The following is a 53,606-nucleotide window of genomic DNA, read 5'->3' as shown; positions in this document are numbered from 1 at the left end:
CGACCGCGCGATACCAGGCTATACGCGTGTCCGTTGCCAACCGCATCACCGACAAGCTGACCTCCCGTTGTACCTGCGCGTTCTGGCCCTCAGCTATGCGACGGGTTAAGGGCAAGGCGATCAAGCTGCCCAGATTAAGGTGCAGCCCACGCTCCCACTCCACTTCGCTGCCCCGTGTCATGCGCCCGATGGAAAATCCTGGGTTCGGCAAACGGCTCGCCTGCACCCGCTGCGCATCAGCGATACCCAGATCAAACAGGCGAGCTTGCAGCCCGGGATTGTTCATCAGCGCAATTTCCACTGCACTTTCCAGGGCTAACGGCTCAGCCAGAAGCTCAGCGATACGCTCGCGGACCACCGGCGGCTGATCCTGCTCGGTGGCCCAATGCAACGCACCCTGCCCGATCAGCTCAGCACTCTGTTGCTGTACCTGTTCAAGGCTACTCTGCGGCGCCAGCCCCGCGCAGCCCGCCAGGGTCAACAGCAGCACGCCGATGAAACCCAAACGCGCGGGAGCCGTATTGGTCTTGTTCATAACCAGCTCCTTAATGATGTTGATGCGGATTGGCGTCGCCGCCGGCATCGGCAGCGTTATCAATGTCGGAATCAGCGCCATCATCTTGCGACTGGCTGGCCTCCCATACCTCTGCCGCATAGGCTTGCCAACCGCCTATACGGCCGACGGTAGCGTTGGCCTCACGCCAGTCGCCGGGAGTCTGGTGCTCAAAGCCTCGATAGCTGTGCAATGGAGATTGGTAAGTCACTGGCGGGACGACGTCGGCGCCAGATGGATCAGGCTGGGTTGCCTGGGCATAACTGTGCCACGCCAAAACGGCTAATAAGCCGCCCATACAATACGTTGGGGAAAACATGACCACCTCTGCGATCAGATCGGTGTTACCGATCAGAAATGTTCAGCTCAACAGGAGCCGTTATCGTTTCAGAGGAGGACGGTGCGGGGAGGTCGTTTGAGTGGCTCGGGGGATTGCCCGACAAACAATAGATAGGCCGGTACGCCAGAGAGTACCGGAGCAAACACAGCCAAAGGCTCGCTGTTGCAACTGGTCAGAGCACTGATGCCATGACAACTGACCGCGCAAAGCACACACCCGCTATGCACCACCTGGCCGGTGTCATCATGGGTCTGCTCGGCCATCGCGTGATGGGCGTGCTCAGCTGGCATCTCGTTCTGCTGCGTGGCAGGAGGTGTAGCTGCACAGGACGTAGAAAACGCACCCGCAACTGCCTGGGCCGGGATGATCAAGATCATCAGCCAAAGCAGACAGGTACGTAGTACGCCAGTTTTCATTGAACATCCTGATTAGGTCGTACTCGGGAGGTTAACTCTGCCGGCCACGATAATCCAGCTTCATAAGTCACTGGTTGCCTTTTCCTGCAGCATTGTACTTAGCGGTTGCTACGCCAAACGTCAGTGCGATCCGGTTGACTATGGGCTCGTCTCTTCTTTAGCAGGTATGATCCGAGCAATTAACAAACCAGCGGATAACACTTTGGAATTCTGGCAAATACTTCTTGTTATAGGCGGCGGCTTTGCGGCCGGCCTGATGAACGCGCTGGCCGGTGGCGGCACGTTTTTCTCGTTCCCGGCATTACTCGCGGCCGGCATAGCGCCGGTCAGTGCCAACGCTACCAACGCCGTTGCACTCTGGCCGGCCAGTGTGTCGGCGGCGTGGGCCCTGCGCCGCGAACTGAAGCGTTTGCCGATGCGCGCCTATCTGTTGCCTCTGGTCATTGCCGCTTCAGTTGGCGGCCTGGCAGGCGGCTTAATACTGTTACTGACCAGTGACCAGGCCTTTTACCAACTGATTCCCTGGTTACTGCTGCTGGCCACCCTGCTGTTTACCTTCAGTAGATCACTGGCCAGACTGGTGGCGAAGGTTGGCCCGACGCAGTCCAGTTCGCCCCGGCTCGGCCCGGTCGGCTTCGTCTGCCAGGCGCTGGTATCTCTGTATGGCGGATTTTTCGGCGCAGGCATGGGGATCATGATGATCGCCAGCCTGGCGATTTCCGGGCGCACGCAGGTGGTGGAGATCAATGCGATCAAAAGCCTGTTGTCATCGGTCATATACAGTGTTGCTGCGCTGACCTTCATGCTCGCCGGGGCTGTTCACTGGATGGCGCTGTTGATCATGCTACCGGGTACCATCGCGGGCGGTTACTGCGGCGGGCTGTTCGCCCGCCGCTTGCCGGACAGCTGGCTACGGGGGTTGGTGATCCTGATTGGCTGGAGTCTGAGCCTGTTTTATTTTTATGACGTCTACAGTTGATTGACCGCTCCATTAGCCTTGGGTAATGTTCAGCCGGTTGCCGATTCGCCAGATAAATGAGGTATGTACATGGCCAAGAAAAAAGTCGCCGTGGATTTTGAACAATCGCTGGGCGACCTGCAAAAACTGGTCGAGCGGCTGGAAAGTGGCGAACTCAGCCTGGAAGATTCTTTAACTGCGTTCGAGCAGGGCGTGGCGCTGACCCGCGATTGCCAACAGGCATTGAGCCAGGCAGAACAGAAAGTGCAATTATTGGTCGAGCAACACGGCACTCTGACGACCGAAACTTTTGACGGTCCCGCTGAATGAGCGATTTCGGTGCCTATCTTAGCGCCTGCCAACACCGCATCGACACCTACCTGACGCAACAGCTACAGACCGGAGAACCGCGACTGGAGCGTTTGTTTTCAGCGATTCGTTACAGTGTGACGCACGGCGGCAAACGTATTCGCCCCATGCTCGCCTATGCCTGCTGCGAAGCGCTCGGCGGCCGGCCAGAGCGGGCCGATACCGCCGCCGCAGCGGTTGAGGCAATTCATGCGTATTCGTTGATCCATGACGATCTGCCGGCGATGGATGACGACGATCTGCGCCGCGGGCATCCCACCTGCCATATCGCCTATGACGAGGCCACGGCCATTCTTGCCGGCGATGCGCTGCAAGCCCTGGCGTTTCAGTGGCTGGCTCAGGCCACTGACCTGCAAGCGAACACCCGGCTGCGCATGATCGAGGTATTGGCTACGGCTGCAGGTCCGATCGGCATGGTCGGTGGTCAGGCGATTGATCTGGGCGCCGTGGGTGAAAAGCTTGACCTGCCGACCCTGGAGAAAATGCACCGGCACAAGACCGGCGCGTTGATTCGCGCCAGCGTACAACTCGGTGCTCTGGCCAGCGAGCAGGTCAGCGAAGAGCAGCTCAAGGCGCTGGGCGTTTATGCCGACTGTATCGGCCTGGCCTTCCAGGTTCAGGACGACATTATCGACATCGAAAGCGACACCAGCATACTCGGCAAACAACAGGGTGCTGACCTGGCTCGCGACAAGCCTACCTACCCAGCGTTATTAGGTCTGGATGGCGCGCGGGCACTGGCTGACACGCTGCGCCTGCAAGCCATTGAGGCGCTGCAGCCCTTTGCTGGCGATGCTCTGCGCCTGCGCCAGCTAGCCGATTTTATTGTACAAAGACAGTTCTAACCCGGCTGCGCTAGTTGGGCTAAGAGGCCGCATCGGTTAAACTGCCGTTTTAATCTTGCCCTGCATGCGGCACCCAGAGCCTGTTTGATGCCAAGCACCTTTCACGAAATACCCCGCGAACGGCCCCACACCCCGTTGCTGGACAGCCTGAACGACACTGCTCGCCTGCGCGAGCTGGACGAAGAGCGTCTGCCGGAACTGGCCGACGAGCTACGTGCCTACCTGCTGTGGACCGTCAGCCAGACTGGTGGCCATTTCGGTGCAGGCCTGGGCGTGATCGAGTTGACTGTTGCGCTGCACTATATCTACCAAACGCCCGAAGATCGGATCGTCTGGGATGTCGGCCATCAAGCCTACCCGCACAAGATTCTCACCGGGCGTCGCGAGCAGATGAGCACCTTGCGTCAGAAAGACGGCCTGGCAGCCTTTCCGCGCCGCCATGAAAGCCCCTACGATACCTTTGGCGTGGGCCACTCCAGCACTTCGATCAGCGCTGGACTGGGCATGGCCGTCGCTTCGCGGCTACAAGGCCTGGACCGTCGGACAGTCGCGGTCATCGGCGATGGCGCACTGACAGCGGGCATGGCCTTCGAGGCGCTCAACCATGCCTCGGACGTCGAAGCCGATATGCTAGTGGTGTTGAATGACAATGATATGTCGATCTCACGCAATGTCGGCGGCATGTCCAACTACCTGGCGAAGATTCTCTCCAGCCGTACCTACTCGCATATGCGTGAAGGCAGCAAAAAAGTGCTGTCGAAGATTCCGTCGGCCTGGGAGCTGGCTCGCCGCACGGAGGAACACGCCAAAGGCATGCTGGTGCCCGGCACGCTGTTTGAAGAGCTGGGCTGGAACTATATTGGGCCCATCGATGGCCACGACCTGCCAACCCTGGTCGCGACCATAGGTAATATGCGCGAACTCAAGGGCCCGCAGTTTTTGCATGTGGTCACACAAAAAGGCAAGGGTTTCTCCCCGGCTGAAGCCGACCCGATCGGCTATCACGCGATTACCAAACTGGAACCCAAACCCGCCAGTAACGGCGTCAGCAAGCCGAAATATTCCAATGTGTTTGGCCAATGGCTGTGTGACATGGCTGCGGAAGATCAGCGCCTCGTGGGTATTACGCCGGCGATGAAGGAAGGCTCTGACCTGATTGCGTTCAGCGAACAGTACCCGAAGCGCTATTTCGATGTAGCGATTGCCGAGCAGCATGCAGTTACCCTGGCCGCCGGCATGGCCTGCGAAGGCGCAAAACCGGTGGTGGCAATTTATTCGACCTTTCTGCAGCGTGCCTATGATCAAGTGATCCATGATGTCGCAGTGCAGAATCTGGACGTGCTATTTGCCATCGACCGCGCCGGCCTGGTTGGCGAAGACGGCCCGACGCACGCTGGCAGCTTTGATCTGTCCTTTCTGCGCTGCCTGCCGAATATGTTGATCATGGCGCCAGCCGACGAAAACGAAACCCGGCAGATGCTCAGCACCGGCTTTCTGCATAACGGCCCTGCGGCCGTGCGCTATCCGCGTGGTACCGGCCCTGGTACGCCGATTGACAGCAGTTTAGAGCCATTGCCGATCGGTAAAGGCCAACTGACCCGCAAGGGTCAGGGGGTCGCCATCCTCTGTTTCGGCACCCTGCACGCCCAGGCACTCAAAGCTGCCGAGGTGCTGGATGCCAGCGTGGCAAACATGCGATTTGTCAAACCGCTGGACACTGCGCTTATCCAGCAACTGGCCGACAGCCATGAGCTGCTGGTCACCCTGGAAGAAAACGCCATCATGGGTGGTGCCGGCAGCGCTGTGAACGAGTGGCTGCTGAGCCAGGGCAAGCCGGTCAGCATTCTGAATCTCGGCCTGCCAGATACCTATGTGGAACACGCCAAACCGGCGGAAATGCTCGCGGAATGTGGCCTGGATGCCGCAGGAATCGAAGCTGCGATCCGTCGGCGCCAGAATCTGAACAGCTGAACCAGTCAGCCGCCCGACCTGCTGGCGCAGGCAATAATCCCGCTCAATGCGCCAGCAGACTTGACCATCAAGCGCTTAGCCCCTAGAGTCCATCCCGCTTCCAGTCGCACTGGGTGCCCTGCCGGCCATCGAACCGCAGGGTGAAACGGGAAGTCGGTGCAACCCCGACGCTGCCCCCGCAACGGTAAAGGATCACAGCCCCCCTGATACGGGTCTGTCGGTAATGTGCAACACGCCACTGTACGCCTGCGTATGGGAAGGCCACATTATTTGCATCCTGAGCCCGGAGACCGGCCCTGTGCGTAAAGAACCCTCTGCGTGCCGGCATCCAAAGATTCCGCCCGCCATGGTTCGTAGCTGAGGTGTCGCGGAGGGCGTCACCCGGCCAGTGCATGGCTGCCCTCCGCTATACCGGCAGATTTCGCTGGCTCCTCGCCCTCCTCAAAAGCGTTTCTTTTGAGGATTCATGATGAACAAATATCTATTGCTGGCTCCCGCCTTACTGGCTGCGAGCATTGCACAAGCCAACAGTTTGGACCTGCCGGATACGGTAGTCACCGCATCGCGCATGGAGCAACCGCGCAGTGAAGCTCACGCTGCCAGCAGCGTTTTTACCCGGGCAGACATAGAGCGTTTGCAGCCCAGCGACGTTCCGGCCCTGCTGCAAAGGGTCCCCGGGCTACACATAGCTCGTAATGGTGGACCAGGCTCATTGACCGGTGTTTTTCTGCGCGGTACTACCAGTGCGCAAACCCTGGTACTGGTTGACGGCCAACGCATTTCCGGTAGTTCAAGCGGCATCACTAGCCTGGAGCTGCTCAACATCGAACATATTGAGCGCATTGAAGTGGTGCGCGGTGGGCGTTCAGCGCTGTATGGATCCGATGCAATAGGCGGCGTGATTCAGATATTCACTCGCCGTGGCGACGCAGACGCTGGCTGGCAACCCCGTCTGTCGGTGGGTGTAGGCAGTCACGGCCGCATTGAGCGCGGTGTAGGGCTGTCTGGCGGCAACGCCGTTACACGGCTGGATCTGGGCCTGTCGCTTGACGAAACGGACGGCTTTGCACGGACGACACTGGAGGGCAGTAACGATAGCGCTTATCGCAACAAGGCCGCCAACATCAACTTCTCGCACCGCTTCAATCAGCGCCTGCAGGCCGGCATTAGCGCTTTGCGCCAAAGTGGCGATACCGAGTATGACTATTCGCTGTCGCCGGCCGGCTTTGCTCAGGACGATTTTGAGCTGTCCAGCCTGAGCACCTTTGTTGAGGGGCAGATCAATCCGCTGTGGAACAGCCGCCTGGAGCTGGGGCACACAGAAGACCGGCGGACCACCGAAGACCCCTTTGGCGGCTCAACCTTCAACACCTACCGCGACCAGGCCAACTGGATCAATACGCTGGAGCTGAACAACGCGCAGACGCTGATCCTGGGTGCAGACTGGTATCAGGATCGCTTGAACAGCTCCAACGAGTTCGATCGCAATAGCCGTATCAACCGGGCCGCTTTTGCGCTTCATCGTTTCAGCGGCGATCAGTTTTCAACCGAAATCGGCATGCGGCATGATCGCAACCAGCAGTTCGGTAGCGAAAATACCTGGAATACCGCCGGCACCTGGCACCTCAACCCACAGAATGACCTGATCCTGTCCTACAGCCAGGCGTTCCGCGCACCAACTTTCAATGATCTTTATTACCCCGACAGCTGTTTTATGGGCGCCTGCACCGTGTATGCAAACCCCGACCTGAAACCAGAAACAGCGCAAAGTTATGAGCTGCAATGGCGCTCACAACTGACTGCCAGCACACGGCTGGAAACGGCGCTTTATAGAACGTTGATTCGCGATGCGATCGTCACCAACAACGCCTTGGACGGCAATCAGGCGGGCAGCAACGACCCGTTCCGCCCCGAAAACATCGACAAGGCGCGAATCAATGGATTTGAAGCGACGCTGCAGCAGGACATGTTCGGATGGTTGGCGAGCGCCAGTTACAGCCTGATTGATGCGCGCAATGCCAGCGGCGGCGGAAATGACGGTAACCGCCTGGCACGTCGGCCGAAGAATAGCCTGACGCTTGATCTGGATCGCAGCTTCAATGCGTTCAGTGTCGGTGCAGGCTGGACGCTCAACAGCCACAGCTACGATGACTTGAACAACGAGAACCGCATTCCCGGCTATGGTGTTCTTGGCGTGCGCGGCAGTTGGCAGGCGAATGACGAACTGCGCTTCAACGTCGCAGTTGATAACCTGCTGGACCGTGACTACTACCAGGCTCGCGGAAGTGCGTTTGATGCTGACACATTCGCACCCGTCAGTTTCCGCTACCGCGAAGGCGGGCGCACGGCGATGCTGTCTGCGGTCTGGACGCCCCGCCTCTAGCCAGACCCGGGCAGGCAGGTACACCACACCTGCTTGCTCGCGGACTAATGCGTTTCCGGCACCCCAACCAATGCACATAATGCCTGGACGCCAGAGACAATTTGCGGCGTTGGTCGAACCAGGCTATCGCCGTTCATTACCTTCAATTGCTCTTCGCGTACCGCGCGCATCTGCGGAAACTGGCGCCAGCGCCGCACCCACGGATGCTCGGCTGCAGGCTGATCATCCAATACCAGAATAAGGTCCGGGTCCGCGGCTAGCACACTCTCGAACCCGACCTGGGGTGCGTAAATCGGCAGATCCGCAAACACGTTGCGCGCGCCGCAGTGGCGCAAGGCATCACCAATCAACTGGTTATCACTGACCGTATACAATGGCTCATCCCAGAGCTGCACGAATACCCGGGGGGCATTGTTCGTCACAGGCCGGTGCAGACCCTGCAGTTTCTGCTCATACCCGTTAAGCAACGTTTCCGCCGCCTCTGAGCGCTCAAGCAGAACGCCCAGTCGACGGGTCATCTGGGTGATATCAGCCAATCGTTGGGGATCAAAACGCTCAACGCGAATACCCCAGGTTTCCAGGGTGTCGAGTAATTCAGGGGGGTTGCCTGAGGTCCAAGCCAGAACCAGATCGGGATTCTGCGCTAGGATTAGCTCGCGGGACAGGCTTTGATGGCTACCGATGCGGGGTACGCTTTCCAGCTCAAGGGGCAGTTGCCCGTCGTCAAGCACACCGACCAGCTGATCTACCGCGTCGAGCTGCACGACCATATCGGTTAGAAACGGCGCTAGGCTGACTACCCGGGGAGCTGCTGCCAGCGGTAGGCAAAACAGCAGCAGCCCGGCCAGCCAGCCGGCGCGCATCACTTCACCCAGGCACTGGGCGGACGGTACAGCAACATTACGCCCATGCTGGCCAGCACCAGCAACACCAGCGGGACGATTTCATTGGTGCAGACAAACTGCAGCATGCCCATCCACGCGGGAAACTTGGCGTTCATCAAACCCAACAGCTGTTGCTTGTGCAGGGTTTCCCAAGCCGATTCCGCCTGTGGCTGGTCGCCCAACGCTTCAGCAGCGATCAATGCGGATTTGTAATGGCGGAAGCGCCAGATGGATAGAAACAGCGTCGCCAGCCCAACCACGAACAGTGGAATAGCCCCCTCAGGCCAGGCGCCCGGCTGCTCGCCAATAAACCATACCAGTGCAATCGGCAATACCAGGGTTACACCCGCCTGCATCCGCCAGTTGCGCTGCAGGGCCTTCCAATGAGGACGCGCATCAAACATTATTCCGCCTCCGCCTGGTGCATCTCGCCGAGCATATGCCCGAGCTTACCGGCCTTGGTCGCCAGATACTTGCTGTTGTGCGGGTTGAGTCCAAACTCCAGCGGCAGCCGTTCTGTCACCTTCAGGCCATAACCTTCCAATGCTTTGACCTTGCGTGGATTATTGGTCAGCAACTTGAGGCTGGTGATGCCCAAATGCTCGAGTATCGGCTGGCAGATGGCGTAGTCACGCTGATCGGCGCCAAAACCCAGCTGCTCATTCGCCTCGACGGTATCCGCACCACCATCCTGCAAATGATAAGCACGAATCTTGTTCATCAGGCCGATGCCCCGGCCTTCCTGGCGCAGATACAGGAGCGCGCCGCGCCCCTCCTCGGCGATGGCCTGCAAAGCCGCTTCCAGCTGGAAGCCGCAATCACAACGCAGACTGAACAGCGCGTCGCCGGTCAGGCACTCGGAATGCAGCCGGCCGAGCACAGGCTTGCCATCGGCTACATCGCCCATGGTCAATACAACATGTTCCTTGCCGGTATCCTGTTCGAGGAAACCGTGCATGGTGAACGTACCCCATCGGGTAGGCAATTTGGATGACGCAACAAAGGTGACTGACACACCGGTCTCCTGTACAGCCGCTGCAATAAGGGGCAGCTATATTATCAGGAGAATGTCCGCGCCGCGACGTAAAGCACCGGATGGAATGTATCAGTATTTCCTGAAACGAGCCGCCCCAGGCGCCTCAGCGGCTTTCCAATATCAGGGTGCCGTTCTGGTCCACCATACGTATGCGGTTCAGATAGCTGTTGCCGAGCAATACTTCGGTGGGAAAGCCGCCTTCCAGAATCAGACCGTCGACATTGGTCAGTTCGACATCGCCCACTTTGACCCGGGCAAGAGTTACCCGGTAGCCCGCAACCTGACCACTAGCGGTAGTGGCCCGCACTTCGGAGCCGGTGACCCGATAGTCGATGCCCAGCCGCTGTGCCTCGAAAGAGCTCATGGCGACGCTGGTCGCTCCGGTGTCGACCATAAACTGAACGGTCTGGCCGTTGATCGAGCCGGTGACCCGGTAGTGCCCGCCCCTGCCGCGCGGGATGCTTACCTGAGTAGTGGCCCGCTCAGCAAATCCGTCGGTGTAATCGCGCTGCATACCGAACTGGCGAGTCTGGCCGTTGATGCGCAGCGTGGCGGTGGTGCTGTCTGCGGCTACCAGCTCAATACCTTGGGGGCCGGGCTGACCAATCCGCAACATGTGCCGCTGACCGTCGATATTGACCACCGCGGCGCCAGCAAACAGGCCGACCACTCTCACTGATGGATCGGCGACAGCTGCGGGGCTGAGCAACAGCAGCACACTCAGGCGCAACAGGGTGGGGTAAAGCAGGGGCATGGTGTCCGTTCCTCGCCAGTGTCAGATCAACAGTTCGGCTGCTAACAATACCAGCAGCGCCATGAGGCCGGCGAGAAGATCGTCCAGCATGATGCCGAAGCCGCCGCCAACCCGCCGATCAACCCAGCCAATTGGCCAGGGTTTCCAGATATCAAACAACCGGAACAGCGCAAAACCGGCCAACAGCCATAGCCATCCCGGTGGCGCCAGCAACATCGTCAGCCACAGGCCGACGAATTCGTCCCAGACGATGCCGCCGTGATCATGCACGCCCATATCCTTGGCGGTGCGATCACATAACCAGATGCCCAGCAAGGTTGCGAACACCAGCACCAGCACATACCCGGCCAGCGGCAACTGTTGCCAGATCAGAACAAAGGGCACAGCGGCAAGCGTGCCCCAGGTACCCGGGGCCTTGGGAATCGCCCCACTGCCGAAGCCGAAGGCGAGAAAATGGATCGGGTTGCGCCACACGGAAGCGGGAGCGTGCGGCTGCGGGTCAGTCATCGGTTGTATCCTTGAAATGTTGGTAGCCCGCGAGGCTATCCATGTTCACCAGTTGCTGCCCATCATCCAGCCACACCCCCTGCCCTGCAACCACTTCGCCCACTACCCTGACCTGAAAACCCTGGGAGGCCCACACGTCCAGACAGGAAATGCTGGCGACCGGCAGGGTAAACAGCAGCACATAATCGTCGCCACCACCCAGCATCCACTCCCGGCGTTGCGCCTCGGGCCAGGCCTGCAGCGCTGGGGAGCAAGGCAGGTCGGCATAACGTACATGCAACGCCACACCACTGGCCCGCGCGAGATGACCCGCGTCCGCTAGCAGCCCGTCCGATACGTCTATGCCCGCGCTGGCAATGCCTGCCAGCTCGAGCCCTAAATCACACTGCGCACGCGGACGCCAAAAACGCTTGGCGAGATAATCCCGCCCGGCATCGCTGAGCTGTTCGGAAAGCGTTTCACCAAGCGCAACCGCCAGACCTGCGCCACCATCGCCCAATGGCCCACCCACGCACACCAAGTCTCCCGGTTGTGCGCCTTTGCGGCGGACTACCTTGCGCGCGGCAACCTGGCCGATAACCGTCACGCCAATGTTCAACGGGCCGCGCGTGGTATCACCACCGACCAGACAGATGCGGTGATCCTCGGCCGCCTGGGCCAACCCCTGGGCAAAACCCGCCAGCCAGTCTTCGTCAACCTGCGGCAACGTCAGCGCCAGGGTAAAACCAAGCGGCCTCGCGCCCATCGCTGCCAAGTCGCTCACCGCGACGGCAAGCGCGCGATAACCCAGATCAGCGGGCAGATAATGTTCGGGGAAATGGGTGCCGAGCACCAGACTGTCAGTGGAAACCACACACTGCTTGTCTGGGTCGGGCTGCAGCAGAGCGGCGTCATCACCAATACCCAGGGTAATGGCCTCAACATCGCCCGCCGCTTCCAGGGCAGGACCCTGGAAGTAGCGGTGAATCAGTTCAAACTCACCCAGCGGCATGGCAACAGCCTCCTGCCGGCGACATTAGCGTCCCCGGCGGGACGCGTTGACTTCGGCACTGCGCAGGCGCGGTGCGAGCTTGTCGAGAATACCGTTGACGTACTTATGGCCATCGGTCGCACCGAAGGTCTTGGCCAACTCGATGCCCTCGTTGATGACCACTTTGTAAGGCACATCAATGCGGAACATCAATTCGTATACGCCAATACGCAAAGTCGCCAGCTCGATAGGATCGAGCTCCTTGACCGGGCGATCCAATACAGTGGCCAGGCTCTCGTCCAACTCGGTCAGATTCTTGCCCACGCCGGTCAACAGCTCATGAAAATAAGCGCCATCGACCTTGGCAAAATCGTTATCGGTACGATACTGGGCTTCAATATCGGACAGCGGCAGATCCGCCACATGCCAGCCGTACAGCGCTTGCAGTGCCAGACTGCGCGCCTTGCGCCGGGCAGACGCCTTGGGCTTGCCGGCAATCGGTGGCTGGGAGTCAGACTCGCTCACTTCGCCTCCAACTGCTTGAACAGGCTGACCATTTCAAACGCGGACATGGCCGCTTCTGCGCCCTTGTTGCCAGCCTTGGTGCCGGAGCGCTCAATGGCTTGCTCGATGCTGTCGACAGTCAATACACCGAAGGCCACCGGAATACCGTATTCCAGGGACAGGCTGCCGATGCCCTTGACGCACTCGCCAGCGACATATTCAAAATGCGGCGTGCCCCCGCGAATGACCGCGCCCAGCGTAACGATCGCGTCAAACTGCTTCATCTCGGCGACTTTCTTCACCACCAAGGGGATCTCGAAAGCACCCGGCGCGCGGATGATGGTGATATCGGCATCCTTCACCCCATGACGCTTCAGCGCATCAATGGCGCCGGACAGCAGGCTCTCGACCACAAAGCTGTTGAAGCGTCCAACAACCAGTGCGTAGCGGCCTTGGGTCGCCATGAAATCGCCTTCGATGGTACGTATAGCTGACATGTTGTCTCTCTCTTAAAGAACCGGCTGCGCACCAGGCGCAGTCGTGGATCGGGTGCGTTTATTCGCAGGGCAGATATTCTACTACTTCCAGATCAAAGCCGGATATGGCATTGAACTTCATTGGCTTGGACAGCAGACGCATCTTGCGCACGCCGAGGTCGCGCAAAATCTGTGAACCGGCGCCTACCGTATTGTAGGTCGTCGGCTGGCGCTCGGGCGTATCGGTGCCGGCCAACTGGTTGACGTGATGCAACAGCTCGTCGGCGCCCATCTGGTTGCCCAGCAGCAGTACCACGCCATGTCCTTCCTCAGCCAGTTTGGCCATGGCGGCACGCAAGCTCCAACGCTCCGGCTGCTTGACCATGAACAGGTCGCGCAGGGGATCCATATTGTGCACGCGCACCAAGGTTGGCTCTTCCGGCTCCAGCTTGCCCAGCGTCAACGCCAGGTGAACTGCGCCTTCCAGGCTGTCGCGGTAGGTGACCAAATTGAAGGTGCCCAGCTCGGTTTCCAGCGGCTGTTCGGACACACGCTTGACCGTGCGCTCGTTGAGCAGGCGGTAGTGAATAAGGTCTGCAATAGTGCCGATCTTCAGGTTGTGCTGTTCGGCGAACGCCTCCAGCTCCGGGCGCCGAGACATGCTGCCGTCGTCGTTCATGATCTCGCAGATCACCCCGGATTCGCCGAAGCCGCCCATGCGCGCCAGATCACAGGCCGCCTCGGTATGCCCGGCCCGCGCCAGCACGCCGCCAGGCTGTGCCATCAGCGGGAAGATATGCCCGGGGCTGACGATATCATCAGCCACCGCGCCGGGTGCTGCCGCTGCCTGCACTGTACGTGCCCGGTCGCCAGCGGAAATACCGGTGCTGACGCCAACAGCCGCCTCGATCGACACGGTAAATTTGGTACCGAAGCCGGAATTGTTGCGCTGCACCATCAACGGCAGCTTCAGGCGCTCGCAATGCTCGAGGCTCATGGGCATGCAGATCAGGCCGCGACCATAGCGCGCCATGAAATTGATATGTTCAGCCTGGCAGGCTTGCGCAGCCATGATCAGGTCGCCTTCATTCTCGCGATCTTCGTCATCCATCAGGATGACCATCTTGCCAGCCCGAATGTCTTCGAGCAGTTCTTCGATTGTATTGAGTTTCATACGGCCCTCCCGGGCACGTTGATCAAGGCTTCAGAAAGCCGTTTTCGGCCAGAAAGGACATACTTAGCGTGCTGCTGCCAGCGCCGGATTCGGCCGCTTTGTCACCCAGCAGCAGGCGTTCGAGATAGCGTGCAATCAGGTCAACTTCGAGATTGACCGGAGCGCCGACCTGATACCCGCCCATGACAGTCTCCTGCATGGTATGCGGCACTATGTTCAGATCGAACACCGCGCCGTCCACGCTGTTGACCGTCAGGCTGGTGCCATCGACAGTAATAGAGCCTTTCTCGGCGATGTAGCGCGCCAGATTGGCTGGCGCTTCAATACGGAAATGCCAGGAGCGCGCATCTTCGTTCATGGAAAGCACTTTGCCGACGCCATCAACATGACCGCTGACCAGATGGCCACCGAGTCGGGTTGACGGCGTCAGGGCTTTTTCCAGATTGACTTTGCTGCCTTCCTTGAGCCGCGACAGAGCGGTACGGCGAATGGTCTCCTGGCTGACGTCTGCCCAGAAACCGTCTCCGGGCAGCTCCACTGCAGTCAGGCATACGCCGTTCACCGCAATGCTGTCGCCAAGCTTGACGTCATCCAGACTCAGCTTGCCAGTCTTGACGTACAGACGCACATCACCACCGCGTGGCTGCATGCTCTGAATATGACCGACCGCTTCGATAATGCCTGTAAACATCTGAACGTCTCGCTTGCTTGCTGGATAAGGAGCCATAAGCCCATAGGCTAAACCGTCATCAACTGACCATCAGGCCCATCGCATAAACCGCCATAAAGCCAAAGGCAAAGGCAATAAACAACAGCCCAAAGCTGCGCATATAGGTCATGAATGTCAGACCGGGCAGTTTGCTCATGGCCACAATGCCGGCTGCGGAGCCAATTATAAGCAATGAACCCCCTACTCCGACAGCATAAGTCAGACCCATCCACTCGGCCGTGCCCATTTGCAGGTCGGATTTCAACAGCGCTGCCGTCAATGGCACGTTATCGATCAGCGCCGATAGCAGGCCCATCAGGAAGTTGGCAAGCATCACCGGCAGCACGTCATAAAGCGCGGTAAGCCCCTGCAACACGCCGATAAACTGCAGCATGCCAACCAGCAGCAACACGCCCAGGAAGAACAGCAGGGTTTCGAATTCGATGGCGCGTACATACTCGAGAATCGGATCGTTCTCGATATCTTCATTGAAAAACCGTGCAATCAAAAACATCAGCGCCAGGCCGGTAAGGAATGTCAGTACCGGAGGAATGCTATACAGCAGACTGCCGAGGATGGTGCCAAGAATCGTCAGCAGAAACAGCAGACCTATTACCTTGTCGACACCGCGCGTCGGTTGCAGCGCACTTTTCTCGATGATTACCTCGCCACTCAAGCCCACCGAGAGCAGCGCCGCCAACAGCAACACCGCGAGAAACGCCGGCAGCGCTAGCAACAGCAGATGAGTGATTTCCACCTTGTCGGCAAGGAAGATCATCAGTGTCGTCACATCGCCGGTAATCATCGCAACGCCACCGGAGTTCACCGCAAAGACCACCAGGGTGGCGAAGCGCAGCGTCTTGCGTATCTCCAGCTTCAGGCTCAGCACCAGCGCCACCGATACCAGGGTAGCAGTGATGTTGTCGGCGATGGAGGAAAAGACGAAACAGAACAGGCCGGTCATAAACAGCAATTTCCGCTCGGTAATCCGCCCCGGCAAGATACTGTAAATGATATTTTCGATCAGGCCTTTCTTGTTCAGGTAGGCGACGAAGGTCATGGTCGCCAGCAGAAACAGCCAGAGCCCTGCTATATCGGTAATGTTATGACTCAGCGCGGCCTGGACACGGGCGCGAAAAACCTCGTCCGGCGCCGCGACAAACAACACCATCCAGGCCAGGGCGCCAAAAAACAGTACTACCTTGGCCTTGTTAACATGAATCAGCTCTTCAAGTACTACACCCAGAAACGCGGCTATCGCCATTAGAATCAGCAACCACTGAACTGCCATTTGCATGATAGAACACTCTCAGGAAGGAAAAACCGGTCGCGCCGTGATTCGCCAATCACGGCCGACAACCCGCATGTCGGTTACATCGAGCTGCATGGCCTCGGCCATGGTGTCGAAGGGCAATTCCAACAAGGGTCGCGCCCGGCTGCCCAGCAGCCTTGGCGCCATATACACCACTAACTCATCTACCAGCCCGGCATTGACGAACGCGCCTGCCAAGCGTGCGCCGGACTCCACCAGCACTTCATTGCAGCCTCGTTTCGCCAATTCCAACAGCAGCGCCTTGAGATCCACATACTCCTGCGCCTTATCCGGCAGGGTAAGGAGTTCGGCGCCAGCAAAGACATAGCCCTGAACCCGACCGCGCAACAACTTGCAAGCCACCAGCAATGGGCCCGCCTCACGGAACAAGCGATTTTCCAACGGCACGCGCAAGCGCCCATCGACCAACACCCGCAGTGGCTGCCGGGCCGCTGCGGCAGCCGCCTCTACCTCAGGCAAGCCCAACTCGGCGGCACGGACTGTCAGGGCAGAATCATCCAGCAGCACCGCGTCGGCGCCGCTGATCACCGCGCCGCTGCGCGCGCGCAAGCGCTGCACATCGGCGCGTGCGTCAGGTCCGGTTATCCACTGGCTTTCACCATTGGCCATGGCCGTGCGGCCATCCAGGCTCATCGCCAGCTTGACGCGTACATACGGCATACCGGTCTGCATGCGCTTGATAAAACCGGGATTCAGTGCCCGCGCTTCGGCTTCCTGCAGCCCACACTCAACCTGGATACCTGCGTCCCGTAGACGCGCCAGCCCTTTGCCAGCGACGAGCGGATTGGGGTCCTGCATCGCCGCTACCACTCGAGCAACGCCCGCATTAATCAAGGCATCGGCACAGGGTGGTGTTTTGCCGGTATGACTGCATGGCTCCAAGGTCACATAGGCAGTGGCGCCCCGGGCGCGGTCGCCAGCCTGCGCCAGTGCATTGACCTCCGCATGGCCTTCACCCGCGCGGGCATGCCAACCTTCACCGACAATCTCGCCATCACGCACCAGCACACAGCCCACCCGCGGATTAGGTTCGGTGGTGTACAGGCCTTTGTAGGCAAGCTGCAGTGCGCGGGCCATCATGCGGCTGTCGAGAGCGTCCTGGTCAGGCATCCGGCTCGTCCTTGTCACGTCGTGAGAGGCGTTCGATTTCTTCGCGGAACTGGTTCAGATCCTGAAAGCGGCGGTAGACCGAGGCAAAACGAATATAAGCCACCTCATCAAGCTGCTTGAGTTCGTTCATGACCATCTCGCCGACCACCATCGCCTTGACTTCACGCTCACCGGTGGCGCGCAGACGGTGCTTGATATGGCCAATGGCAGCCTCGATCTGCTCCACACTGACCGGACGCTTCTCCAGTGCACGCAGCATGCCCGCGCGCAGCTTCTCCTCATCAAAAGGCTGACGACGGCCGTCACCCTTGATCAGGCGCGGCAGCACCAGCTCGGCGGTTTCGAAGGTAGTAAAGCGTTCCTGACAGGCCAGGCATTCGCGCCGCCGGCGTACCTGGTCGCCTTCGGCCACCAGACGCGAATCGATCACTTTGGTGTCATTGGCACTACAGAAGGGACAGTGCATAGCAGACTTCCTGTTGGGCATGCGCGGCACATCTTACTCCGATGTGCGCCGGGGTTAAATGACCGCCGCACCCCGGGATTGTGGCCTTTATGTATCCGCACTGCCCATGCGTCAGGAAAGTCAGTTGCCCTGTGGTGTGGAATACGCATCCTTGAGCCTGCGCTTGGCAACTTTGCCGTTGTCATCGCGCGGCAGGCTGGCAACCAGATGGACTTGCCGCGGGGTCTTGTAGCTGGCCATGCGCTGGCGAATGAAGTTCTTTATCACCTCTTCGTTCAGCGCAGGATCGGCAGTAGCGACCACCGCCACCAATGATTCGCCGTACTCGGCATCTGGCACACCGAATACTGCGCAGTCCGCCACACCCGGCAGGGTGATCAACTGATGCTCTATTTCTGCCGGGTATATGTTTACCCCACCGGAAATGACCATGTCTGACTTGCGATCACAGATAAACAGGTAGCCTTCCTCGTCCAGATAACCAATATCGCCCACGGTCGCCAGATCGCCCAGCCCGGCTTTGGCGCGCGCCTCGTCGTTGTTCAGGTAGGTGAAGTCTGGCACGGCCGGCTGACGCACATAAATCACACCCGGCTCACCCAGCGGACAGTCACTGCCCTGCTCATCGACAATACGGATACGCGTCTGGCCAATCGGCAAGCCGACGCTACCCGGTTTGCGGCGCGCCGAGACCGGGTCCTGAATAGTGATCATGCCGGTTTCACTGGAGGCGTAGGTTTCATAGATGACCGGCCCCCACCAGTCGAGCATCGCCAGCTTGACGTCCGGCGCACAGGGCGCACCGGTCGAGGCGACAAAACGTACTGAGGACAGATCGTACTTTGCTTTGATCTCCGCCGGCAGGCGCAACAGCCTTACGTACATGATCGGCACTAAAAACACCGTATCGATGCGATATTGTTCGATCAGCGCCAGTGTCTGCTCGGCATCAAAGCGCGGCATCACGACCATCAGCTCAGCCTGCAAAATCGACTGCTGGGCAAAGGAGCTGGGGGCGCTGTGATAGAGCGGTGCGGACACTAACGTACGTACGCCCGGCTCGATACCCCAGGCGGCACGCGACAGTTCACGCATGGCGGCGGCCATGGCTTCACGCTCCTCAACTGGAGGCGCCAGGCGCTTTACGCCCTTGGGCCGCCCGGTGGTGCCTGAGGTGTAGGCCATATGTGCCCGCGGCGTGCGCGGCTCACCAGCAAAGGGCGCTTGTTCGGCCAGCCAGGTTTCATAGCGCAGGTGACCGGCACGCAAGCTGCCATCGCCGCCATTGACCAATACCACCACCCCTTCAGGAATAATCCCCGCCAGATCGTCCAGCAGGTCGGCTTCAACCAGAAATACCTTGGCCGCCGAATCCTCTAGCAAGAATGCCACCTCATCAGCCTTGAAGTGCCAATTGACCGGACAATAAAAGCAACCTGCTGTCTGGCAGCTCTGGATCGCATCAATAAAGACCGGTCCATTGCGTAGCATCACAGCTATCACGTCGCCGTCTTCAACGCCCAAGCGCGCCAGGCCACCGGCCAACTGCAGGGCACGCTGCGCGACCTCATCACCACTGCGCTCCAGTTCGCCGCAGATCAGCTGCGCGGTCATGGCTGCTTACCGTACGGGCTGGCGATCTGCTGCATCCGCGCACGTGCGCTGGCGTATTCCTGCTCCAACTGGCTGACGGCCTCAGCCGTGGTGGTGACGCCAGCAATGCTGCCCACGCCCTGCCCAGCGCCCCAGATATCGCGCCAGGCCTTGCTCTTGTTACTGCCGCCCGAGCCGAATTTCATGCTGCTCTTCTCGCCTTCGGGCAGGTTGTTCGGATCCATTCCAGCATTCTGAATGCTCGGCTTGAGATAGTTGCCGTGCACCCCGGTAAAGAGGTTGCTGTAGACGATGTCGTCCGCGGAGGTATCCACCAGCATCTGCTTGTAGGCGGCGTCGGCGTTGGCTTCATGGGTGGCAATAAAACGGGTGCCCATGTAGGCCAGGTCTGCACCCATAGCCTGGGCAGCGAGAATCTGCTCGCCCTTGGAGATGGCACCGGAGAGGATGATCGGACCATCGTAGAAAGCGCGAATTTCAGACACCAACGCAAAAGGACTGAGTTGCCCGGCATGCCCGCCCGCGCCAGCACAGACCAGAATCAGACCGTCAACACCCGCCTCGATGGCTTTTTTTGCGTGCTTGACGTTAATTACATCGTGGAATACCAGGCCACCGTAACTGTGGATCGGTCCTACCACCTCATCCGGCGCGCGCAAGCTGGTGATAATGATGGGCACCTTGTACTTCACGCACATTTCCACATCGTGCTGCAGGCGGTCGTTGCTGCTGTGCACTATCTGGTTGACGGCAAAGGGCGCAACCACTGCATCCGGGTTGGCCGCCTGGTACTCGGCCAATTCGCTGGTAATGCGCTTGAGCCACACTTCCAGCTCCTCGGCCGGCCGTGCGTTCAGCGCCGGGAAGGAGCCGACCACGCCGGCCTTGCACTGGGCGATCACCAGGTCAGGGTTGGAGATGATAAACAGCGGCGAGCAGATAACCGGTAGTTTGAGCGAGTTCTGCAGAACGGCGGGAAGACTCATTGTTGTTCTCCTTGGACTAAGTCATGTAATGACAGCAGCAAAATTTAACGTGCCTGGACTATAGAAGCTGGCTGGTTGATCTACAATATCCGCCAACGAGCCCAAACTGTTTACAAATAGGCAACAATAGGTGGATATCAAAACCCTGCAGTTCATCTGCGCCGTGGTCGAAGCCGGCAGCATGAGCAGCGCCGCGCGCCGCCTTGGCACATCACGCTCACATGTCAGCCGCAGGCTCAAGGCGCTGGAGCAAAGCATTCAGGTGCAGCTGTTCCGGCGCACCACGCGCCGTGTGGAACCCACACAAATAGGCTGGGCGTTGTACGAGCATGCCGCGCGTATCAGTCAGGAACTGAATGCCCTGCAGGCCACGGTAGACGACCTGGGCAAGAACCTGCGCGGGCATATCAGGCTCAGCGTGCCGGTCGCACTGGGGCAACAAGTGGTCGGCCCCTTATTGCTGGAATTTGCCAACCTCTATCCTGAGGTTAGCCTGCAGCTCACCTTCAGCAACCGGATTTTTGATCTGGTGGCGGCCGAGATTGACGTCGCTATCCGCGTTACCTCGACTCCGCCCGACGCTCTGGTTGCCCGCGACCTGGGCCCGGTCGATTGGGCGCTGTGTGCCAGTCCTGCTTATCTTCGGGCGCACGGCACACCGCAGGAACCGGAGGACCTGCTGCAACTCGACATGGTCAGCGTCAACGTGCCGGACCAGCGCCTGCCGCTGGAGCTATTCGACGGCCGCGAGACCCGCACGTTGACCCTGCGCCCGCGACTGCAGACCGAAGACATGCTGTTCCTCAAACGGGCGGCTCTGGCCGATATTGGCTGCGCCCTGCTGCCGCTTTATAGCGTGCAGCAGGAGCTGGACAGCGGCGAATTGCTGCGCCTACTGCCCGATCAGCGCGTGCGCGTCAGCGCCTGGGGGGATCAGTTGTACCTGTTGACCGCGCCCAACCTCTACCCGACCTTGGCCACGCGCACCCTGATCGAGTTCCTGCACAGCCGTCTGCGCGCCACTCTGCCGACTTGACTGGGCTGCGAGCATGCAAGCACCGACGCTACAATAGCCCCCCCTGTCACTATGGATTACCCCATGACGCTAGCTGCCCTGAACGCCGAACTGCATCAGGTTCTGCCTGATGCACAACTGGTTACCACCCGCCTGCCGGGTTTGCCAGAACTGCAGCTGTGGCTGCTTGATCCTGCCAATTTGAATCGCGCCTTCAGTAGCGAGGAAACCCGACAACTGCTGGAGCAGCCGCCCTACTGGAGCTTCTGTTGGGGCAGCGGCCTGGCGCTGGCACGCTGGATCCTGGTTAACCCACAGCAGGTCCGTGGCATGCGGGTACTGGATTTTGGCAGCGGCTCGGGCATCGTGGCCATTGCTTGCGCCATGGCCGGTGCGCGGCAGAGTATTGCTTGCGACCTGGACCCGCAGGCACAGAGCGCCAGCGCCCTGAATGCGCAACTGAACGGTGTACCCTTGACCCTGGCGGCGGACTACTTTGCGGTGACCGGCGAGATCGATCTGATTATCGCTGCGGACGTCCTTTACGACAGTGACAACCGCGTGTTTCTTGAGCATTTCCGCCAGCGCGCACCCCGCGCCATTCTGGCCGATTCAAGGGTGCGCGATCTGCAACACCCCGGCTATACGCGACTGGATACACTGCACGGCCAGACCTGGCCGGACCTGGGCGAACCCGAGACGTTCCGGCAGGTAGCCCTGTATGGCACCGTCGCCTGACAGCACTGAGGGATGCCCTACACTTTCGTCAGTTGTTCGGCCCTGGCACCAACGCAGCCTTGATTTCAGCCGCACGCAACCCCACTATCGCCTGATTCTTCCTTCGATGGACAATCCATGAGCCAGTCATCCTATATTTTCGACGTGACCGAAGAGACCTTCGATCGTTACGTGCTGGAAAATTCCTTTCACAAGCCGGTGTTGGTCGACTTCTGGGCAGACTGGTGCGCGCCATGCAAAGCCTTGATGCCGGTGCTGGCGGGTATTACCGAGAGTTACGCTGGTGAGCTGTTAATGGCTAAGGTCGACTGTGACGCCGAGGCCGGATTGAGCGAACGCTTTGGCATTCGCAGCCTGCCGACTGTCGTGCTGTTCAAGGATGGCCAACCGGTTGAGGGGTTTGCCGGCATGCAACCAGAAAGCGCCATCCGAGCGTTGCTTGAGCCCCATGTCAGCCTGCCACCGATGCCCGACGCCGACGCCGGGGATACCGAAGCTGATATCAGCGCGCAGGTCGACGCCCTGCTGCGGAATGGCAGTTCCGCGCAGGCTATCGCCTTGCTGCAGCAAGCCATGACTATTGAGCCCAGCGACAAGCTGCGGCTGCTGCTGGGCCACGCCTACAGCTGCAATGACCAACTGGCGGAGGCAGAGCAGGTGCTGGCTGAGGTGACTGACCGCGAGGCTCACAAGCTCCCGCTGAAAAGTCTGCATGCCGAGATCGGCTTTCGACGCCAGGCACACGACTTCCCCGCTGAGGCGCTCTTGCTTGAGCGGCTGAAACATAGCCCGCAAGACAGTGAAGCCACTTTCCAGCTGGCGATTCTCAAGCTCGCCCATCAAGATCACGAGCTCGCTCTGGCCCACTTGTTAAGCCTGTTTCAGCATGACCGGAGTTATGCCGACGGCGCTGCGCAGCGCACCCTGCTGGAGGTTTTTGACATTCTGGGTAGCGAGCATCCACTGACCACCCAATACCGCCGCAAGCTTTACCAGGCCCTGTACTGACAGGGCCCTGCGCTTTGGCCCAGCGCGTCAATAGTGACAGTGGCTTTGCTTAAAGCAATGTAATAAGATAACGTTCCTTTTAACAACGCGTTATCTCCTTTGCTGCGAGGCCTACCATGCGCCCTACCCCATTTATCATTGGCAGCCTACTGGCCGTCATTTCCGTTGCCAGCGCGGCACATGACCATGACCATGACGACCACGAGCACGAGCACGAACACGGCCATGAGCACGAAAGTTTATCCGCGCACGAGCATGGCGTAGGGTCCTTGAACCTGGTGGTCGATGGTGGTGAAGTGGCCATCGAGCTGGTCTCCCCAGCGAATAACCTGCTGGGCTTCGAACACCTGCCCGCCAGCAACGCAGACAAAGCCAAGGTCAAAGCGCTGCAAGCACAACTGAATGATGCTGACAGCCTGTTTGTCTTCCCTGCCGCCGCTGACTGCAGCGTTGAAGAAGTCGAATTGAGCAGCCCGCTGTTCGAGACAGAGGACGGCCATGAGCATGAGCATGAGCATTCCGACGAATCGGCTGAATCCCACGCAGATATTCAAGCGCACTTTCATTTCAACTGTACTCAGGAAGCCGCACTCGACCAGATTCAGGTCGCACTGTTCAGCGCCTTCCCCGGCACCGAACGGTTATTGCTGCAGGCAATCGGCCCCAAGGGCCAGCAGGGTGGCGAGCTAACCGCGACACAGAACCTGATCCGTTTCTGACATTTGCACGCCCCCGCGCGCCTGCCGACCCCGGGTAGGCGCGCCAGCCTATCGCTGATAGGCTTGAATCCCTCTTTTGCGAGCTCTTTTGAAGCCATGAATTCCGTCATCATTGACCTGGATGCTGCGACCTACGCCTGGCCCGGGCAACCTCCTCTGCTGGATATCAAGCACTTGCAGCTGCTGGCCGGCGAGCGAGTGTTTCTCAAGGGACCGTCAGGCAGCGGCAAAACCACATTGCTCGGTCTGCTCGGTGGTGTCTATCTACCAGACCAGGGTCAGATCACCTTGCTGGGCAAAAATATGGCCAGCATGTCCGCCGCTGAGCGCGACCGCTTTCGCGCCGATCACACCGGCTATATTTTTCAAATGTTCAACCTGTTGCCCTACCTGTCGGTGGTAGAGAACGTCACTCTGCCTTGCCATTTTTCCCGTGTGCGCCGCGAGCGTGCGCTGAAGCGTCACGATGGGCTGGCCTCGGCGGCACTGCATCTGCTGCACAGCCTTGGACTGTCTGATAACGCTCTGCTGGATCGCTCGGTCAACGAGCTGTCCATTGGTCAACAGCAGCGGGTTGCCGCAGCGCGCGCACTGATCGGCAGCCCCGAACTGGTGATTGCCGACGAGCCGACCTCTGCACTCGACGCCGATAGCCGCGAAGCTTTTTTGCGACTGTTGTTCGCCGAATGCAGCGCCGCTGGCAGCAGCCTGCTGTTTGTCAGTCATGATGCGTCGCTGGAGCCGCTGTTTGACCGCGCGCTGTCGCTGCGCGACATCAATCTGGCCGCGCAGCCGCAGGAGGTGTGTTGATGTATCTGTTGCGCCTGGCGATCAAGAGTTTGGGCAACCGCCGCTTTTCTGCTCTGCTGACGGTGATCGCCATCGGTTTGAGCGTCACCTTGTTATTAGCCGTGGAAAAAGTGCGCACTGAAGCGCGCAGCAGTTTCGCCAGCACCATTTCCGGTACCGACCTGATTGTCGGCGCCCGCTCCGGATCAGTGCAGTTACTGTTGTACTCGGTGTTTCGCATCGGTAATGCCACTAACAACGTACGCTGGGACAGCTTCGAGCATTTCGCCTCGCATCCGCGGGTGGATTGGGCCATTCCCCTTTCCTTGGGCGACTCTCACCGCGGCTTCAAAGTGATGGGCACCAACCAGAGCTATTTTGATCACTACCGGCATGGCCGCGATCAGGCGCTGACCTTTACTGCCGGCGCGCCTTTCGATGACTTGTACGACGCGGTGATCGGAGCTGATATTGCTCGCGAGCTAGGTTACGAACTGGGCACCGAACTGGTGCTGGCCCATGGCACCGGCGCGGTGAGCTTCGTCGACCACGGGGATAAGCCTTTTCAGGTCAGCGGCTTGCTGGCACGTACTGGTACGCCAGTAGACCGCACGATTCATATCAGCCTGGAAGGTATGCAAGCGCTGCATGTGGACTGGCAACAAGGCATGCCGGCACGTGGAGCAGCGGCGGTCAGCGCCGAGGATGCACGCGAACTGGACCTGACGCCCACTGCGATTACTGCCATCTTGCTAGGCCTGAATAGCCGCATCAGCACCTTCGCCGTGCAGCGCGAGGTCAATCAATACGGCGGCGAACCCTTGCAAGCCGTGCTACCGGGGGTGGCGTTACAAGAGTTATGGAGCTTGCTCGGCATGGCCGAAAAAGCCCTGTTCATCGTCTCGGTCTTCGTGGTCCTGACCGGGCTGGTGGGCATGCTCACGGCGATTCTCAGCAGCCTGAACGAACGCCGACGGGAGATGGCCATCCTGCGTTCGGTCGGAGCGCGACCGCGCCACGTATTTGCGCTGCTCCTGCTGGAAGCCGCCAGCCTGGCCATCGCCGGTATTCTGCTGGGGCTGGGCCTGCTTTATCTGGGCCTGTGGATCGGCCAGCCATTGATCCTCTCGCAATACGGCCTGTTCATCGCGATCACGCCGCCAGGGCTGTATGAATGGACGCTATTGGGCGCTATTCTACTGGCCAGCATTCTGATGGGCAGCGTGCCCGCGTGGCGTGCCTATCGCCAATCATTGGCTGACGGCCTGTCGATTCGAACCTGATGAGGTATTTCATGCGTACTTGTGTCGCCCTGATCGGCGCTGCCCTGCTTGCGTGCTACACGATGCCGGCTCTGGCTGTCGAAGAGCTGGCCTGGGGCGATCTGGTGCCCCCGGAAGCTCGGGACGCCATGGGCTCACCGCAGCCCACGCATGACTTATCGGCCTTGGCCGATACCCTGAGTGATGAGGAGTTTGGTGATCCGGCCGTGCAGGTAGAGCCGGCCGCGCCGGTAGTAGCGGAACTGAATGGCCGCGAGGTCAAGCTCCCTGGCTACATAGTTCCGCTCGGCATCAATGATGACGGCGTGGTGAACGAGTTTCTGCTGGTGCCGTACTTTGGGGCCTGCATTCATGTGCCGCCACCGCCGTCCAACCAGATCGTTTATGTACAAAGCGAGACAGGCATCAAGCTGGAGGCGCTGTATCAACCCTTCTGGATCACCGGATCGATGCAGGTCGAAGCGGTGGAAAGCGATCTGGCCAACGCCGGTTACAAGATTGCCGACGCCAGCATTGAGCCTTACACCTACTAAGCGCGACTCGGAGTGCGCGGCAACCGAGGGGTTTTAACCTTCTTCCTGCGCCTGACGGGCGTAACTGGCCCACTGATTAAGCGTACGGCGTTGCTCGGCACTGGCGGCGGGACGGGCCAGCTCAAGGCTGCTCAACAATTCCTCCCAATCACCCTGGTTGAGCTGAATGGCTGCTACGCGTAGCCAATGGTCAGCCCGGCCGGAGCTGCGCGCCAACGCCGTCCAGGCGGATTTGGCTCGATCGTGATCGCGGGCTTGCTGCCATAATTGCGCCAGACGCTCCTGCCGTGCGCCATTGGCCGCTAATAGCTGCCGTTTGAGCAGCGCTTCCAGTAGCCTGGCGGCCTGCCAGGGGGCGCCGGCATTGACCTGCAGCGCAACCAGATTATCAAGGTCCTGGGCCTTGAAACGAACGCCAGCTTCATAGGCCAATCGCAGCGTACCCGCTGCGGCGCGCTGGCGCTTATCAAGGCTCTGCATACCGGCCAACTGCCGCCAGTATTCAGCGTTGCCCGGCTCGCGCTTAAGCAGCACTTTCAACCAACGCTCCGCCGCCTCATACCGCTGCAACCGGTAATTCATCCCCACTAGCAATTGATACCAGACGGCCTCGACGCCCGGCTCTTCGCGTACCACCTCCTCGGCTAAGGGCAATGCCTTGCTGTACTGCTCCAGCTGGTTATACAGCTGCACCAACAACCGCCGATTCTCGCGTGGCAAAGAACCTGCTGCCAATTCAGTTTCCAACAGAGCAGCGGCTTCTCGCGCCTGCCCTTCAGCAGCCAGCAATTGAGCCAGATTGCGCCTATCCTGGCTGGCTGCTTCGGCATCCAGTTGTTCACGGCTTAACGCTTTGCGCAGCCAGCCAATAGCTTCGGCGTTGCGATCACGCGCAATCGCCAGGTAACCCAGGCGCTGTTCGACCAACGCCTGCTCGATGCTGCCGTCACTGGCCTGCTCAAGGGCCGCAAGCAAGCTGTTACCCGCGGCGCTGTAATCACCGCTTTGTTGCGCCTGCTGGGCTTTATTCAGCGCCGCAAAAGCAGCCGGATCGATCGACTGCGCCTGTACTGCTGCGCCCCAGAGCATGAGTAGCATGACGAGAGCACGCATCAGCGACCTCCATCCAGACGGAAATACAGTGTTTTGGTGGCCTCACGCGCCACCGCCTGGCCATTCTCGCGGCGCGGCGCAAAGCGCCAGCGACTGGCTGCCCGCCGGGCTTCACGATCAAACACCCCGGGTGGTTTGGCGTCAGACACGCGCAAGTTTTCCACCCGGCCCTCGGCGGTGATGGTAAAGGCCAACGTTACCTCCCCCTCGATGCCCGAAGCCAATGCGCGCTGCGGATAGTTGGGCGGCACATCGGTCAGCGGGGTAACCTCTTCCGATACCGAGGGTGAAGAGTCCGGCGGTGGCGCGGCGGGCTGCGGCGCGGCCTCGACCTGCGCCGCTGTCAGCCCTGTCAGGGACGGCGCGCTGCTGACCTGAATCTGGGTCGGTACATTCGGCACGCTGATATTCAGATCCATGGCGGCGCTGACCTGGGGCTGCGGCGGCGTAGGCTGCACTGGCGGCTGATCGGGCGGTTGCGGCCGGTCCGGTGCTTCGCGTTGCTGACGTTCGCGACTGTCGCTCTGAGTGTCGCTAACCGAACGCACGAAACTGACACGCGCCAGTTCTTCCACCGGGTCGGCGTCATCCCTCGGCGGCATGACCAGTATCAACATCAGCGCAAACAGCGCCAGGGCGACCAACAACGCCGCGACAAAGCTCAGGGCCAGACGCATTAGCGACCCTCGGCTCCGGCAGTCGCAGCCAGCGCCACATCCTGCACACCGGCCAGACGGATCTGATCCATCACCTGAATCACCAGACCGCTACGTGATTCACGGTCGGCCTGCACCACCACCGAGCTATCCGGCTGGTCAACGCGCATACGTTCGACGGCCGCGCGCAAAGCGCGCACATCAACCTGCTGGCGGTCAATCCAGATCTCGCCATTGGCGCTCACGGCCACCAGAATATTACCTTTGGGCTGCTCGCTGGCGCTGGCTGCCGAGGGACTGTCCACCGTAATCCCCGACTCCTTGATAAAGGAGCTGGTGACGATAAAGAAAATCAGCATGATAAAAACGATATCCAGCATCGGGGTCATATCGATCCCGGCTTCCTCGTCATTACCCGTATGGTGCCTGCGCATTCGCATGGACTACTTCCTATTCAAAACGCAGTCGGTCATTGAGCCGCTGCAAGGCCCGGCGTGACTGCTGATCCAGTCGTGCCAGGCAGAACAAACCACTGATGGCGATGACCATGCCGGCCATGGTCGGCACGGTGGCGCGGGACACACCCGCCGCCATGGCCCGTGGGTTACCGTTGCCACTCAGGGCCATCACGTCAAATACTTCGATCATGCCGCTGACCGTACCCAGCAAGCCAAGCAACGGACAGAGTGCGATCAATACGCGCACCATCGGCAAAAACCGGCCGAGGTGCTGATGAGCACGGGACAACCAGGCCGCGCGGATATGCCGCGCCGCCGGGCTGGTGCGATCTGCACGCGCCAGCCAGCGTTGCTGCAGTTGCACCGCCTCCGTGGGGAAGACCCGGGCCAGAAACCATAGCCGCTCAACCATCAGCGTCCAGAGCAGCACCGTGACCAGCAGAATGCTCCACAGCACCCAGCCACCGCTGTCCAGGAAGTCCCTGAGCAGCCAGAACCCCTCAGCCATCTCGCGGCTCCTCGCCACCCAGATGCAGCGCGATCAAACCGGCACTCTGCTGTTCCAGCAACTGGATCAAGGCCTTACTGCGTGCGGCAACCAGGCTATGCATAAACAGCAGCGGAATCGCCACTACCAGGCCCAGCACCGTCGTCACCAGTGCCTGAGAGATACCCTCCGCCATCAATTTCGGATCGCCTGTACCGAACAGGGTAATCGCCTGAAAGGTCGCGATCATACCGGTCACTGTACCCAGCAGACCCAATAGCGGTGCGACTGCCGCAAGCAGCTTGATCAACCCCTGCCAGCGCTCCAGCGAAGGTGTTTCCTTGAGAATGGCCTCGTCCAGTTTGAGCTCCAGCGTGTCCAGCTGATCAAGCTTGGGACGACTGCCGATCACGCCCAATACGCGGCCCAACGGGTTGTTTCGATTGAGGTTGTCCAGATCGGCGACCTGACGATCCACCCGCTGACTGGTACGTTGCAGCCAACCAAGACGCCAAAGCGCCAGCACCACACCCAGCACACCCAACGCGATGATCACATAGCCCACTACGCCACCCTGATGAACACGTTCGATCAGGCTCGGGGTTTGCTGCAATTGCTGGATCACGTTGCCCCGGGTTGGATCAACCTGCAGATCAGCCAGCTCGTTACGAGACTGTGTGAACTCATCGATCAAACCGCTACCTTCGGGCTGCCGGGGCGCTACCAGCAAGCGCTCGGTATCGGCCTGATACAGCAGATAGTCGTCGCCCTGCAGCGCGACAAAGGGGCCCACGCTGACTACGGGCAGCACTCGTTGCTCACCATCGCGGCCGACCACTGGCGCCTCGAAGCGGCTGATCTTGCCACTGGCGGTCATATCCTGTTGCAACAGGTACCAGAAGTTTTCCAGTGCCTCTACCGTCGGAATACCGCGGCTAGCCGAGAGGCTTTCCAGTGTTTGCATGCGCTCTGGAAACTGCATGTTCAGCAACGAATCTTGCCATTGGCTCTGCGTGTCGCCCGCCGTCTGACGGACCACACCAAACAGTTCGCCCAGATTGCCGCTGCGCTGCTCAAGTTCAGCTTCCACTTCAGCCAAAGCCGTTTCCAGCCGATCAAACTCGGCCTTGAGCCGATCTGCTTCTGCCTTGACCGGTGCCAGCGCCTGCTCGGCCTCGCGCATGCGCCGCTGCTGCTGGTCGCGCTCGGCAATAAAGCGTGATTCACGCTCTTGCATGGCGCTCTGCTCGCTGCTGCGCACGTCGCGGATGTTGCGCAAAAGATCATCCAGGTTTGCCGGCTGAGCCAGGCTCATCGGCGCCAGCAAGGCCAGAGACAAGCCAATTAATAGATGCTTCATGGCTGGCTCTCCTGCGAGCTTGACTGCTCTGAGACGGGGGGCAAGGGAAGACGCAGCATCATCGGTGTCTGCTGTTGACGCGCCATGCGCATGCCCTGCTCCATGGTGCGACGATACTCGTTAGGCAGAGGCGCCCAGGCCTGGTTTTCAGCATCCCAATAGCCCTGCTCGCGCCCATCCAGGCTCTGATAAAAGAACATCACGCGACCCAGACGCAGATAGTCGACCACCCGCACACTGTCGCCCTGTTCCAGGCTGCCGCGCCAGGCTTCAAGTGTGCGGCCGTAATCGCTTTCAATCTGATAGGCCTCGATCAGCCGACGGTATTTCTCCGCCACACTGACATCCGAGCGCAGCATCAGATCCCGCAGCTGGTCGATGCGTTCGCCGCGCTCTTCGGGCAGAAAGGGAAGGTCCAGCGCAACGAACTGCTCCAACGAATCGAGCATGCGCTGCATTAGCGGCAGCAGTTCGCGCTGGGTGTCTTCGATACTGCTGAGCTGGCCTTCTAGGCTTTCCAGCTCGGCCTGCTGCGCGGCGACCATGTCGCCCAGGCGGGTGTTGTACTCACCTAACTGTTCGCGCTGCTGCACTGCCTCTCGGTAGCGCAGCAACGCCTCGCGTGTTGCATCGTCCAATTGCTCGATACGCTGCTGAGAACCCTGAGCATCACGCATCAAAGCCTCGCTCTCGTCCAGCGCCCGATCAGTAACGTCCTGCGCCACTACTGCCGCTGGCAGCATGACCGCCAGCAGTAACCAAACCGCTCTCATCCATACTCTCCAGAGTATCCGTGCCTGAGAATCAGGCGACTTAAAAGAGAAGCATTATCATTTACTCATAAGCAGAGTTCAAGTGCTAATACGCCTGCGGCAGACGGTCGCAGCCCTCCCGAGGCAATTCTTGCTTCAGATCAATAAGCGGGGTCAACGCGATCACTACCATGGCGCCATTATCACAAGCCCAGGAGTTACCTCATGTCTCGTCGCACTACTCAACTGGCCGCCGGCCTACTGCTTATCCCCGCCCTGTTGACCACCTCGGCGGTCTACGCGCATCAAGCCGGCGATACCATCGTTCGCGTTGGCGTGGCGGTTGTCGACCCACAGGAGAACAGCGATGACGTGATCATCGGGGGCGCGAACACGGAATTGGAAGTAGGTGTCGACAGTGACGTGCAACTGGGTATTACCGGCACTTACATGCTCACGGACAAGTACGGCATTGGCATTCTCGCCGCCACGCCGTTCAACCACGACATCAACCTGAACGGCGTGGGCAAGCTGGCCGACATCAAGCATCTACCCCCTACCCTAACGCTGCAGTACTTCCCGATGGCAGCAGGCGCGGCCCTGCAGCCCTACTTGGGCGCGGGCCTGAACTACACGACGTTCTTTAGCGAAGATTTCACCTCAGCCAATAAGGCGGCCGGCTTCAGTGATCTGTCGCTAAGCGATTCATGGGGCTTGGCGCTTGAGGCCGGGGTGGATTATCAGTTAACCGACAAGGTGTTGCTGAACGCCTCGGTATGGCATGTGGATATCGATACCGAAGCCACTTTCAAGGTCGGCGGAGCACCTGCCAAGGTGGATGTGGAGATTGATCCATGGGTGTACATGCTTGCCCTGGGTTACAAGTTCTAAGCACACAGAGGATGATGTGAACGGCCGCCAAGCGGCCGTTATTCTGCTTGGCTATCGTGCGACACACTGGCCAACAGTTCCGGCAGCTGCGCGCGCCAGGCGCGAGGCTTGATGCCAAAAGCCATCAATAGCCGACGGCTGCTCAGCACCGCATTCTGCGGCTCCCATGCGCTATCCAACTGTTGATCGAATGGCACGGAACGGATCGTCGGCACGCTATCAAGCTGCTTGGTCGCCAGTAGCTCCTGCGCCAGACTTTTCACGAAGCTGATCCAGCTGGACGCCTCACTGCTGCCATAGTGATAGGTGCCATATAACGGCGCATCACAATCCAGCTGCTTGAGGATCGCCAGCACCACACGGGCGGCATCGTTTACCGGGGTTGGGTTACCTCGCCACTCCTCCGCCAGCAGCATCGGCTCACCGTTACGCAACTGCTGCAAAAGCCCGACCAGCTGCCCGTCGGGTGAGCCATCAAGCACCCAGCCCAGCCGTAGCATGACGTGCCGCGCGCAATGGTCCTTGAGCTGTTTCTCCATGTCCACATGCAACTGTCCCAGCGCATCGCCAGGCGCCAGCGCGTCCTTCTCGGTATAGGCCGTAGTCTTCAAACCATCGAACACCCGCGCACTGGAAAGCAGAAACAACAAGCTGTCTGCCTGTTTGCTCAGCGCTATCAGCTCCTTGCCAAACTTGCGCTGCAGTGCCAGATTGTCGCCGTCATTGGACCCCAGCTGGAAGTGCTGATGGTAGAAGGCCAGATTGACCACCGCATCTGGCTGATACTCGGTAAACCAGTCCTTGAGCTGCTCTGCCTTCCAACCTTGCGCTGGACGCTCAACCGCATCAATGGCTATCTCTTCGGCTGCCGCCAGACGCAGTACCGCCTGACCCATCAGGGAGTCTGCGCCCAACAACAGAATGCGCATTCGCATATCTTGACCTTAATCGTTTAAACCACTATTCCTGACTGCATTTTGCAACCTTCAGGCCCTCAGGTCACGCGGCAGTTTAAACCTCTTTCAGGTATAGGTGATTAACGATTGCAGCTCAGCGCTGTCCAGGTGCGGCACACTGTTGAAACTGCTCAGGCGCATATTGTGCTGATTGAACACACAATGAATCAGTGCGGTATTACGCGTCTGCAGATTCAGCTCGACCATGGTCTCGCTCGGCGCCTGCAGCAACTGCCGCACCAGCATGGCGATTGCGCCACCCGAGCTGACAGCAAGCACCCGCTGGCCCTTGTACTGGGTCATGATGTGCTGACGCACATCGAGCAAACGCTGCTCGAATGTTTGCCAGGTCTCCGGGAGCTGGCCTTGCAGGCCGCCCTGCGACCAGAGCACGATGGCTTTCTTCAACCGTTTGAAAAAATCCGCAACAGCCGGCTTTTCAGGCAAGGCCTGATCGGGAAACTGCGCGAGATACGCCTGCAGAATCGAATGGAAGTCGAACTCGTTCAGCTCGGTGAACACTTCAAAACCCGATGCTGGCAGCCCAAGCCCCTGGCAAATGCCCTCTGCCGTTTCCCGATGACGAACCATATCGCCGGTCAGAATACGGTCAAACTGCATGTCCCGCCGAAGAAAATACTCGCCCAGCAATCGCGCCTGCTGATGCCCCAGCTCGGAGAGTTGATCGTAGTTGCTGGAGCCGAAAGAGGCCTGGCCGTGGCGGACAAAATAGATTTCAGACATGAGCTGTTCCATATAAAAGACAAAATAAAACCCGGCATACCGGAGGATGACGCATCCTCGAATATGCCGGGTTTGTTGAACAGTTCTATGTCAGAACGGAATGTCGTCATCAAAGCTGTCGTAATCCGGCGTAGCCTGCTGTGGTGCCTGTTGTGCTGGCTGCTGCTGTTGCGGAGCTGGCTGCTGAGCTGGGCGTTGTTGTTGCGGACGCGGGGCCATCCCCTGCTCGCCACCCTGGGGCTTGCCATCGAGCAGCTGCATCTGGCCACCGATGTCCACGACGATTTCCGTGGTGTAGCGCTTGACGCCGTCCTTTTCCCATTCGCGGGTTTGCAGACGACCTTCGATATACATCTTCGAGCCCTTGCGCACGTATTCGCCTACAACCTCGGCGATACGACCAAAGAACACCACGCGGTGCCACTCGGTACGCTCCTGCTGCTGACCGGTCTGCTTGTCCTTCCAGCTGTCGCTGGTAGCGAGGGTAATGTTGGCAACAGCATTGCCATTGGGCAGGTAGCGTACTTCCGGGTCGCCGCCGACATTACCGATCAAAATTACCTTGTTGACGCCTCTGGCCATGATGCTTTTCTCCTGATGTACTGACCGGTTCAGGCCGGGTTAACGACCCGGTCCAGCGCCTCACGATCGAGTACCTGTGTATCGACTTTTAAATAGGCTGCGGCCTCTTCGGCCACAACCATCGCTTCTGCTACTCCCGGAACCGCAAGAATCCGCCGAGGTAATGTTTCATCCCCAGCTAACGCCAAGGACAACGGCAGACGGTAGCTTGTTACATATGGAGGTTCGCTCATGGTAACACCAATCGCCCACCAGGAAACCGCGAGTAGTGCACAGCACAGGAAAACCCCGCCGAGGCCCCAGGCACCGAATACCGCGCCACCAATCAGCCCCCCCAGCGCCGCGCCGGCGAATTGGCTGGTGGAGTACACACCCATTGCAGTGCCTTTGCCACCGGCCGGCGCGATCTTGCTAAGCAGAGAAGGCAGAGTGGCTTCGAGCAAATTGAAGCCAACAAAAAACAGCACTATGGCCGCCACCAGCCACGGGAGTGAACCCATGCCCAACCACATCATCGGCTGTACCAGAGCCAACAGGATAATCGCGCCCAACACCACCCGCTTGATTTGCCGCTGGCGCTCGGCATAGATGATAAAAGGCACCATGGCGAAGAAAGACAGCAGCAGCGCCGACAAGTAAACCCACCAGTGTTCCTCGCGGGGCAGGCCGGCCTGCTCCTGCAATGCCAGAGGGATGGCGACGAAGCTGGCCATCAGAATTGCATGCAATACGGCAATACCGTAGTTCAGCCGCAACAGATCCTTGTTGCGCAGGCTTGGCATAAAGGCACTGCGGACCATACCCGCTTCACGATGCCGTAATGCCTGCTGCGGCGTGGGTACGATCCAGACAACCAACATGATGCCTACCAGCGCCAACGCCGAGGTGCTGTAGAAAACACCCTGCAGTCCGGCGCGCGCCGCAATCACCGGTCCGGCGACCATCGCTACCGCGAAGGACACGCCGATACTCATGCCGATCATCGCCATGGCCTTGGTGCGGTGCTGCTCGCGCGTTAGATCCGCGACCAGTGCCATCACCGCAGCAGCGATCGCGCCGGCACCCTGGATAATTCGACCAACGATCACGCCCTGCATGGTCTCGGCTTGCGCCGCCACCAACCCGCCCAGCGCGAACAACAGCAAGCCACCGATGATCACCGGCTTGCGGCCAATGCGATCCGACAACATACCGAAGGGAATTTGCAGGCAGGCCTGGGTCAGACCATAGGCGCCAATCGCAATACCGATCAGCAACGGCGTGGCGCCGCGCAGCGAGCCGCCATAGGTGGCCAGCACCGGCAGCACCATGAACAGCCCAAGCATGCGAAATGCAAACACCGCAGCCAGCGAGCTCGCGGCACGCTGTTCGGAGGACGTCATGCGATCGGCCTGGTGCATGGCTTTCCCTGCTTGATGACTGGATGAATGTCACAGCGCCACAGTAGCGCCACGAAAGGCGACGGATTCTAACATGTTGCTCGCCACAAGCAGAAACGGACATCTCCCGTTGCAAAGCGGGCTTTCCCTGTCATCGGTTTGTTGCCCGGTGTTTTGCCGGGCCGGTGCCAGACAACGTATACTGCTCTGCTTTGCTGGCCGTAGGGTAAATGTACTGTGGATACCATTTCGATCCGTGGGGCGCGCACCCACAACCTGAAGAACATTGACCTCGATCTGCCGCGCGACAAACTGATCGTGATTACCGGCTTGTCGGGTTCGGGCAAGTCGAGCCTAGCCTTTGACACCCTCTATGCCGAGGGCCAACGTCGCTATGTCGAGTCGCTCTCGGCCTACGCGCGGCAATTTCTATCGATGATGGAAAAGCCCGATGTCGATCATATCGAAGGCCTGTCGCCGGCGATTTCCATCGAGCAGAAATCCACTTCGCACAACCCCCGCTCCACCGTGGGTACCATTACCGAAATCTACGACTACCTGCGCCTGCTGTTTGCCCGCGTTGGTGAGCCGCGTTGCCCCGACCACGACCTGCCGCTCGCTGCGCAAACCGTCAGCCAGATGGTTGATCAGGTCCTGGCGATGCCCGAGGGCAGCAAGCTGATGCTGCTTGCTCCGGTCATGCGCGAACGCAAGGGCGAGCACTTGGCGCTCCTGGATGAATTACGGGCTCAAGGCTTCGTGCGCGCGCGCATCAATGGCCGCATCCATGATCTGGATGAAGCCCCGGCACTGGAGAAGAACCGCAAACACACCATTGAAGTGGTAGTGGATCGCTTCAAGGTGCGCGAGGATCTGCAACTGCGTCTGGCCGAGTCTTTCGAGACCTGTCTGAACCTAGCCGACGGCATCGCCATCGTCGCCCCCATGGATGGCGAGGAAGGCGAAGAGCTGACCTTCAGCGCGCGCTTCGCCTGCCCCCAGTGCGGCCATTCGATCAGCGAACTGGAACCGCGGCTGTTTTCCTTCAACAACCCCGCTGGAGCCTGTCCTACCTGTGATGGCCTGGGCGTTAAACAGTTCTTTGACAGCAAGCGGCTGGTTAATGGCGAGCTGACCCTGGCAGAAGGGGCGATCCGCGGCTGGGATCGGCGCAACGTCTACTATTTTCAGATGCTCAGCTCACTGGCTGATCATTACGGCATATCGCTGGAGGTTCCTTTCGGCGAGCTGGATGACAAGCATTGCAAGCTGGTGCTGTACGGTACGGGTACCGAAAAAGTGTCGTTCCGCTATCTGAATGATCGCGGCGATATCGTCATGCGCAATCACCCCTTTGAAGGCATAGTGCCGAATCTGGAGCGGCGCTACCGCGAGACCGAGTCGCAGAGTGTGCGTGAAGAACTGGGCAAATACCTGAGCACCCAGCCCTGCCCTTCCTGCAGCGGCACCCGTCTGCGCCGCGAAGCGCGCCATGTCTTTATCGATGGCCGCAACCTGCCAGGCGTCACCACGCTGCCGGTTGGCGAGGCAGCGGCCTATTTCACCGGGCTCTCACTGGATGGCAGCCGCGGTGAAATCGCCGAAAAGATCCTCAAGGAAATCCGAGCGCGCCTGATGTTCCTGGTCAATGTGGGCCTGGATTACCTGTCGCTGGACCGCAGCGCAGACACGCTATCCGGCGGTGAAGCCCAGCGCATACGTCTGGCGAGCCAGATTGGCGCCGGCCTGGTGGGGGTAATGTACATTCTTGACGAGCCCTCGATCGGCCTGCACCAGCGTGATAACGAACGGCTGCTGTCAACGCTTATCCATCTGCGTGACTTGGGCAATACAGTCATCGTGGTTGAACACGACGAAGATGCGATTCGCCTGGCGGATTACGTAGTAGATATTGGCCCTGGTGCCGGCGTACACGGCGGCGAGATCGTGGCCCAGGGTACCGCCGATGAGGTCATGAACAACCCAGCCTCACTAACCGGCAAATACCTTTCAGGCAAGGTCAAGATACCAGTCCCCGCCAAGCGCAATCCGCCACAGAAAGACAAATGGCTTCGCCTCACGGGCGCCTGTGGCAATAACCTGCACAAGGTTAATCTGGAAATCCCGGTGGGCCTGATGACCTGTGTGACGGGCGTATCCGGCTCGGGCAAATCAACGCTGATCAACAATACTCTTTACCCGATCACGGCGACCGAGCTCAATGGCGCCACCACGCTGGAAGCATCCCCCTACGACAGCTTCGATGGCATGAAGCATATCGACAAGGTCGTGGATATCGACCAGAGCCCGATCGGTCGCACCCCGCGCTCCAACCCGGCCACTTATACCGGCTTGTTCACGCCGATCCGTGAGCTGTTTGCCGGCACCCAGGAAGCGCGCTCACGCGGCTACAAGGCCGGGCGCTTCTCCTTCAACGTCAAGGGCGGCCGCTGCGAAGCCTGCCAGGGTGATGGCCTGATCAAGGTAGAGATGCACTTTCTACCCGACATCTACGTGCCCTGTGATGTATGCAAAAGCAAGCGCTACAACCGTGAGACACTGGAGATCAAGTACAAGGGCAAGAACATTCACGAGGTGCTGGACTTCACCATTGAAGAAGCACGCGAGTTCTTCGAAGCGGTTCCGGCGTTAGCGCGCAAGTTACAGACGCTGATCGATGTTGGCTTGTCCTATATCCGCCTCGGCCAGTCCGCCACTACGCTGTCAGGTGGTGAAGCCCAGCGCGTCAAGCTAGCCCGCGAGCTGTCCAAGCGCGACACGGGCAAAACCCTGTATATCCTCGACGAGCCTACTACAGGCCTGCACTTTGCTGATATTCAGCAGTTGCTTGATGTACTGCATCGCCTGCGTGACCACGGCAATACCCTGGTGGTGATCGAGCACAACCTGGATGTGATCAAGACCGCAGATTGGGTGGTAGATCTAGGTCCTGAGGGCGGCTCTAAAGGCGGCTACATTATTGCTACCGGCACGCCGGAGCATGTCAGCACGGTGGAAGCTTCACACACCGGACGCTTTCTTGGGCCTTTGCTTGAGCGGGATCGGGATCGGGACTGATAGCTCAACGCTAAGGCGCAGCTCTGGGGGTCATCTTCGGACCCTCTAGAGCTGCTATTTTTTGCTGACCAGCGTTGCTCGTTGCGAGCCTCTCTCCACCAGCTGTGCCAGCCTTAGCGCGCCCTTCACCCTGCTCAGACACGCTGCAAGTACGTCCCTGTAGCTCATCGATGGCATCCCTGCCATCGACGGTCTGATCAGGGTGAAGGGCGCGCTAATGCATATACACCAAGCAAGCAGCTCCCCTAGACTTTTCTATCAGAGCGCACAGTTCTTCACTTGGGCTGAGACCGAGGGCCCTGCGCATGACCGTCGGCGCACAGGGATGTGCGCCGACGAGCCCCATGGATGGCTTGTAGCGTGTCATACGCAGGGCCCTCGGTTTCAGCCCACACCACGGCGCTAACACAACCACTCTATCGATACCGAAGACCACTCAAGCACTGAGCAGGAGCAGGAGCAGGAGCAGGAGCAGGAGCATCAGTATCGACAAAAATCAGCGCTACCAAATATATAAATCACAGACACAAAAAAACCGGACACAAGGTCCGGTTTTTTCTAACGCTTTGCTATCACTCTTCGCTGGCAGCAGCCAGTTCAGGGCGATCAACCAGCTCGACGTAGGCCATGGGCGCAGAATCACCAGCGCGGAAACCGCACTTGAGAATACGCACATACCCGCCGGGACGGTCTGCATAACGCTTGCCCAGGTCATTGAACAGCTTGCCAACAGCTTCTTTGCTGCGGGTGCGGTCAAATGCCAGACGGCGATTGGCGACGGTATCTTCCTTCGCCAGGGTGATCAAAGGCTCGGCTACACGGCGCAATTCCTTGGCCTTGGGCAGAGTGGTTTTGATCAATTCGTTCGCGAACAGCGACACCGCCATGTTCTGGAACATGGCCTTACGGTGTGAGCTGGTCCGACTCAGGTGACGACCACTTTTACGATGACGCATCTCTCAATTCCTCGGTGTCGAGACGATTAGGCCGAAACCTTATCGTCCTTCTTCAAGCTTGCAGGCGGCCAGTTGTCCAGACGCATACCCAGTGACAGACCACGTGAGGCCAGAACGTCCTTGATCTCGGTCAGGGACTTCTTACCCAGGTTCGGGGTCTTCAGCAGTTCCACTTCGGTACGCTGGATCAGATCGCCAATATAGTAAATATTTTCGGCTTTCAGACAGTTGGCTGAACGTACAGTCAGCTCAAGGTCATCAACCGGACGCAGCAGGATCGGATCAATCTCGTCTTCCTGCTGTTCAACAACGGGTTCGTGCTCACCTTTCAGGTCAACGAAGGCGGCCAGCTGCTGTTGCAGGATGGTCGCGGCACGGCGGATGGCTTCTTCAGCGTCCAGCGTTCCGTTGGTTTCCAGGTCAATAACCAGCTTGTCGAGGTTGGTGCGCTGCTCGACACGGGCGCTTTCCACAACATATGCCACACGGCGAACCGGGGTATAAGTTGCATCCAGCTGCAACCGGCCGATAGAGCGGCTTTCATCATCGTCGGACTGACGTGAGTCAGCCGGCTCGTAACCACGGCCACGGGCCACGGTTATTTTCAGATTCAGCACACCATTGTCAGACAAGGTAGCAATCAGGTGATCAGGGTTGATGATTTCGACATCGTGATCCAGCTGAATATCAGCTGCAGTCACCTGGCCCGGTCCTTTTTTGGACAGAGTCAGAGTCACATGATCACGGCCGTGCATCTTGATCGCCAAACCTTTGAGGTTCAGCAGGATCTCAATGACATCTTCTTGTACGCCTTCGATGGCGCTGTATTCATGCAAAACGCCGTCGATTTCCGCCTCTACCACGGCACAACCGGGCATGGAGGAGAGCAAAATGCGACGCAACGCATTGCCCAGGGTATGGCCAAAACCACGCTCCAGCGGCTCAAGAGTGATCTTGGCACGCGTGGGAGAGGTTTCCTGTACGTCAATATGACGTGGTGTTAGAAACTCGGTAACCGAACTTTGCATGGGGGCACCTTTTGCTGTCTGTCACTTACTTGGAGTAAAGCTCGACGATCAGGTTTTCGTTGATGTCGGCGTACAGATCACTCCGTGAGGGCAGGCTTTTAAAGACACCTTCCTTCTTGGCTGCATCCACTTCCAACCACTCGGATTGACCGCGCTGCGCTGCCAGCTCCAAGGAACCACCGATACGCAGTTGGTTCTTGGCCTTTTCGCGAACAGCCACTACGTCGCCCGGGGATACCAGGAAAGAAGCGATGTTGACGGTCTTGCCATTAACGCTGATAGCCTTGTGAGAGACCAGCTGACGTGACTCGGCACGAGTAGAGCCGAAGCCCATACGGTATACAACGTTGTCCAGACGACGCTCGAGCAGTTGCAGCAGGTTCTCGCCGGTAGCACCCTTCAAACGGGCAGCTTCCTTGTAGTAGTTGCTGAACTGACGCTCAAGAATGCCGTAGATACGACGTACTTTTTGTTTCTCGCGCAGTTGGGTGCCGTACTCAGAGAGACGACCACGACGCTGACCATGCACACCAGGAGGGCTCTCCAGGTTGCACTTGGATTCAAGAGCGCGAGCGCCGCTCTTGAGGAACAGATCAGTGCCTTCGCGACGAGACAGTTTACATTTGGGACCAATATATCTAGCCATTTCCGTCTCCTGGTTACACGCGGCGCTTTTTAGGCGGGCGACAGCCGTTATGTGGGATGGGGGTGACATCGGTGATGCCGCTGATCTTGTAGCCACAAGAGTTCAGAGCACGAACAGCCGATTCACGACCCGGGCCTGGGCCCTTCACATTAACGTCGAGGTTTTTCAAGCCGTATTCCAAAGCAGCCTGACCAGCACGCTCCGCTGCAACCTGGGCAGCAAAGGGGGTGCTTTTACGCGAACCACGGAAACCGGAACCACCAGAAGTCGCCCAGCTCAGAGCGTTGCCCTGACGGTCGGTAATGGTAATGATGGTGTTGTTAAAAGAAGCGTGGATGTGGGCAATCCCATCAACCACCGTCTTTTTGACTTTTTTACGTACACGAGCAGCAGGCTTAGCCATATCTGTATATTCCTTCGCGATTACTTACGGATCGGCTTGCGCGGACCCTTACGGGTACGAGCGTTAGTCTTGGTGCGCTGACCACGGACCGGAAGGCCCTTACGGTGACGCAGACCACGATAGCAACCAAGATCCATAAGACGCTTGACGTTCATGTTGACCGCACGACGCAGGTCACCTTCAGTGTTCGACTTGCCCACTTCGGTGCGTAGCAGATCAACCTGCTCCTCGCTGAGATCCTTGATTTTTGCGTCTGGCGCAATGCCAGTCGCTGCACAAATTTGCTGTGCCTTGGTTTGACCGATACCAAAGATATAGGTCAAAGAGATAACAGTATGTTTGTTATCCGGGATGTTGACGCCTGCAATACGGGCCATCCAAATTTACTCCGTCTGACAGCTACCTGACTCAACCGAAAAGTTCACAGGTTGTGTGAAAAAGGGTGCAGTAGGGTAGCGCTAACAAATATAAAAATCAACCACCCGACCAATTATCTGGCCGAGTGGCGGTTATCCTGAGACGTAGTCGACAATCAACTAGAGGGAATATTAACCCTGGCGCTGCTTGTGACGGGGCTCAGCACTGCAGATGACACGAACGCTACCATTGCGACGTACCAACTTGCAGTTACGGCAAAGCTTCTTGACTGATGCTGCAACTTTCATAACAGACTCCTAGAACCTAAAAACTCAGCGCAGCATACCGCTGCCGCCATAGCCTTTCAGGTTGGATTTCTTCAAAAGAGACTCGTACTGCTGAGAAACGAGGTGCGATTGTACTTGGGACATGAAGTCCATCACAACCACTACTACGATCAGCAGTGAAGTCCCACCCAGGTAGAAGGGCACATTGGCCGACACCACCAGGAACTGCGGCAACAAACAGACCGCGGTCATGTACAGGGCACCGAACATGGTCAGGCGTGTCAACACACCATCAATGTACCGGGCAGACTGTTCGCCTGGGCGGATGCCAGGAATAAACGCACCTGACTTCTTGAGATTTTCAGCCACATCTTTCGGATTGAACATCAGCGCTGTATAGAAAAAGCAGAAGAAAATGATCCCTGCACTAAACAGAATAATGTTCAACGGCTGGCCTGGAGCAAGAGACTGAGAGATGCTTTGCAGCCACCCCAGACCTTCACCCTGACCGAACCAGGTACCCAGCGAAGCCGGGAACAGCAGAATGCTACTGGCGAAAATCGCCGGAATAACACCTGCCATGTTGACCTTCAGCGGCAAATGGCTGGTTTGCGCGGCAAACACCTTGCGGCCCTGCTGACGCTTGGCATAGTTGACGGTAATCCGTCGCTGCCCGCGCTCAACAAAGACTACAAAGGCAATCATCGCAATCGCCAGCAACGCAATGGCAATCAGGGCGAAGATATTGATATCACCCTGACGAGCCGCTTCAAACGACTGCCCGACCGCGCTAGGCAGCCCCGCCACGATGCCGGCAAAGATAAGCATGGATATACCGTTGCCAATACCGCGCTCGGTAATCTGCTCGCCCAGCCACATCATGAACATGGCGCCGGCCACAAAAGTGGTCACCGCCAGGAAGTAAAAGCCAAAGCCAGTATCGAAGGCAACACCCTGACTAGCTAGACCCACCGACATGCCGACGGCCTGGATTAACGCCAGAACCAGAGTCAGGTAGCGGGTGTACTGGGCAATCTTGCGACGCCCGGATTCACCTTCCTTTTTCAACTGCTCAAGGGTGGGATTCACCGCCGTCATCAGCTGCATGATAATAGATGCAGAAATGTACGGCATGATGCCCAGAGCGAAGATACTCATCCGCTCCAGGGCGCCACCCGAAAACATGTTGAACAAGCTAAGTATGGTCCCCTCATTCTGTCTGAACAGATCAGCCAGACGATCAGGGTTGATACCGGGAACAGGGATATGCGCCCCGATGCGGTAAACAATGATCGCCAGGAACAGGAAACGCAGACGCGTCCACAGTTCCGTTAAGCCGCCTTGCTTGATTCCTGAGAGAGCGCCTTGCTTAGCCATTTATTCCTCGAACTTGCCGCCAGCTGCTTCGATTGCTGCACGTGCGCCTTTAGTGGCCATCAGCCCTTTGACATTGACCGCTTTGGTCATGTCGCCGGACAGGACGATCTTGGCACGTACAAACTTGTTGCCAATGATATTGGCATCTTTCAGAGCCTGCAGGTCGATAACATCAGCATCCAGCTTGTTCAGCTCGCTGGTGCGGATCTCGGCAGTCACCATCGCAATCTTCGAAGTAAAACCAAACTTCGGCAGACGACGATGCAAAGGCTGCTGACCACCCTCGAAACCGGGGGCAACGGTGCCGCCGGAACGTGAGCTCAGACCTTTGTGACCACGGCCGGCAGTCTTGCCCAGGCCGCTACCAATACCACGGCCAACGCGCAGCTTGTTACGGCGTGCACCTGGCGCGGAACGCAGATCATTCAGTTTCATGTCTTAACCCTCTACCCGAACCATGTAGGAGACCTTATTGATCATCCCACGAACGGCCGGAGTATCTTCGACCTCGACAGTGTGATTGATGCGACGCAGACCCAGACCCTTGACGCAGAGTCTGTGGTTCGGCAGACGCCCAACAACACTTTTGAACAGGGTCACTTTGATTGTTGCATTAGCCATGACAGCTTACCCCACGATGTCTTCGACGGTCTTGCCACGCTTGGCCGCTACTGACTCAGGCGACTGCATGGATTTCAGGCCCTTGTAAGTGGCCTGGACGACGTTGACCGGATTGGTGGAACCGTAACACTTGGCCAGTACGTTATGCACACCAGCAGCTTCCAGGACGGCGCGCATGGCGCCACCAGCGATAACGCCGGTACCTTCGGAAGCAGGCTGCATGTATACCTTGGAGGCACCATGTGCAGCTTTAACCGGATATTGCAAAGTTGAACCGTTAAGGTCCACCTGGATCATGTTACGACGTGCAGCTTCCATGGCTTTCTGGATAGCGGCAGGCACTTCACGCGCCTTACCACGACCGAAACCCACGCGACCCTTGCCATCGCCGACTACTGTGAGTGCGGTGAAAGCGAAGATACGGCCGCCTTTTACTACTTTGGCAACGCGGTTAACTTGAACGAGTTTCTCAATGTAACCTTCGTCGCGCTTTTGCTCGAAATTAGCCATAGCTCTACCCTTAGAATTCCAGCCCGCCTTCACGAGCGGCGTCGGCAAGCGCTTTCACGCGGCCATGATACTTGAAGCCGGAACGGTCAAAGGAGACCTGACTTACACCGGCGGCCTTGGCGCGCTCAGCTACCAGCAAACCGACTTTCTTGGCGGCTTCGATATTGCCAGTGTTGCCACTGCGCAAATCGGAGTCCAGCGTGGAAGCGCTGGCCAAAACAGTGGCGCCATCAGCTGCGATCACTTGTGCGTACATGTGCTGCGAAGAACGGTACACGCACAGACGTACGGCTTCCAGCTCGCGCTGCTTCAAACGCGAACGGCGAGCGCGACGGAGACGAATAACTTTTTTATCGCTCATTTGCTATGCCCTACTTCTTCTTGGCTTCTTTACGACGCACGATCTCGTCGGTGTAGCGAACACCCTTGCCCTTATAGGGTTCGGGACGACGGAAATCACGAATTTCCGCGGCTACCTGACCGACCAGCTGCTTGTCGATACCTTTAATGATGATGTCAGTCTGGCTGGGGGTTTCCGCGGAAACACCTTCAGGCAACTGATACTCGATCGGGTGGGAAAAACCCAGCGCCAGGGACAGAACCTGCCCTTTGGCCTGCGCTTTGTAACCAACACCGACCAGCTGCAGCTTGCGCTCAAAGCCGTCTGTGACACCGGTAACCATGTTCTGTACCAACGCACGCGTGGTACCGGCCATGGCCATATTGACGCTGCCCGGACGGGCGGCAAACCGCAGCTCACCGTCTTCCTGAACAACTTCGACTGTCGAGTGCAGGTTCAGATCCAGAGTGCCTTTGGCGCCCTTGACGGAAATGTCCTGACCGTTCAGTTTGACTTCTACGCCCTGTGGCAATTTGACAGGGTCTTTAGCGACGCGAGACATCGTAACCCCCTATCAGAATACGGTACAGAGCACTTCACCACCGATACCGGCAGCGCGAGCGGAACGATCAGTCATAACACCTTTGTTGGTGGAGACAATCGATACACCCAATCCACCCTTGACCTTAGGAATCTGGTCAACGGACTTGTACTGACGCAGACCGGGACGGCTTACGCGCTTGATATCTTCAATTACCGGCCTGCCCTCGAAGTACTTCAGCTCGATTGACAGTACAGGCTTTGCATCGCCCTGCACGTCATAACCAGCTACGTAACCTTCTTCTTTCAATACTTTGGCGACAGCCACCTTCAGCTTTGCCGAAGGCATGCTGACACTGGACTTTTCAGCCATCTGGGCATTACGGATGCGGGTTAGCATATCAGCTAACGGGTCCTGCATACTCATGGGCTTTGTGCTCCTGAAACTGAGTAATTAAGGTCTGGTTTACCAGCTGGCTTTAACCAGACCGGGGACGTCACCGCGCATAGCTGCTTCACGCAACTTGATACGGCTCAGGCCAAACTTGCGATATACACCGTGCGGACGACCAGTGATGCGGCAGCGGTTACGCTGACGAACCGGGCTGGCATCGCGCGGCAGTTTTTGCAAAGCTACCTGGGCATTCCAACGGTCTTCGACAGACGCGTTGATGTTGCCGATGATAGCCTTGATTTCAGCACGCTTTGCAGCGTACTTGGCAACCATACGAGTGCGCTTGGCCTCGCGGTTTTTCATGCTGACTTTAGCCATTACCTAGACTCCTAGTTACGGAACGGGAACTTGAACGCACGCAGGAGCGCGCGGCCTTCGTCATCCGTCCGGGCAGTGGTGGTCAAAGTAATGTCCAGACCACGCAGAACGTCGATCTTGTCATAATCGATTTCCGGGAAGATGATCTGTTCCTTGACGCCCATGCTGTAGTTACCACGGCCATCGAACGATTTCGCGTTCAGGCCACGGAAGTCACGCACACGCGGCAGAGAGATCGACAGCAGGCGATCCAGGAATTCGTACATCTGCTCGCGGCGCAAGGTAACCTTGACACCAATCGGCCAGCCGTCACGAATCTTGAAACCAGCGATCGACTTGCGAGCGTAGGTCACGATGCCTTTACGGCCCGTGATCTTCTCCAGGTCAGCCATTGCGGTTTCGATGATTTTCTTATCACCAACAGCTTCACCAAGACCCATGTTAAGGGTGATTTTGGTGAGTTTCGGCACTTCCATCACGTTCTTCAGGCCCAGTTCTTCCTGGATCTGTGGAACGAGAGTAGTCCGGTACAGTTCTTTCAATCTTGCCATGGTAAGCACCTAGATTCTCAAGCGTCGACGGCTTTTTGCGTCGACTTGAAAATACGAACCTTCTTACCGTCTTCGACCTTGAAACCGATACGATCGGCTTTGCTAGTCGCGGCGTTGAAGATTGCCACGTTGGAGACGTGGATTGGCGCCTCCTTTTCAACAATACCGCCTTGCGAACCAGCCATTGGATTAGGCTTGGTGTGCCGCTTGATAATGTTGACGCCGGAAATCAGCAGGCGTTGATCAGCCAGGACCTTGAGGACCTTGCCGCGCTTGCCTTTATCCTTGCCGGCGATGACGATTACTTCGTCTTCACGTTTAATCTTTTGCATGACCGGGCTCCTTACAGCACTTCGGGCGCGAGGGAAACGATCTTCATGAACTGCTCATTACGCAGTTCACGCGTCACTGGCCCAAAGATGCGGGTACCGATCGGCTCATTTTTGTTATTGAGCAGAACGGCAGCGTTGCCATCAAAACGGATCAGCGAACCGTCCGTACGGCGTACACCGTGACGGGTACGCACGATGACCGCGTTGAGCACCTGGCCTTTCTTTACTTTGCCGCGGGGAATCGCTTCCTTCACGGTCACTTTGATGATATCGCCAATGCCGGCGTAGCGGCGGTGAGAACCGCCCAGAACCTTGATACACATAACGCGACGTGCACCACTGTTGTCTGCTACTTCCAGCATGGATTGAGTCTGAATCATAACTTTCTCCGACCCTTAAAAAATCCGCAAACGCGCGGGGCTTTAAACTTGTTCCGCGCGCTCGTCGATCTGCACCAGGGTCCAGCTCTTGGTTTTGGCCAAGGGACGGGTTTCCTTAATGGTGACAGTATCGCCAATGCGGCATTCGTTGTTTTCATCGTGCGCATGCAGCTTGGTAGAGCGGCGCATGTACTTACCGTACAGCGGGTGCTTTACCTGGCGCTCGATGACGACAGTAATGGTTTTATCCATCTTGTCACTGACCACACGGCCGGTGACGGTACTTACTGTTTGTGTCTCGGCCATGATCAGTTACCACCTTTCTGGTTGAGCACGGTCTTGACTCGGGCGATATCACGCTTGGCCTGCTTCAGCAGGTGGCTCTGACCGAGTTGACCGGTTGCCTTCTGCATGCGCAGATTGAACTGATCACGCAGCAGGGTGAGCAGCTGCTCATTGAGCTGCTCAGCAGATTTTTCACGAAGTTCAGTTGCTTTCATCACATCACCGTCCGCTTAACAAAGGTGGTAGCGAGAGGCAGCTTGGCAGCAGCGAGAGCAAAAGCCTCACGCGCCAACTCTTCGGAAACACCTTCAATCTCATACAGGACTTTGCCAGGCTTAATCTGGGCAACCCAGTACTCGACATTACCCTTACCTTTACCCATCCGAACTTCCAACGGCTTCTTGGAGATCGGCTTGTCCGGGAATACACGAATCCAGATCTTACCGCCACGCTTAACGTGACGGGTCAAGGCACGACGTGCTGCCTCGATCTGGCGCGCGGTCAAACGACCACGGCCAACGGCTTTCAATGCATATTCGCCAAAGCTCACCTTACTACCGCGAAGTGCCAGGCCACGGTTGTGGCCAGTCATTTGCTTGCGGAACTTCGTACGCTTGGGTTGTAACATGTGCGTACCCCTTACTTAGCAGCTTTTTTCTTGGGAGCGGCAGTTTTGGTTTCTTCAGGCTGACCACCAATGATCTCGCCTTTGAAAATCCAAACCTTGACGCCAATCACACCGTATGTGGTGTGGGCTTCAGCCGTCGCGTAGTCGATGTCGGCGCGCAGGGTGTGCAAAGGCACACGTCCTTCGCGGTACCATTCGGTCCGGGCAATTTCAGCACCGCCGAGGCGGCCGCTTACCTGGATCTTGATACCCTTGGCGCCGATACGCATGGCGTTCTGTACTGCGCGCTTCATAGCACGACGGAACATAACGCGACGCTCGAGCTGCTGAGCAACGCTTTGTGCAACCAGGGCACCGTCGAGCTCCGGCTTGCGGATCTCTTCGATGTTGATGTGCACGGGCACGCCCATTTGCTTGGTCAGTTCCTGACGCAGCTTCTCGACATCCTCGCCTTTCTTACCAATCACGATGCCTGGACGGGCAGTGTGAATGGTGATCTTGGCGGTTTGTGCCGGGCGCTGAATATCAACGCGGCTGACCGAAGCGCTTTTCAATTTGGTCTGAACGTACTCGCGTACTTTCAGATCCGTATTCAGATAGTCCGCGTAAGTGCGGCCTTCTGCGTACCACACCGAAGTGTGCTGTTTAACAATACCGAGGCGGATGCCTATCGGATGTACTTTCTGACCCATGTGATCGACTCCCTACTTGTCAGCAACCTTGACCGTGATATGACAAGACCGCTTTACGATGCGATCAGCACGGCCTTTGGCACGTGGCATGATGCGCTTCAAAGAGCGACCCTCGTTGACAAACACGGTGGACACCTTAAGGTCATCCACGTCTGCGCCATCATTGTGCTCGGCGTTGGCAATAGCCGACTCGAGTACCTTCTTGATGACTTCAGCGGCCTTCTTGTTGCTGAATTTCAGCAGGTTCAGGGCCTCATCCACTTTCTTTCCGCGGATCTGGTCGGCGACCAAGCGCGCTTTCTGGGCAGAGAGGCGGGCGCCTTTATGTGTAGCGGCAACTTCCATCTTCTAACCCCTTAGCGCTTGGCTTTCTTGTCTGCCACGTGACCACGATAGGTACGCGTTGCAGAAAATTCGCCTAACTTGTGGCCGACCATATCTTCCGAAACAATAACCGGAACATGCTGACGACCGTTATGAACAGCAATGGTCAAACCAACCATTTGCGGCAGGACCATAGAACGGCGCGACCAAGTCTTGATTGGCTTGCGATCGTTCTTCTCAACTGCCACTTCGATCTTCTTTAACAGGTGAAGATCGATAAAAGGACCTTTCTTTAGAGAACGCGGCACTGTCGTATCCCCTTACTTGCTGCGGCGGCGGACAATCATCTTGTCCGTGCGCTTGTTGGACCGAGTCTTGGCACCCTTGGTCGGGAAGCCCCATGGCGATACTGGGTGGCGACCACCGGAAGTACGGCCTTCACCACCACCGTGCGGGTGATCTACCGGGTTCATGGCAACACCACGAACGGTCGGACGAACACCGCGCCAGCGCTTGGCGCCAGCCTTACCCAATGAACGCAGGCTGTGCTCACCGTTGGACACTTCGCCCAGGGTGGCACGGCACTCGCCCAGCACTTTGCGCATTTCGCCGGAACGCAGGCGAACTGTCACATAGGCACCTTCACGAGCAACCAGCTGTACGGAAGCACCAGCACTACGAGCAACCTGAGCGCCTTTACCCGGCTTCAGTTCGATCGCGTGGATGGTGCTACCCACCGGAATATTACGCAGCGGCAAGGAGTTACCGGGCTTAATCGGCGACTCTGCACCTGAGACCAGTTGATCCCCAGCGCTCACACCCTTGGGTGCGATGATGTAACGACGCTCGCCATCTGCATACATCAGCAGCGCGATGTGAGCGGTACGGTTCGGATCGTATTCAATACGCTCAACGGTGGCTGGAATGCCATCCTTGTTGCGACGGAAATCGACCAAACGGTAATGCTGCTTATGCCCGCCCCCACGATGACGCGTGGTGATGCGACCATTATTGTTACGACCACCCGTTTTGCCTTGCTTCTCGACCAGAGGTGCATATGGAGCACCCTTGTGCAGGTCGGAGTTAACGACCTTGACTACGAAGCGGCGGCCAGGGGAAGTAGGTTTACATTTAACAATTGCCATGATTTACCCCTTACTTATCAGCGCTGGCAAAATCGATGTCTTGACCAGGCTGCAGGCTGACGTACGCCTTCTTCCAGTCACTACGCTTGCCCAGGCCGCGAACGGTTCGCTTGGTCTTGCCCTTGACGTTCAAGGTCGCAACAGTCTTGACCTTGACGCTGAACAGTTGCTCGACAGCCTTTTTGATTTCCAGCTTGGTCGCGGTGGTTTCCACCTTGAACACGAACTGGTTCTTGCTGTCAGCCAGCACGGTAGCCTTCTCGGATACATGCGGGCCAAGCAGTACTTTGAAAATGCGCTCTTGGTTCATCCCAGCATCTCCTCGAACTTCTTAACAGCAGGTACGGTGATCAGTACCTTGTCGTAAGCGATCAGACTGACCGGATCTGAACCCTGCACATCACGTACATCGACATGCGGCAGGTTGCGCGCAGCGAGGTACAGATTGGAGTCAAGGCTGTCAGTAACGATCAACACGTTGTCCAGATTCAAATCCTTGAGCATGCCAACCAGGGCCTTGGTCTTGGGAGCTTCCATAGAGAACTCTTCAACCACTACCAAACGGTCCAGGCGGATCAGCTCGGACAGGATCGAGCGCAGTGCGCCACGGTACATCTTCCTGTTCAGCTTCTGCTCATGGTTTTGTGGACGAGCTGCAAAAGTGGTACCGCCCCCGCGCCAGATTGGGCTGCGGATGGTGCCAGCACGGGCACGACCGGTACCCTTCTGACGCCAGGGCTTCTTGCCGCCACCGGATACGTCAGCACGGGTCTTCTGCTGCTTGGTACCCTGACGTCCACCTGCCATATAAGCAACAACGGCTTGGTGTACCAGGGTTTCATTAAACTCGGTGGCAAAAGTCAGATCAGATACTTCGATCGCGTTTGCACCAGCTACATTCAGATTCATGGTAACTCCCCCTTAACCCTTGGCCTTGACAGCCGGGCGGACAATGACGTCGCTACCTGGTGCGCCTGGGACAGAGCCCCGGATCAACAGCAGGTTACGTTCGGCGTCAACGCGGACGATTTCAAGGGTCTGCACGGTCACTTGCTCAGCACCCATGTGACCAGCCATTTTCTTGCCCTTGAATACCCGACCTGGGGTCTGGCACTGGCCGATAGAGCCAGGAACGCGGTGCGATACAGAGTTACCGTGGGTCGCATCCTGACCGCGGAAGTTCCAACGCTTGATAGTACCGGCAAAGCCCTTACCTTTGGACTGACCAGTAACATCAACCATCTGACCCGCTTCAAAAATGCTCACGGTGATTTCGGAGCCAGCAGCAAACTCGCCTTCTTCAAAGCGGAATTCACAGACGCGACGGCCAGCCGCGGTATTGGCTTTGGCGAAATGCCCGGCCATCGGCTTGCTGACGCGACTAACGCGACGCTCACCAACGGTGATCTGAACGGCTTGGTAGCCATCAGTATCCAGGGATTTAACCTGTGTGACGCGGTTCGGCTCAACTTCAACAACCGTAACCGGTATGGAAACACCATCTTCAGTGAAAACGCGGGTCATACCGCATTTCCGGCCGACTAATCCAATAGTCATTCTTTAAACCTCATGAGTGCACGGGGCTATTACCCGCTATGGCCGCCCATTGCAGGGCGTTACACGACTTATAGCCCCCGTCGTATAGGACTATCAGCCGAGGCTGATCTGAACCTCAACGCCAGCTGCCAGGTCCAGCTTCATCAGCGCATCGACAGTCTTGTCGGTAGGCTGAACGATATCCAAAACCCTTTTATGGGTGCGGATCTCGTACTGATCACGGGCATCTTTATTGACGTGCGGGGAAACCAGCACTGTAAAACGCTCTTTGCGAGTCGGCAAAGGAATTGGACCACGGACCTGAGCCCCAGTACGTTTCGCGGTATCCACGATTTCCTGGGTTGATTGATCTATCAGGCGGTGATCAAAAGCCTTCAACCGAATACGAATCTGTTGGTTCTGCATTTGACCAGAAACTCCAAGCTTCAATTCTTCAGAGCTCACCCGAACATCGGGTAGGCCCATCCAAGGGAGGCGCAATTCTACTGATGCGACCACCCACTGTCAACCTAAATACAAAAGCCCCCTTAAAAAGGGGGCTTTTGCTTATGGCCCAGATTATCAGGCGATAATCTTGGCAACCACGCCGGCACCAACGGTACGGCCGCCTTCGCGAATCGCGAAGCGCAGACCATCTTCCATGGCGATCGGAGCGATCAGAGTGACGACCAGCTTGACGTTATCGCCAGGCATGACCATCTCAACGCCTTCTGGCAGTTCGCACGAACCAGTCACGTCAGTAGTACGGAAGTAGAACTGCGGGCGATAGCCTTTGAAGAACGGAGTGTGACGGCCGCCTTCATCCTTGCCCAGCACGTACACTTCAGCTTCGAACTGAGTGTGCGGCTTGATAGTGCCCGGCTTGGCCAGTACCTGACCACGCTCTACGTCTTCACGCTTGGTACCGCGCAGCAGTACACCTACGTTCTCACCGGCACGACCTTCGTCCAGCAGCTTGCGGAACATCTCAACGCCA

71 protein-coding genes and 1 riboswitch (1 of these 72 running past the window's edge) are annotated in these 53,606 nt (G+C 58.2%); of the genes, 14 read left to right on the top strand and 57 right to left on the bottom strand.

The window, feature by feature from the left end; genetic code table 11:
* From DT594_RS18490 to DT594_RS18480, 3 genes are all read right to left on the bottom strand, one after another.
* Positions 1 to 535, bottom strand: the 5' portion of a protein-coding gene (locus DT594_RS18490) for a TolC family protein (RefSeq protein WP_149334597.1). The gene continues 884 nt to the left of window position 1, outside the view; the window shows 535 of its 1,419 coding nt (coding positions 1-535); its start codon is at positions 533 to 535; its stop codon lies beyond the left edge, outside the window.
* A 10-nt stretch (positions 536 to 545) separates the two neighbouring features.
* Entirely contained in the window at positions 546 to 872 is a 327-nt protein-coding gene (locus DT594_RS18485) for a hypothetical protein (protein ID WP_149334595.1), read from the bottom strand.
* 68 nt (positions 873 to 940) lie between these two features.
* Positions 941 to 1,309 (bottom strand): hypothetical protein, encoded by a 369-nt coding sequence (locus tag DT594_RS18480; RefSeq protein WP_149334593.1) that lies wholly within the window; start codon positions 1,307 to 1,309, stop codon positions 941 to 943.
* A gap of 202 nt (positions 1,310 to 1,511) precedes the next feature.
* Between DT594_RS18480 and DT594_RS18475 the strand changes: the two genes are divergently transcribed.
* The 5 genes from DT594_RS18475 to DT594_RS18455 all read left to right on the top strand — a co-directional run bounded on the left by DT594_RS18475 (position 1,512) and on the right by DT594_RS18455 (position 7,835).
* Entirely contained in the window at positions 1,512 to 2,288 is a 777-nt protein-coding gene (locus DT594_RS18475) for a sulfite exporter TauE/SafE family protein (protein WP_218574558.1), read from the top strand.
* 69 nt (positions 2,289 to 2,357) lie between these two features.
* On the top strand, positions 2,358 to 2,597 hold the full coding sequence (locus DT594_RS18470) for an exodeoxyribonuclease VII small subunit (protein WP_149334589.1): 240 nt from the start codon (positions 2,358 to 2,360) through the stop codon (positions 2,595 to 2,597).
* Positions 2,594 to 3,481 carry a polyprenyl synthetase family protein gene (locus tag DT594_RS18465; protein ID WP_149334587.1) on the top strand — a complete coding sequence of 296 codons (888 nt, stop codon included), beginning with the start codon at positions 2,594 to 2,596 and terminating at the stop codon, positions 3,479 to 3,481. The genes DT594_RS18470 and DT594_RS18465 overlap by 4 nt, the downstream gene beginning before the upstream one ends.
* Positions 3,482 to 3,568: 87 nt before the next feature.
* A complete protein-coding gene (gene dxs, locus DT594_RS18460; RefSeq protein WP_149334585.1) occupies positions 3,569 to 5,452 on the top strand; it encodes a 1-deoxy-D-xylulose-5-phosphate synthase in 1,884 nt (627 codons plus the stop codon).
* 94 nt (positions 5,453 to 5,546) lie between these two features.
* Positions 5,547 to 5,765, top strand: a riboswitch (cobalamin riboswitch).
* Between the two features lie 156 nt (positions 5,766 to 5,921).
* Positions 5,922 to 7,835: a TonB-dependent receptor domain-containing protein gene (locus DT594_RS18455; protein WP_246164685.1), complete on the top strand. Its 1,914-nt coding sequence runs from the start codon at positions 5,922 to 5,924 to the stop codon at positions 7,833 to 7,835.
* Positions 7,836 to 7,879: 44 nt separating this feature from the next.
* Here DT594_RS18455 and DT594_RS18450 read toward each other — a convergent pair whose 3' ends face one another.
* From DT594_RS18450 to DT594_RS18380, 15 genes are all read right to left on the bottom strand, one after another.
* Positions 7,880 to 8,698: a cobalamin-binding protein gene (locus DT594_RS18450; RefSeq protein ID WP_149334581.1), complete on the bottom strand. Its 819-nt coding sequence runs from the start codon at positions 8,696 to 8,698 to the stop codon at positions 7,880 to 7,882.
* On the bottom strand, positions 8,698 to 9,123 hold the full coding sequence (locus DT594_RS18445; RefSeq protein WP_096347349.1) for an MFS transporter: 426 nt from the start codon (positions 9,121 to 9,123) through the stop codon (positions 8,698 to 8,700). Before DT594_RS18445 ends, DT594_RS18450 begins: the two co-directional genes overlap by 1 nt.
* Entirely contained in the window at positions 9,123 to 9,734 is a 612-nt protein-coding gene (gene ribA / locus DT594_RS18440) for a GTP cyclohydrolase II (protein WP_149334579.1), read from the bottom strand. Before ribA ends, DT594_RS18445 begins: the two co-directional genes overlap by 1 nt.
* 124 nt (positions 9,735 to 9,858) lie before the next feature.
* Complete coding sequence (locus DT594_RS18435; protein ID WP_410402945.1) at positions 9,859 to 10,488, bottom strand: retropepsin-like aspartic protease family protein; 630 nt, start codon at positions 10,486 to 10,488, stop codon at positions 9,859 to 9,861.
* 42 nt (positions 10,489 to 10,530) lie between these two features.
* On the bottom strand, positions 10,531 to 11,016 hold the full coding sequence (locus DT594_RS18430) for a phosphatidylglycerophosphatase A family protein (RefSeq protein ID WP_149334577.1): 486 nt from the start codon (positions 11,014 to 11,016) through the stop codon (positions 10,531 to 10,533).
* Positions 11,009 to 12,001, bottom strand: coding sequence for a thiamine-phosphate kinase (gene thiL / locus DT594_RS18425; RefSeq protein ID WP_149334632.1), 993 nt, complete (start codon positions 11,999 to 12,001; stop codon positions 11,009 to 11,011). Before thiL ends, DT594_RS18430 begins: the two co-directional genes overlap by 8 nt.
* A gap of 30 nt (positions 12,002 to 12,031) precedes the next feature.
* Positions 12,032 to 12,511, bottom strand: coding sequence for a transcription antitermination factor NusB (gene nusB / locus DT594_RS18420; protein WP_149334576.1), 480 nt, complete (start codon positions 12,509 to 12,511; stop codon positions 12,032 to 12,034).
* Complete coding sequence (ribH, locus tag DT594_RS18415) at positions 12,508 to 12,987, bottom strand: 6,7-dimethyl-8-ribityllumazine synthase (RefSeq protein WP_149334574.1); 480 nt, start codon at positions 12,985 to 12,987, stop codon at positions 12,508 to 12,510. Before ribH ends, nusB begins: the two co-directional genes overlap by 4 nt.
* Before the next feature lie 58 nt (positions 12,988 to 13,045).
* Positions 13,046 to 14,140: a bifunctional 3,4-dihydroxy-2-butanone-4-phosphate synthase/GTP cyclohydrolase II gene (gene ribBA / locus DT594_RS18410; RefSeq protein ID WP_096347343.1), complete on the bottom strand. Its 1,095-nt coding sequence runs from the start codon at positions 14,138 to 14,140 to the stop codon at positions 13,046 to 13,048.
* 22 nt (positions 14,141 to 14,162) lie between these two features.
* Positions 14,163 to 14,831: a riboflavin synthase gene (locus DT594_RS18405; protein ID WP_096347342.1), complete on the bottom strand. Its 669-nt coding sequence runs from the start codon at positions 14,829 to 14,831 to the stop codon at positions 14,163 to 14,165.
* 58 nt (positions 14,832 to 14,889) lie between these two features.
* Positions 14,890 to 16,146, bottom strand: a complete 1,257-nt coding sequence (gene nhaD / locus DT594_RS18400) for a sodium:proton antiporter NhaD (protein ID WP_149334572.1) — start codon at positions 16,144 to 16,146, stop codon at positions 14,890 to 14,892.
* A 12-nt stretch (positions 16,147 to 16,158) separates the two neighbouring features.
* A complete protein-coding gene (gene ribD, locus DT594_RS18395) occupies positions 16,159 to 17,292 on the bottom strand; it encodes a bifunctional diaminohydroxyphosphoribosylaminopyrimidine deaminase/5-amino-6-(5-phosphoribosylamino)uracil reductase RibD (protein WP_149334570.1) in 1,134 nt (377 codons plus the stop codon).
* Positions 17,285 to 17,758 carry a transcriptional regulator NrdR gene (gene nrdR / locus DT594_RS18390; protein ID WP_149334568.1) on the bottom strand — a complete coding sequence of 158 codons (474 nt, stop codon included), beginning with the start codon at positions 17,756 to 17,758 and terminating at the stop codon, positions 17,285 to 17,287. Before nrdR ends, ribD begins: the two co-directional genes overlap by 8 nt.
* Before the next feature lie 120 nt (positions 17,759 to 17,878).
* Entirely contained in the window at positions 17,879 to 19,372 is a 1,494-nt protein-coding gene (locus tag DT594_RS18385) for an AMP-binding protein (RefSeq protein WP_149334566.1), read from the bottom strand.
* On the bottom strand, positions 19,369 to 20,358 hold the full coding sequence (locus tag DT594_RS18380; RefSeq protein WP_149334564.1) for an NAD(P)H-dependent flavin oxidoreductase: 990 nt from the start codon (positions 20,356 to 20,358) through the stop codon (positions 19,369 to 19,371). The genes DT594_RS18385 and DT594_RS18380 overlap by 4 nt, the downstream gene beginning before the upstream one ends.
* Positions 20,359 to 20,488: 130 nt before the next feature.
* Here DT594_RS18380 and DT594_RS18375 point away from each other — a divergent pair, with 130 nt between their 5' ends.
* From DT594_RS18375 to DT594_RS18345, 7 genes are all read left to right on the top strand, one after another.
* A complete protein-coding gene (locus DT594_RS18375; protein WP_149334562.1) occupies positions 20,489 to 21,394 on the top strand; it encodes a LysR family transcriptional regulator in 906 nt (301 codons plus the stop codon).
* 63 nt (positions 21,395 to 21,457) lie between these two features.
* A complete protein-coding gene (locus tag DT594_RS18370) occupies positions 21,458 to 22,111 on the top strand; it encodes a class I SAM-dependent methyltransferase (RefSeq protein ID WP_178091588.1) in 654 nt (217 codons plus the stop codon).
* A 117-nt stretch (positions 22,112 to 22,228) separates the two neighbouring features.
* Complete coding sequence (gene trxA / locus DT594_RS18365) at positions 22,229 to 23,119, top strand: thioredoxin (RefSeq protein ID WP_149334558.1); 891 nt, start codon at positions 22,229 to 22,231, stop codon at positions 23,117 to 23,119.
* A 116-nt stretch (positions 23,120 to 23,235) separates the two neighbouring features.
* Complete coding sequence (locus DT594_RS18360) at positions 23,236 to 23,838, top strand: DUF2796 domain-containing protein (protein WP_149334556.1); 603 nt, start codon at positions 23,236 to 23,238, stop codon at positions 23,836 to 23,838.
* 96 nt (positions 23,839 to 23,934) lie between these two features.
* Positions 23,935 to 24,648 carry an ATP-binding cassette domain-containing protein gene (locus DT594_RS18355; RefSeq protein WP_149334555.1) on the top strand — a complete coding sequence of 238 codons (714 nt, stop codon included), beginning with the start codon at positions 23,935 to 23,937 and terminating at the stop codon, positions 24,646 to 24,648.
* Positions 24,648 to 25,910 carry an ABC transporter permease gene (locus DT594_RS18350; RefSeq protein WP_149334553.1) on the top strand — a complete coding sequence of 421 codons (1,263 nt, stop codon included), beginning with the start codon at positions 24,648 to 24,650 and terminating at the stop codon, positions 25,908 to 25,910. Before DT594_RS18355 ends, DT594_RS18350 begins: the two co-directional genes overlap by 1 nt.
* Before the next feature lie 11 nt (positions 25,911 to 25,921).
* A complete protein-coding gene (locus DT594_RS18345) occupies positions 25,922 to 26,443 on the top strand; it encodes a DUF3299 domain-containing protein (RefSeq protein WP_394244924.1) in 522 nt (173 codons plus the stop codon).
* Positions 26,444 to 26,476: 33 nt separating this feature from the next.
* Here the strand turns inward: DT594_RS18345 and DT594_RS18340 are convergent, their stop codons facing one another.
* The 6 genes from DT594_RS18340 to DT594_RS18315 are packed head-to-tail and all read right to left on the bottom strand — an operon-like array spanning position 26,477 to position 31,290.
* A complete protein-coding gene (locus tag DT594_RS18340; protein ID WP_149334551.1) occupies positions 26,477 to 27,556 on the bottom strand; it encodes a tetratricopeptide repeat protein in 1,080 nt (359 codons plus the stop codon).
* Entirely contained in the window at positions 27,556 to 28,233 is a 678-nt protein-coding gene (locus DT594_RS18335; RefSeq protein WP_149334549.1) for an energy transducer TonB, read from the bottom strand. The genes DT594_RS18340 and DT594_RS18335 overlap by 1 nt, the downstream gene beginning before the upstream one ends.
* Positions 28,233 to 28,652: an ExbD/TolR family protein gene (locus DT594_RS18330; RefSeq protein WP_149334547.1), complete on the bottom strand. Its 420-nt coding sequence runs from the start codon at positions 28,650 to 28,652 to the stop codon at positions 28,233 to 28,235. The genes DT594_RS18335 and DT594_RS18330 overlap by 1 nt, the downstream gene beginning before the upstream one ends.
* 10 nt (positions 28,653 to 28,662) lie before the next feature.
* Complete coding sequence (locus DT594_RS18325) at positions 28,663 to 29,178, bottom strand: MotA/TolQ/ExbB proton channel family protein (RefSeq protein WP_149334545.1); 516 nt, start codon at positions 29,176 to 29,178, stop codon at positions 28,663 to 28,665.
* Positions 29,171 to 30,517: a MotA/TolQ/ExbB proton channel family protein gene (locus DT594_RS18320; protein ID WP_149334543.1), complete on the bottom strand. Its 1,347-nt coding sequence runs from the start codon at positions 30,515 to 30,517 to the stop codon at positions 29,171 to 29,173. The genes DT594_RS18325 and DT594_RS18320 overlap by 8 nt, the downstream gene beginning before the upstream one ends.
* Entirely contained in the window at positions 30,514 to 31,290 is a 777-nt protein-coding gene (locus tag DT594_RS18315) for a DUF3450 domain-containing protein (RefSeq protein ID WP_149334541.1), read from the bottom strand. Before DT594_RS18315 ends, DT594_RS18320 begins: the two co-directional genes overlap by 4 nt.
* 204 nt (positions 31,291 to 31,494) lie before the next feature.
* Between DT594_RS18315 and DT594_RS18310 the strand changes: the two genes are divergently transcribed.
* Entirely contained in the window at positions 31,495 to 32,160 is a 666-nt protein-coding gene (locus DT594_RS18310) for an OmpW family outer membrane protein (protein ID WP_149334539.1), read from the top strand.
* Between the two features lie 38 nt (positions 32,161 to 32,198).
* On the opposite strand, the gene DT594_RS18305 is transcribed toward DT594_RS18310, so the two are convergent.
* From DT594_RS18305 to DT594_RS18290, 4 genes are all read right to left on the bottom strand, one after another.
* Entirely contained in the window at positions 32,199 to 33,089 is an 891-nt protein-coding gene (locus DT594_RS18305; protein WP_178091586.1) for a sugar nucleotide-binding protein, read from the bottom strand.
* A gap of 93 nt (positions 33,090 to 33,182) precedes the next feature.
* Entirely contained in the window at positions 33,183 to 33,860 is a 678-nt protein-coding gene (locus DT594_RS18300) for a histidine phosphatase family protein (protein ID WP_149334535.1), read from the bottom strand.
* Between the two features lie 90 nt (positions 33,861 to 33,950).
* Entirely contained in the window at positions 33,951 to 34,442 is a 492-nt protein-coding gene (gene ssb, locus DT594_RS18295; protein ID WP_149334533.1) for a single-stranded DNA-binding protein, read from the bottom strand.
* 29 nt (positions 34,443 to 34,471) lie between these two features.
* The gene (locus tag DT594_RS18290) at positions 34,472 to 35,842 is read right to left on the bottom strand and encodes an MFS transporter (RefSeq protein ID WP_149334531.1); all 1,371 of its coding nucleotides are present in this window, start codon (positions 35,840 to 35,842) and stop codon (positions 34,472 to 34,474) included.
* A 216-nt stretch (positions 35,843 to 36,058) separates the two neighbouring features.
* Here DT594_RS18290 and uvrA point away from each other — a divergent pair, with 216 nt between their 5' ends.
* On the top strand, positions 36,059 to 38,899 hold the full coding sequence (gene uvrA, locus DT594_RS18285; protein WP_149334529.1) for an excinuclease ABC subunit UvrA: 2,841 nt from the start codon (positions 36,059 to 36,061) through the stop codon (positions 38,897 to 38,899).
* Between the two features lie 572 nt (positions 38,900 to 39,471).
* On the opposite strand, the gene rplQ is transcribed toward uvrA, so the two are convergent.
* The 29 genes from rplQ to DT594_RS18140 all read right to left on the bottom strand — a co-directional run.
* Positions 39,472 to 39,855 carry a 50S ribosomal protein L17 gene (rplQ, locus tag DT594_RS18280; protein ID WP_149334527.1) on the bottom strand — a complete coding sequence of 128 codons (384 nt, stop codon included), beginning with the start codon at positions 39,853 to 39,855 and terminating at the stop codon, positions 39,472 to 39,474.
* Between the two features lie 26 nt (positions 39,856 to 39,881).
* Positions 39,882 to 40,883 (bottom strand): DNA-directed RNA polymerase subunit alpha, encoded by a 1,002-nt coding sequence (locus DT594_RS18275; RefSeq protein ID WP_149334525.1) that lies wholly within the window; start codon positions 40,881 to 40,883, stop codon positions 39,882 to 39,884.
* Positions 40,884 to 40,908: 25 nt separating this feature from the next.
* On the bottom strand, positions 40,909 to 41,529 hold the full coding sequence (gene rpsD / locus DT594_RS18270) for a 30S ribosomal protein S4 (protein ID WP_096348051.1): 621 nt from the start codon (positions 41,527 to 41,529) through the stop codon (positions 40,909 to 40,911).
* Positions 41,530 to 41,542: 13 nt separating this feature from the next.
* Positions 41,543 to 41,932, bottom strand: a complete 390-nt coding sequence (gene rpsK / locus DT594_RS18265) for a 30S ribosomal protein S11 (RefSeq protein WP_022962893.1) — start codon at positions 41,930 to 41,932, stop codon at positions 41,543 to 41,545.
* Between the two features lie 20 nt (positions 41,933 to 41,952).
* Positions 41,953 to 42,309 (bottom strand): 30S ribosomal protein S13, encoded by a 357-nt coding sequence (rpsM, locus tag DT594_RS18260; RefSeq protein WP_149334523.1) that lies wholly within the window; start codon positions 42,307 to 42,309, stop codon positions 41,953 to 41,955.
* A 171-nt stretch (positions 42,310 to 42,480) separates the two neighbouring features.
* Positions 42,481 to 42,597: a 50S ribosomal protein L36 gene (rpmJ, locus tag DT594_RS18255; RefSeq protein WP_084672050.1), complete on the bottom strand. Its 117-nt coding sequence runs from the start codon at positions 42,595 to 42,597 to the stop codon at positions 42,481 to 42,483.
* Between the two features lie 24 nt (positions 42,598 to 42,621).
* The gene (secY, locus tag DT594_RS18250) at positions 42,622 to 43,953 is read right to left on the bottom strand and encodes a preprotein translocase subunit SecY (protein WP_149334521.1); all 1,332 of its coding nucleotides are present in this window, start codon (positions 43,951 to 43,953) and stop codon (positions 42,622 to 42,624) included.
* The gene (gene rplO, locus DT594_RS18245; protein WP_022962890.1) at positions 43,954 to 44,388 is read right to left on the bottom strand and encodes a 50S ribosomal protein L15; all 435 of its coding nucleotides are present in this window, start codon (positions 44,386 to 44,388) and stop codon (positions 43,954 to 43,956) included.
* Between the two features lie 3 nt (positions 44,389 to 44,391).
* Positions 44,392 to 44,574, bottom strand: a complete 183-nt coding sequence (gene rpmD, locus DT594_RS18240) for a 50S ribosomal protein L30 (protein ID WP_096348048.1) — start codon at positions 44,572 to 44,574, stop codon at positions 44,392 to 44,394.
* 6 nt (positions 44,575 to 44,580) lie between these two features.
* The gene (gene rpsE, locus DT594_RS18235; RefSeq protein WP_096348047.1) at positions 44,581 to 45,084 is read right to left on the bottom strand and encodes a 30S ribosomal protein S5; all 504 of its coding nucleotides are present in this window, start codon (positions 45,082 to 45,084) and stop codon (positions 44,581 to 44,583) included.
* A gap of 10 nt (positions 45,085 to 45,094) precedes the next feature.
* Positions 45,095 to 45,445, bottom strand: a complete 351-nt coding sequence (rplR, locus tag DT594_RS18230; RefSeq protein ID WP_022962887.1) for a 50S ribosomal protein L18 — start codon at positions 45,443 to 45,445, stop codon at positions 45,095 to 45,097.
* A 10-nt stretch (positions 45,446 to 45,455) separates the two neighbouring features.
* On the bottom strand, positions 45,456 to 45,986 hold the full coding sequence (gene rplF / locus DT594_RS18225; RefSeq protein WP_096348046.1) for a 50S ribosomal protein L6: 531 nt from the start codon (positions 45,984 to 45,986) through the stop codon (positions 45,456 to 45,458).
* A 12-nt stretch (positions 45,987 to 45,998) separates the two neighbouring features.
* Positions 45,999 to 46,391 carry a 30S ribosomal protein S8 gene (gene rpsH / locus DT594_RS18220; protein ID WP_149334519.1) on the bottom strand — a complete coding sequence of 131 codons (393 nt, stop codon included), beginning with the start codon at positions 46,389 to 46,391 and terminating at the stop codon, positions 45,999 to 46,001.
* A 39-nt stretch (positions 46,392 to 46,430) separates the two neighbouring features.
* Positions 46,431 to 46,736 (bottom strand): 30S ribosomal protein S14, encoded by a 306-nt coding sequence (gene rpsN, locus DT594_RS18215; protein WP_022962884.1) that lies wholly within the window; start codon positions 46,734 to 46,736, stop codon positions 46,431 to 46,433.
* Between the two features lie 11 nt (positions 46,737 to 46,747).
* Positions 46,748 to 47,287, bottom strand: coding sequence for a 50S ribosomal protein L5 (rplE, locus tag DT594_RS18210; protein ID WP_096348044.1), 540 nt, complete (start codon positions 47,285 to 47,287; stop codon positions 46,748 to 46,750).
* A 17-nt stretch (positions 47,288 to 47,304) separates the two neighbouring features.
* The gene (gene rplX, locus DT594_RS18205) at positions 47,305 to 47,619 is read right to left on the bottom strand and encodes a 50S ribosomal protein L24 (RefSeq protein ID WP_096348043.1); all 315 of its coding nucleotides are present in this window, start codon (positions 47,617 to 47,619) and stop codon (positions 47,305 to 47,307) included.
* An 11-nt stretch (positions 47,620 to 47,630) separates the two neighbouring features.
* On the bottom strand, positions 47,631 to 47,999 hold the full coding sequence (rplN, locus tag DT594_RS18200) for a 50S ribosomal protein L14 (protein ID WP_096348042.1): 369 nt from the start codon (positions 47,997 to 47,999) through the stop codon (positions 47,631 to 47,633).
* A 42-nt stretch (positions 48,000 to 48,041) separates the two neighbouring features.
* Complete coding sequence (rpsQ, locus tag DT594_RS18195) at positions 48,042 to 48,305, bottom strand: 30S ribosomal protein S17 (protein WP_022962880.1); 264 nt, start codon at positions 48,303 to 48,305, stop codon at positions 48,042 to 48,044.
* Between the two features lie 2 nt (positions 48,306 to 48,307).
* Positions 48,308 to 48,499: a 50S ribosomal protein L29 gene (rpmC, locus tag DT594_RS18190; protein WP_022962879.1), complete on the bottom strand. Its 192-nt coding sequence runs from the start codon at positions 48,497 to 48,499 to the stop codon at positions 48,308 to 48,310.
* Positions 48,499 to 48,912 carry a 50S ribosomal protein L16 gene (rplP, locus tag DT594_RS18185; protein WP_096348041.1) on the bottom strand — a complete coding sequence of 138 codons (414 nt, stop codon included), beginning with the start codon at positions 48,910 to 48,912 and terminating at the stop codon, positions 48,499 to 48,501. The genes rpmC and rplP overlap by 1 nt, the downstream gene beginning before the upstream one ends.
* Before the next feature lie 11 nt (positions 48,913 to 48,923).
* Positions 48,924 to 49,604, bottom strand: a complete 681-nt coding sequence (gene rpsC, locus DT594_RS18180) for a 30S ribosomal protein S3 (RefSeq protein ID WP_096348040.1) — start codon at positions 49,602 to 49,604, stop codon at positions 48,924 to 48,926.
* A 12-nt stretch (positions 49,605 to 49,616) separates the two neighbouring features.
* Complete coding sequence (gene rplV, locus DT594_RS18175) at positions 49,617 to 49,949, bottom strand: 50S ribosomal protein L22 (RefSeq protein WP_022962876.1); 333 nt, start codon at positions 49,947 to 49,949, stop codon at positions 49,617 to 49,619.
* A gap of 11 nt (positions 49,950 to 49,960) precedes the next feature.
* Positions 49,961 to 50,236, bottom strand: coding sequence for a 30S ribosomal protein S19 (gene rpsS / locus DT594_RS18170; RefSeq protein WP_022962875.1), 276 nt, complete (start codon positions 50,234 to 50,236; stop codon positions 49,961 to 49,963).
* Between the two features lie 12 nt (positions 50,237 to 50,248).
* Positions 50,249 to 51,073 (bottom strand): 50S ribosomal protein L2, encoded by an 825-nt coding sequence (gene rplB / locus DT594_RS18165; protein ID WP_022962874.1) that lies wholly within the window; start codon positions 51,071 to 51,073, stop codon positions 50,249 to 50,251.
* Positions 51,074 to 51,083: 10 nt separating this feature from the next.
* Positions 51,084 to 51,383, bottom strand: a complete 300-nt coding sequence (rplW, locus tag DT594_RS18160; RefSeq protein WP_096348039.1) for a 50S ribosomal protein L23 — start codon at positions 51,381 to 51,383, stop codon at positions 51,084 to 51,086.
* Entirely contained in the window at positions 51,380 to 51,982 is a 603-nt protein-coding gene (rplD, locus tag DT594_RS18155; protein WP_022962872.1) for a 50S ribosomal protein L4, read from the bottom strand. The genes rplW and rplD overlap by 4 nt, the downstream gene beginning before the upstream one ends.
* A 12-nt stretch (positions 51,983 to 51,994) precedes the next feature.
* The gene (rplC, locus tag DT594_RS18150) at positions 51,995 to 52,630 is read right to left on the bottom strand and encodes a 50S ribosomal protein L3 (protein WP_028614854.1); all 636 of its coding nucleotides are present in this window, start codon (positions 52,628 to 52,630) and stop codon (positions 51,995 to 51,997) included.
* Positions 52,631 to 52,723: 93 nt separating this feature from the next.
* On the bottom strand, positions 52,724 to 53,035 hold the full coding sequence (gene rpsJ, locus DT594_RS18145; protein WP_028614853.1) for a 30S ribosomal protein S10: 312 nt from the start codon (positions 53,033 to 53,035) through the stop codon (positions 52,724 to 52,726).
* A gap of 156 nt (positions 53,036 to 53,191) precedes the next feature.
* A partial coding sequence (locus DT594_RS18140; RefSeq protein ID WP_342780313.1) for an EF-Tu C-terminal domain-related protein occupies positions 53,192 to 53,606 on the bottom strand: 415 nt, incomplete at its 5' end.

The organism is Halopseudomonas laoshanensis, from assembly GCF_008365385.1.
In the GTDB taxonomy this organism is placed as follows: Bacteria; Pseudomonadota; Gammaproteobacteria; order Pseudomonadales; family Pseudomonadaceae; genus Halopseudomonas; species Halopseudomonas laoshanensis.
This window is presented reverse-complemented; position numbering and strand designations above follow the sequence as displayed.

Bases quoted from the DNA above. Each gene is read 5' to 3' on its own strand.
- DT594_RS18340 (WP_149334551.1), bottom strand. From the start codon at position 27,556: ATGCGTGCTCTCGTCATGCTACTCATGCTCTGGGGCGCAGCAGTACAG.
- DT594_RS18430 (WP_149334577.1), bottom strand. From the start codon at position 11,016: ATGACTGACCCGCAGCCGCACGCTCCCGCTTCCGTGTGGCGCAACCCG.
- DT594_RS18325 (WP_149334545.1), bottom strand. From the start codon at position 29,178: ATGGCTGAGGGGTTCTGGCTGCTCAGGGACTTCCTGGACAGCGGTGGC.
- rpsK (WP_022962893.1), bottom strand. From the start codon at position 41,932: ATGGCTAAGCCTGCTGCTCGTGTACGTAAAAAAGTCAAAAAGACGGTG.
- dxs (WP_149334585.1), top strand. From the start codon at position 3,569: ATGCCAAGCACCTTTCACGAAATACCCCGCGAACGGCCCCACACCCCG.
- trxA (WP_149334558.1), top strand. From the start codon at position 22,229: ATGAGCCAGTCATCCTATATTTTCGACGTGACCGAAGAGACCTTCGAT.
- ribH (WP_149334574.1), bottom strand. From the start codon at position 12,987: ATGTCAGCTATACGTACCATCGAAGGCGATTTCATGGCGACCCAAGGC.
- DT594_RS18450 (WP_149334581.1), bottom strand. From the start codon at position 8,698: ATGCGCGCCGGCTGGCTGGCCGGGCTGCTGCTGTTTTGCCTACCGCTG.
- DT594_RS18370 (WP_178091588.1), top strand. From the start codon at position 21,458: ATGACGCTAGCTGCCCTGAACGCCGAACTGCATCAGGTTCTGCCTGAT.
- DT594_RS18485 (WP_149334595.1), bottom strand. From the start codon at position 872: ATGTTTTCCCCAACGTATTGTATGGGCGGCTTATTAGCCGTTTTGGCG.
- rplE (WP_096348044.1), bottom strand. From the start codon at position 47,287: ATGGCAAGATTGAAAGAACTGTACCGGACTACTCTCGTTCCACAGATC.
- ribBA (WP_096347343.1), bottom strand. From the start codon at position 14,140: ATGAAACTCAATACAATCGAAGAACTGCTCGAAGACATTCGGGCTGGC.
- ribD (WP_149334570.1), bottom strand. From the start codon at position 17,292: ATGCCTGACCAGGACGCTCTCGACAGCCGCATGATGGCCCGCGCACTG.
- DT594_RS18335 (WP_149334549.1), bottom strand. From the start codon at position 28,233: ATGCGTCTGGCCCTGAGCTTTGTCGCGGCGTTGTTGGTCGCCCTGGCG.
- rpsJ (WP_028614853.1), bottom strand. From the start codon at position 53,035: ATGCAGAACCAACAGATTCGTATTCGGTTGAAGGCTTTTGATCACCGC.
- DT594_RS18470 (WP_149334589.1), top strand. From the start codon at position 2,358: ATGGCCAAGAAAAAAGTCGCCGTGGATTTTGAACAATCGCTGGGCGAC.
- rplV (WP_022962876.1), bottom strand. From the start codon at position 49,949: ATGGAAGTTGCCGCTACACATAAAGGCGCCCGCCTCTCTGCCCAGAAA.
- rplO (WP_022962890.1), bottom strand. From the start codon at position 44,388: ATGAAACTGAATGATCTGCGTTCCGCGCCAGGTGCACGCCGTAACAAG.
- rpmJ (WP_084672050.1), bottom strand. From the start codon at position 42,597: ATGAAAGTTGCAGCATCAGTCAAGAAGCTTTGCCGTAACTGCAAGTTG.
- DT594_RS18320 (WP_149334543.1), bottom strand. From the start codon at position 30,517: ATGAAGCATCTATTAATTGGCTTGTCTCTGGCCTTGCTGGCGCCGATG.
- rplN (WP_096348042.1), bottom strand. From the start codon at position 47,999: ATGATTCAGACTCAATCCATGCTGGAAGTAGCAGACAACAGTGGTGCA.
- DT594_RS18330 (WP_149334547.1), bottom strand. From the start codon at position 28,652: ATGCGAATGCGCAGGCACCATACGGGTAATGACGAGGAAGCCGGGATC.
- DT594_RS18380 (WP_149334564.1), bottom strand. From the start codon at position 20,358: ATGAGTCTTCCCGCCGTTCTGCAGAACTCGCTCAAACTACCGGTTATC.
- rpsH (WP_149334519.1), bottom strand. From the start codon at position 46,391: ATGAGTATGCAGGACCCGTTAGCTGATATGCTAACCCGCATCCGTAAT.
- rpmC (WP_022962879.1), bottom strand. From the start codon at position 48,499: ATGAAAGCAACTGAACTTCGTGAAAAATCTGCTGAGCAGCTCAATGAG.
- rplF (WP_096348046.1), bottom strand. From the start codon at position 45,986: ATGTCTCGCGTCGCTAAAGACCCTGTCAAATTGCCACAGGGCGTAGAA.
- rpsN (WP_022962884.1), bottom strand. From the start codon at position 46,736: ATGGCTAAAGTCAGCATGAAAAACCGCGAGGCCAAGCGCACTCGTATG.
- rplB (WP_022962874.1), bottom strand. From the start codon at position 51,073: ATGGCAATTGTTAAATGTAAACCTACTTCCCCTGGCCGCCGCTTCGTA.
- rpsQ (WP_022962880.1), bottom strand. From the start codon at position 48,305: ATGGCCGAGACACAAACAGTAAGTACCGTCACCGGCCGTGTGGTCAGT.
- rpsD (WP_096348051.1), bottom strand. From the start codon at position 41,529: ATGGCTAGATATATTGGTCCCAAATGTAAACTGTCTCGTCGCGAAGGC.
- rpmD (WP_096348048.1), bottom strand. From the start codon at position 44,574: ATGGCTAATGCAACAATCAAAGTGACCCTGTTCAAAAGTGTTGTTGGG.
- DT594_RS18465 (WP_149334587.1), top strand. From the start codon at position 2,594: ATGAGCGATTTCGGTGCCTATCTTAGCGCCTGCCAACACCGCATCGAC.
- rpsE (WP_096348047.1), bottom strand. From the start codon at position 45,084: ATGGCTAATTTCGAGCAAAAGCGCGACGAAGGTTACATTGAGAAACTC.
- DT594_RS18355 (WP_149334555.1), top strand. From the start codon at position 23,935: ATGAATTCCGTCATCATTGACCTGGATGCTGCGACCTACGCCTGGCCC.
- rplP (WP_096348041.1), bottom strand. From the start codon at position 48,912: ATGTTACAACCCAAGCGTACGAAGTTCCGCAAGCAAATGACTGGCCAC.
- DT594_RS18480 (WP_149334593.1), bottom strand. From the start codon at position 1,309: ATGAAAACTGGCGTACTACGTACCTGTCTGCTTTGGCTGATGATCTTG.
- rpsM (WP_149334523.1), bottom strand. From the start codon at position 42,309: ATGGCCCGTATTGCAGGCGTCAACATCCCGGATAACAAACATACTGTT.
- rplQ (WP_149334527.1), bottom strand. From the start codon at position 39,855: ATGCGTCATCGTAAAAGTGGTCGTCACCTGAGTCGGACCAGCTCACAC.
- DT594_RS18305 (WP_178091586.1), bottom strand. From the start codon at position 33,089: ATGCGCATTCTGTTGTTGGGCGCAGACTCCCTGATGGGTCAGGCGGTA.
- DT594_RS18310 (WP_149334539.1), top strand. From the start codon at position 31,495: ATGTCTCGTCGCACTACTCAACTGGCCGCCGGCCTACTGCTTATCCCC.
- rplR (WP_022962887.1), bottom strand. From the start codon at position 45,445: ATGAGCGATAAAAAAGTTATTCGTCTCCGTCGCGCTCGCCGTTCGCGT.
- rplD (WP_022962872.1), bottom strand. From the start codon at position 51,982: ATGAATCTGAATGTAGCTGGTGCAAACGCGATCGAAGTATCTGATCTG.
- DT594_RS18405 (WP_096347342.1), bottom strand. From the start codon at position 14,831: ATGTTTACAGGCATTATCGAAGCGGTCGGTCATATTCAGAGCATGCAG.
- DT594_RS18290 (WP_149334531.1), bottom strand. From the start codon at position 35,842: ATGCACCAGGCCGATCGCATGACGTCCTCCGAACAGCGTGCCGCGAGC.
- rpsC (WP_096348040.1), bottom strand. From the start codon at position 49,604: ATGGGTCAGAAAGTACATCCGATAGGCATCCGCCTCGGTATTGTTAAA.
- DT594_RS18350 (WP_149334553.1), top strand. From the start codon at position 24,648: ATGTATCTGTTGCGCCTGGCGATCAAGAGTTTGGGCAACCGCCGCTTT.
- rplC (WP_028614854.1), bottom strand. From the start codon at position 52,630: ATGACTATTGGATTAGTCGGCCGGAAATGCGGTATGACCCGCGTTTTC.
- DT594_RS18300 (WP_149334535.1), bottom strand. From the start codon at position 33,860: ATGTCTGAAATCTATTTTGTCCGCCACGGCCAGGCCTCTTTCGGCTCC.
- DT594_RS18360 (WP_149334556.1), top strand. From the start codon at position 23,236: ATGCGCCCTACCCCATTTATCATTGGCAGCCTACTGGCCGTCATTTCC.
- DT594_RS18445 (WP_096347349.1), bottom strand. From the start codon at position 9,123: ATGTTTGATGCGCGTCCTCATTGGAAGGCCCTGCAGCGCAACTGGCGG.
- nrdR (WP_149334568.1), bottom strand. From the start codon at position 17,758: ATGCACTGTCCCTTCTGTAGTGCCAATGACACCAAAGTGATCGATTCG.
- DT594_RS18275 (WP_149334525.1), bottom strand. From the start codon at position 40,883: ATGCAAAGTTCGGTTACCGAGTTTCTAACACCACGTCATATTGACGTA.
- ssb (WP_149334533.1), bottom strand. From the start codon at position 34,442: ATGGCCAGAGGCGTCAACAAGGTAATTTTGATCGGTAATGTCGGCGGC.
- DT594_RS18345 (WP_394244924.1), top strand. From the start codon at position 25,922: ATGCGTACTTGTGTCGCCCTGATCGGCGCTGCCCTGCTTGCGTGCTAC.
- DT594_RS18455 (WP_246164685.1), top strand. From the start codon at position 5,922: ATGAACAAATATCTATTGCTGGCTCCCGCCTTACTGGCTGCGAGCATT.
- rplX (WP_096348043.1), bottom strand. From the start codon at position 47,619: ATGCAAAAGATTAAACGTGAAGACGAAGTAATCGTCATCGCCGGCAAG.
- secY (WP_149334521.1), bottom strand. From the start codon at position 43,953: ATGGCTAAGCAAGGCGCTCTCTCAGGAATCAAGCAAGGCGGCTTAACG.
- rplW (WP_096348039.1), bottom strand. From the start codon at position 51,383: ATGAACCAAGAGCGCATTTTCAAAGTACTGCTTGGCCCGCATGTATCC.
- nhaD (WP_149334572.1), bottom strand. From the start codon at position 16,146: ATGCAAATGGCAGTTCAGTGGTTGCTGATTCTAATGGCGATAGCCGCG.
- DT594_RS18385 (WP_149334566.1), bottom strand. From the start codon at position 19,372: ATGACCGCGCAGCTGATCTGCGGCGAACTGGAGCGCAGTGGTGATGAG.
- DT594_RS18315 (WP_149334541.1), bottom strand. From the start codon at position 31,290: ATGAGAGCGGTTTGGTTACTGCTGGCGGTCATGCTGCCAGCGGCAGTA.